This is a genomic window from Phycobacter sedimenti (genome assembly GCF_038148855.1).
In the GTDB taxonomy this organism is placed as follows: domain Bacteria; phylum Pseudomonadota; class Alphaproteobacteria; order Rhodobacterales; family Rhodobacteraceae; genus Phycobacter; species Phycobacter sedimenti.
In genome coordinates this window covers 226,289-281,405 of sequence record NZ_JBBVGR010000005.1, presented here as the reverse complement: position 1 = coordinate 281,405, position 55,117 = coordinate 226,289, and the positions used below count along the sequence as shown (strand labels likewise).

Below are 55,117 nucleotides of genomic sequence, written 5' to 3'. Positions count from 1 at the left end.
CGGGTGATGATGCGCCCTCTGGTGAAACGTGCGGACGGGGGCGGGCGGCTGGAGGTCGATACCATCCTTGCAACCTTTGGCCTCTTGTTCGTGCTTCAGGGCGTGATGCTGGTGACCTTTGGCAGTGATTTTACCTCCTATTCCTATCTCAATACCGGGGTCGAGATGCTGGGGGTGACCATCGCCGCCAACCGCCTGATCGCCTTTGTTTTGTCGGTGGTGATCGGTGTTGGCCTGTTCACCCTTTTGATCCGTACCCGCTGGGGCACCGCGATGCGCGCCGTGGCACTGTCGCCGGACTCGGCCTATCTGGTGGGTATCGACGTGGACCGCATGGGGCGGCAGGCCTTTGCCCTGGGCGGAGCCCTGGCCGCAGCCGGTGGCGCGCTGATCTCCATGTACCAGACCTTCTCGGCCACCGATGGTGTGGTCTTCACCATGAAGGCGCTGATCGTGGTGATTATGGGCGGGGTCGGCAATATTCTGGGCGCGCTCATTGCGGGGCTGTTCCTGGGGCTGGCCGAGACCTTTGTTGCGGCCTTCATCGATCCAGGGCTGACGCTTGCGGCCACCTATACGCTGTTTCTCGTTGTGCTTCTGTGGCGTCCCAACGGCCTCTTTGGCAAGGCGGGGGGCTGAGTCATGCGGATTATTGTCTCTGTTGCAGCGCTTGCCTGCCTCGCTGTTCTTCCCTCATTTCTCGACAGCTATGGCATCGGCCTTCTTGTTGGCCTTGCAGGCTATGTAACGCTGGCGACCGCCTGGGCGATGTTCTCGGGTCCGACACGCTATGTCTCGCTGGCCACGGTCGCCTTTTTCGGGGTGGGTGCCTATACGGTTGCCGTTCTCAACGAGGCGCTGCCCTATCCGCTGGTGCTGCTGGCCGCCGCCGGGATCGGGGCCACCATGGCGTTGCTGGTGGGCCTGTCTACCCTGCGCCTTGCGGGCATCTATTTTGTGATCTTCACCTTTGGCCTGGCCGAACTGGTGCGCCAGCTCATCACCTGGTTCGAGGTCAATATCACCGGCACACTGGGCCGCTATATCTTCCTCGATCTGGAGGCCAAGCATATCTACTGGCAGCTATTGGCGCTGGGCGCGTTGACGCTGGCGATGGCGGCCTGGATCCGGCAAAGCCGCCTTGGTCTGGCACTGCGCGTCATCGGTGACGATGAGACGGTTGCGGCCCATAGCGGGATCAACCTGGCGCGCACCAAGCTGGTGCTCTTTGTGGCCTCGGCCACCATCATCACCCTTGTTGGCGCAATCCAGGCGCCGCGCTGGGTCTATGTGGAACCTTCGATCGTCTTTAACCCGACCGTCAGCTTCCTGACCGTGATCATGGCCCTTCTGGGCGGGGCGGGCAGGCTGTGGGGGCCGGCCTTCGGCGCGGTGCCGCTGTTCCTGCTGTTCGAATGGCTGTCAGCACGCTTTCCCGATCACTTTTCGATCCTTCTGGGGCTGATGTTCCTCGCGGTGGTCTATGCGCTGCCGGACGGCCTGCTGGCTGCCGCTGAGAAACTGCGCAGCAAGGCAAGGGGTGATGCAAAAGGGGAGGCGGCCCGATGAGTGTTCTTCTGAAAACCGAAGGGCTGACCAAACGGTTTGGCGGCCTCACGGCGGTGAATGATGTCTCGCTTGAGGTGCGCAAGGGAGAGGTTCTGGGCCTTCTGGGGCCGAACGGGTCCGGCAAGACGACGCTGCTGAACCTGTTGTCTGGCGCATTGCGCCCCTCTGCGGGGCAGTTTGCAGTGTCCGGAAGGCCATTGTCAGGAGCGCGTCCCGATGTGATCGCAGGTGCTGGGGTCGCGCGCACGTTCCAACTGGTGCGCATCCTGCCCTCGCTGACGCTCGAGGAAAACGTGATGGTCCCGGCGGCTTTCGGGGCACAACGGCTCTGGGGCAGCGCGCTTGCCGCGCGGGTGCGCGACTGCCTCTCCATGGTCGGGCTTGAGGATCGCGCGTCGGGTGCTGCTGCTGACCTCACCTATATCGACCAGAAACGCCTCGAGCTGGCCCGCGCCCTGGCGGCCGAGCCGCGCATCCTGCTCTTGGATGAATGGCTGGCGGGGCTGAACCCGACGGAATTGCACGAGGGGATCGCCCTTATTCGCAGGCTGGAGGAAACCGGTATCACCATCATCATGGTGGAACACATCATGGATGCGGTGCGTGCCCTGTGCCCGCGCTGCGCAGTGATGAACTCAGGGAAGCTGATCGCGGACGGGCCGACGGCAGATGTGCTGGATGATCCCCATGTGGTGGCCGCTTACTTGGGAGAAGAAGATGCTTGAGATCGACAACCTCACCGTTGCCTATGGCAAGCATGTCGCTCTGGACGCGGTATCGATGCGGGTGGAGCCGGGCGAATGCGTGGTGATCCTGGGGGCCAACGGGGCCGGAAAATCCAGCCTTCTGAAGACGGCCGGTGGCGTGGTGGCGCCGCGTTCGGGCCGGATCAGCCACGAGGGCACAGATCTGGCGACGGTTGCCGCCCACGAAAGGGTCGGGCGTGGCATTGCCCTTGTGCCCGAGGGGCGTGGGATCTTCCCGCGCATGTCCGTGGCCGAGAACCTGGCGCTGGGCACTTATCCCGAACGGGCTCGTGACGGGGTCGCGGGGCGGCAGGCAGAGGTGTTCGAGCTGTTCCCCAGGCTCGCCGAGCGGCGCCGCCAGCTGGCGGGCACCATGTCGGGTGGCGAGCAGCAGATGGTCGCCATCGCCCGCGCCCTGATGTCGAATCCCGACATCCTGCTTCTGGATGAACCCAGCCTTGGCCTTGCGCCCATCGTGGTGAAAGAGGTCTTCGCCGCCCTTAAACGTATCCGCAGCACCGGCCTTACGCTGGTGATCGTGGAGCAGAACGTGCGGGCGAGCCTCGCACTGGCCGACCGGGGCTACCTCTTGGAGGCGGGCCGCGTCGTCGGGCAGGGCACCAGTGACGACTTGCAGAGCGATCCTGCGGTGCAGCGCGCCTTTCTGGGCGGCACCAGTGAATCGCTGAAAAACGAAATATCCTGACAGACGGAGAGAGTGAAATGGATAGCCTTAAACTGTTCATCAATGGCGCGCATGTGGATGCTGAGAACGGACGTCAATTCGAACGCCACAACCCGGTGACCGGCGACCTGGCCACCAGCGCAGCAGCGGCCAGCATCGATGATGCAAAACGTGCGGCAGATGCGGCGGCAGCGGCCTTCCCGGAATGGTCGGCCATGGCGCCGGGGGTGCGCCGCCGGATGCTGCTGGACGCGGCCGAGGCGCTCAAGGCGCGCGGTGATGCCATCGTCGAGGCCATGAAGGCCGAGATCGGCGCGACCGAGGCCTGGGCGCGGTTCAACATCATGCTGGCCTCGGAAATGCTGGTGGAGGCGGCAGGCCTGACCACCCAGATCAAGGGCGAGATCATCCCCTCGAACCGCCCCGGCAGCACGGCCTATGCGGTGCGCCAGCCTGCGGGCGTGGTGCTGGCGATGGCGCCCTGGAATGCGCCGGTGATCCTGGGCGTGCGCTCCATCGCAACCCCCCTGGCCTGTGGCAACACGGTTGTGATGAAGACGAGCGAACTCTGCCCGCGCACCCATGCGCTGATCCTTGAGGCTGTGGCCGAGGCAGGCCTGCCCAAGGGCGTCGTCAACGCGATCTCCAACGCGCCAGAGGATGCACCCGAACTGGTGGAGGCGCTGATCGCCCACCCGGCGGTGCGCCGCGTGAACTTCACGGGATCGACTCGTGTGGGCCGTCTGATCGGGGAAATCTCGGCCCGCCACCTGAAGCCTTCGCTGCTGGAGCTGGGCGGAAAGGCCCCCTTCATCGTGCTGGAGGATGCCGATATCGACGCTGCCGTCGCCGCCGCCGCTTTTGGCGCCTACATGAACCAGGGCCAGATCTGTATGTCCACCGAGCGTATCATCGTTGTTGACGAGATTGCGGATGCCTTTGTCGAAGCCTTCGCGCGCAAGGTCGAAACCCTCACCGCTGGGGACCCGGCGGAGGGCAAGGCGCCACTTGGCTCTGTCGTAAATGCCGCCGCTGCTGACCGCATTCGGGAGCTGATCGAGGATGCCGTCCAGAAGGGCGCGCGCCTGATTGGAGGCGGCGGTTCGGGCACCATCCTGAATGCGGCAGCCCTTGATGGCGTGACACCGCAGATGCGGCTTTATTCCGAAGAAAGCTTTGGTCCGGTGACATCCATCATTCGCGTCAGTGATGCGGATGAGGCGGTGCGCGTGGCCAATGAAAGCGACATGGGCCTGTCGGCCGCCGTCTTTGGCCGCGATCAGGCGCGTGCGATGCAGATAGCCAGCCGCATCGAAAGCGGGATCTGTCACGTGAACGGGCCAACCGTGCATGACGAGGCGCAAATGCCCTTTGGCGGGGTCAAGGACTCGGGTTACGGGCGGTTTGGCGGCCAGTGGGGCATTACAGAGTTCACCGACCTGCGCTGGATGACCACTCAGAGCGGTGGCATCCACTATCCGATCTGATATCTTCTGGGCGGCCCCTGTGCCGGGGGCTGCTCACCACTCAACCCAAGCGGTCGTGTTGCCCCTCTGCGCCTGGATCAGCCTGCTTTTTCCGGCGCCGGGGTTTTCCGCTTTGGGGTTGCTGCACGGCTTGCTAGTCTGCGCTCAATAACAAAAATCGAGGCAGACAAAGAGCAATGAAAACGGGCTTTACCGGCACGTTTGTCATTTCTTGGTCGCAAACGGAACTAGACGGTCAGAAGGCCGCGTCCTGGGCAGACATGCGCGTGGGGTCGGCTTGGTCCTGGTGGGGTGAAGCCCAGCGCGTGGATGGCCCGACAGAGGTGTTGCGCCTTGAGATGGCAAAGGATGCAGAGAACCTGCGCCAGCGGGCGGCACGATCCGTGCGCAAGCTGGTTGGCGCTGCGGCGGGTGCACCATCCCCAGAACCGTCATCGGTTGAGTTGGCCGACAAGAGTTTCACCCTCACCAATGGGATCGACCGATATACCGCGACGTTGATCGACGTCGCGCCTGGAAAGGCGCCGCTTCTGATGTTCGTGGATGAACTGCCTCCACGGGATCGGGAACTTTGGGTCCTGGGGCTGCGGTCAAAAGGTTCGGCGCAGAAAGAGGCTTCGACGCCCGAGAGCGGCGTGATCTGTTTCACGCCAGGCACCCTGATCGACACCCCGTGTGGGCCTTGCCCGGTTGAGACCCTGCGTGAGGGCGACCGGGTCCAGACCCGGGACAACGGCGTACAACAGATCCAATGGATCGGCGCTCGTCGGATGAGCGGGGCTCGACTATTTGTCTATCCGCACCTGCGGCCCGTTCGCCTGCGGACCGGCGCACTGGCGTCTGATCGCCCCGGCGCCGATCTTGTGGTGTCGCCCGAGCACCGTTTGCTGCTGCGTGGACGCCATGTGAAGGCGCTGTTCAACACGTCCGAGGTTCTGGTGGCGGCAAAGGATCTGACCAACGGCAGCACCATCGTTACGGACACGCATCTGCGCGAGGTAACCTACATTCACCTCCTGTTGGAGGATCATCAGGTGCTTTGGGCGAACGGCGTTGAAAGTGAGAGCTTTCATCCCGCCAATGCCGCGCTTTCTGCCCTGTCTGACGGCGACCGGCGGCGTTTGCTGGATCTGTTGCCGACGGTGGAGCAGGATCCGCTCAGCTATGGGGGTTTTGCCCGCCGGAACCTGACGACGTCCGAAGCGGCAATCCTGCGGCACGAGGCGGCCTAGCAAGGGGCCGAAACTCAGGCGGAAGGGCTATTGACTCGGGCGTGCAGCCCTATATAAGCGCGGCTTCATTGGTGTTGGTGGCCCCCGCAAGGGGATGCCTGTCATGGAGAGGTGCATTCGGACCAAACCAAGAGGACAACGCCCTTCATATGTTGCAGTTCATCTGGGACAGGTCGACCGCTTCGATGCGGCAATTGCAGACGCGATTGCAGCCCGCAAAGTGGGAACCGGTTTTCGGGCAAGCTGCAACGCCCTTAAAGAAGGAGATCAGCCGTGACCAAACGCACGTCTGCCAAGTACAAGATCGACCGCCGCATGGGCGAAAACATCTGGGGTCGTCCGAAGTCCCCGGTCAACCGTCGCGAATATGGCCCCGGCCAGCACGGTCAGCGCCGCAAGGGCAAACTGTCCGACTTCGGTATCCAGCTGCGCGCCAAGCAGAAGCTGAAAGGCTATTACGGCGATCTGACCGAGAAACAATTCCGCCGCATCTACGGTGAAGCCGAGCGTGTCAAAGGCGATACCGGTGAAAACCTGATCGGTCTGCTGGAGCGCCGTCTGGACGCGGTTGTTTACCGCGCCAAGTTCGTTCCCACCGTTTTTGCGGCCCGTCAGTTCGTGAACCACGGTCACGTTCTGGTCAATGGCAAGCGCGTCAACATCCCCTCCTACCGCGTGAAGGAAGGTGACGTGATCGAGGTCCGCGACAAGTCCAAGCAGATGGTTGTCCTTCTGGAAGCCACCCAGCTGGCCGAGCGCGATGTGCCTGACTACATCGAAGCCGACCACTCCAAGATGACCGCAACCTTCGTGCGCACCCCGGGTCTGGGCGATGTGCCTTACCCGGTCGTGATGGAGCCGAACCTGGTCGTCGAATTCTACGCCAAGAACTAAACGATTTCCCATTCTTGGGATATGTTATGGGGCTGCCTTTTGGGGCGGCCCCTTTTTCATGGTGGTAGCGATGCGTCGCTGGCAAGGCTGGCGAAAAGACGATGCCTGCCGTGGCAAAATCGCGCCGTTGGCCGGATTTCCATTTGGCTCCGGTGGTCTGTCGGGTTTAGGCTAATCTCACGTTGCCTTGATTGTCCGAGGTATCGATATGGAGAATTGCCATGAAAGCCATACTGGGTGCTTTTCCTGGGCTTGCCGCAATCGGACTGGCAAGCGCCCTGTCCGCGGCTCCGCTCAAGCTGCAACCTGCCAATCCTCAACCGGGGAGCCTGCGGCCTGGATTGGCCGTGCGGTATGCCTATCCTGAGGACGTGAAAGACTTGAGCCAGGCTCGGGCTGCGCTCAAGATCAGCTCAGAGGCAGGACCTCCGCTGAAGGGGCTGGATTACCGGGATACCAACGAGGGCGATCTGACGCTGACCTCTAAACGGGCGCAACATGTGGCGGCGCGGATCACCGGGTATGTGCGTTTCGACAAACCCGGTGTGTATAACATCGATTTTCTCACCAACGATGGTTTGCTGGCCAACATCGGCGGGCAGATCGTTGGGGAGTTTAACGGCCGACAGCCCTGCGACACCACAGTCATGACCGAGGTGGAGGTCCCGCAGGCGGGCTGGTACAAGCTTGATACGCTGTATTTCCAGCGTCTGGGCACTGCCTGCCTGCATATGCGCATGGGGCCAGAGGGCAAGCGCGTGAAATGGATGCCTGACTCGGCTTTTGGGCACTAACTGCCATTTGCCCTTCGGGCAGGACGTCAAAGCGGCAGGGGGCGGCCTTCGGCGATCGCCTCCATCGCGAAATAGGACGTTACGCTGTCCAGCTCGACCCCTGAAATCAGGCGCTGGTACACAGTGTCATAGCTCGCCATGTTTTCGGTGACCACCTTGAGCTGGTAGTCATAGTCCCCGCCGATCCGGTGGAAATCCACGACTTCTGGTATCGTCAGAACATGGGCGCGAAACCGGTTCAGCCAGTCGGCCGAATGATGGCGCGTACGCAGCATCACGAAAACCACCAGATCAAGGCCCAGTTTTGCGCGGTCGATTCGCGCGGTTGAGCCTTGCAGCACGCCCTTTTCATTCAGGGCTTTCAGCCTCCGCCAGCAGGCGTTCTGCGACAGACCCACCTTTTCTGCAAGATCGCGTTGCGACAGGGCGCCATCCATCTGCAAGGCGCGCAACAAGCGGGTGTCTATATGATCTAAATTTTCCTTCATTAATCGATCATATGACACGCAAAATCAGATATCTACTCAAAAATGAGTGGCAAAATAGCAGTGAACATGAGGCATCCTCTTCAAAGCTAAAGGAGAGCACGATGTCTTTTGCCTCATTCAAACACAGCCTGAACAGCACCGTTCAGCAGGGCTGCCTGGCCGATGATTTGATCGGTGAAGGCGTCCAGATCCCGGGACCTGATGGTCCGGTGCCCGTGGTCTATGCCGACTACGTTGCCTCTGGGCGGGCGCTGCGCTGCGTAGAGGCATTCATCACCGAAAATGTCCTGCCGTTTTATGCCAATTCCCACACCGAGGCGTCCTACTGCGGTGCGCATATGACGGGGATGCGCCGCGCCGCTCGGGCCGAAATCGCCCGTATTACCGGCGCAATGCGGGACGATGCGGTGGTCTTTTCCGGATCTGGTGCGACAGCTGGCCTGAACCGGCTGGTAAGCCTGTTCGGAGTGAATGCGGCCCAGGCGCCGGTGGTTTTCATTGGCCCCTATGAGCATCATTCCAACATCCTGCCGTGGCGGGAAAGCAAGGCTACGGTGGTTGAAATCCCCGAGGCGTCGGGAGGAGGCGTCGACCTTCAGGTTCTTGAGGCCGCACTCAAAGAATACGCGGCCTGTGATCTGAAAATCGGCAGTTTCTCTGCTGCCTCAAACGTGACCGGTGTTCTGACCGCTGTCGACGAGGTGACCCGGACCCTGAAGGCGCACGGCGCTCTTGCGGTCTGGGACTATGCGGGGGGAGGCCCCTATCTGCCGATCGATATGGGGGGCAATGGCGGTGTGCGCAAAGATGCCGTGGTTGTCTCGCCACATAAATTTCCGGGCGGCCCCGGTGCGTCTGGGGTGTTGATCGTCAACAGTCAGGCCGTGCGTCGGCGTGCTCCGTCCTGGCCGGGCGGCGGCACTGTCAGTTTCGTGTCTCCATGGGACCATGCCTACAGTCATGATCTGTCCGCGCGTGAAGAGGCGGGCACGCCAAATGTCATCGGAGATATCCGCGCGGCCTTGGCCTTTATGGTCAAGGAGGCGGTCGGCGAGGCAGAGATCGCCCGCAAGGAAGCCCATTTTGCCAAGATGGCTCGGGCGGGTTGGCAGGACAATCCGCGCCTTACATTACTGGGGCACCCCAGCGCGCTGCGCCTGCCGATCTTTTCCTTCACGGTTCGGGGCGCATCAGGGCAGCCCGTTCATCAGCAACTGTTCACCCGTATGCTGAGTGACTTCTACGGGATTCAGGCTCGGGGAGGATGCGCCTGTGCGGGCCCATATGCCCACCGGCTGCTTGGCATCGACGAAGCCGAGTCGCGCGCCCTGTTTGCCGATCTGGAGGCGGGGCAGGAGCTGCGCAAACCGGGCTGGGTGCGGCTCAATTTTTCCTACCTGATGACGGATAAGACTGCGGGTTTCATCATCGACAGTGTGAATGAGCTGTCCCTGCGCGCCGAGGGTCTGGCACAGCACTATCGGGCCGACCCCAGCACTGCGCGGTTTCATCCGAGGGCCGCGTAGAGAGCAAATGCGCAAGGTGTTGTGGCGACTGGCTGAGGGGGGACGCATCTTGCGGCTTTTCGATTGCTGCGCACAAGGTTAAACACGGGGCGGAACCAAGGAGTCCGTCGAATGAGCCAGATCACACCGCAGCCCGGCATTATGGACATCGCTCTCTATCAGGGCGGGGCTGCCCATGTGGAAGGGGTGAGCAATACCGTCAAGCTCTCCTCCAATGAGAACCCTCTCGGCCCTAGCCCGCGCGCCATCGAGGCCATGCGCGAGGCGGCGGGCAATATGCACCGCTATCCCAGCTCGGATCATGCAGAGCTGCGCGCGGCCATCGGAGAGGTTCACGGGCTTGATCCGGCGCAGATCATCTGCGGTGCGGGCAGCGACGAGATCATCACCTTCCTCTGTCAGGCCTACGCCGGGCCGGGGGATGAGGTGCTTTATACCGAGCACGGCTTTGCCATGTACCGCATCAGTGCGCAGGCCGCGGGCGCAACACCTGTGGAGGTGCCCGAGCGCGAGCGCGTGACGGATGTGGATGCCTTGCTTGAGGGCTGCACCGAGCGCACCAAGCTGGTGTTCATCGCAAACCCGAACAACCCGACGGGAACCATGATTGGCGCCGCCGAAGTGGCACGTCTGGCGGCTGGCATTCCCGACGGGGCGCTGCTGGTGCTGGATGGCGCCTATGCGGAATATGTCGAGGGCTTTGATGCCGGGGCAGCGCTGATTGCGGGCCGCAGCAATGTCTTCATGACCCGCACCTTCTCCAAGATCTACGGGCTTGGCGGTGCGCGTATTGGCTGGGGCTATGGCCCGCAGGAAATCATTGACGTGCTGAACCGCTTGCGCGGCCCGTTCAATGTGTCGTCAACCGCGCTGGCCGGGGCCTTGGCCTCGGTACGGGATACGGATTTTGTCGACCGGTGCCGGGCCGAGAACGCGAAATGGCGCAGCTGGCTTGCGGACGCTCTGGCGGAACTCGGCGTGCCGTCCGATACCTCTTGCACCAATTTCATTCTGGCGCGGTTTTCCAGCCAGGCCGAAGCCGAAGCCTGCGATGATTTCCTGAAAGCCCGAGGGCTGATCGTGCGGCGGGTGGCGGGCTATAACCTGCCCAATGCCCTGCGCATCACCATCGGGGATGAGGCCGCCTGCCGCGCCGTTGCGGCCGCGGTCAAGGCTTTCAAGGCAGGGGAGGGGGCGGCATGAGCGCCCCGGTCTACAACCGCGTCGCGCTGATCGGCCTGGGCCTCATTGCATCCTCGATGTTCTGGGCGATGAAACGGGCGGGGCTCGCCGGAGAGGTCACGGGCTATGCCCGCAGCACGGAAACCCGCGAGACCGCACGCCGGATCGGCCTGTGTGATCGTGTCTGCGACAGCGCTTCCGAGGCAGTCGAGGGCGCCGACCTCGTGGTGCTCTGCGTGCCGGTTGGCGCCATGGGCGCCGTGATGGAAGAGATATCTGCCGGGCTGAAGCCCGGTGCCACGGTTTCGGACGTGGGATCTGTCAAACGCCATGTGATCGAGGCGGTGTCCCCGCATATCCCCGAAGGTGTGCATTTCGTGCCGGCGCACCCTCTTGCCGGGACCGAGCATTCGGGCCCGGAAGCAGGATTCGCGGACCTGTTCAACAACCGCTGGAGCCTGTTGGTGCCGGTGGAAGGTACGGATCCGACTGCCGTCGATCGTTTGCGCCGCCTTTGGGAAGGCATGGGCGCCAATGTGGACGAAATGGACGCCGATCACCACGATCTGGTTCTGGCCGTCACCAGCCATGCACCGCACCTCATTGCCTATACCATGGTGGGGGTGGCCGATGACCTGCGCCGGGTGACCGACAGCGAGGTCATCAAGTACTCTGCCGCCGGTTTCCGGGATTTCACCCGCATCGCGGCTTCGGATCCGACCATGTGGCGCGATGTTTTTCTGACCAACAAGGACGCGACTCTGGAAATTCTCGGGCGGTTCACGGAAGAGTTGTTTGCCCTGCAGCGGGCCATCCGGACCGGCGACGGAGAGCACCTGCACCAGTATTTCACGCGCACCCGCGCCATCCGGCGGGGCATTATCGAGGCGGGTCAGGATACGGACGCGCCGGATTTCGGACGGACAAAGCCGTGATGATCGGGCGGGTTGCGGTTCTGATTGGCGTGATGGTGGCGGGAAGCGCCAGTGCGACGGCGCCCGAGGCTTCCCTTCGCCCCAATGCCCGTCCCGCCCCCGTGCACCACTCTGCCGCGCAGGATGAGCCCCCGGTTCGGCCTATGGCCCGCGCCCAATCGGGGGCGGTTCCCGTGTTGGCGTCGGCCCAGACCGGCGCTCTCGTGCCTGCGATTGACGTGCCCGCAATGCGCCCGGTCACGCGACCCGAAGCGATCGTCGAACAAGTCCTGTTCAATCGGCGTGCATTGCGAAAGACATCGGTCTGCGGCGATATCGACATCCAGGGAGAACCGGTCGGGACTGTCACGGGCAATTTGCCGGGGTGTGGGGCGAAATCCGCGGTTCGCGTAACGTCCGTGTCAGGCGTGCGTCTCAGTACGCCTTCGGTAATGCACTGCGATCTGGCCAAGTCGCTCAACCGTTGGGTCAGCAAAGACGTGGAAAAGGCATTTGGGCGGGGCAACAAGGTGGTGTCCTTGCGCGTGGCGGCGCACTATGCCTGCCGTAGTCGCAACAACCGCCCAGGCGCACGGATTTCCGAACATGGCAAGGCCCGTGCGATCGATATTTCGGGGTTCACCCTGGAAGACGGTCAGACTGTTACGGTGCTGGAGGGCTGGAAAAAGCGTCAGACCCGAAAGAAACTCCGCAAGATCTGGAAAGCGGCCTGCGGACCTTTTGGCACTGTACTGGGGCCGGATGCGGATCGCTATCATCAGGACCACTTTCATCTTGATGTGGCGCGGCATCGGGGCGGGGCCTACTGCCGCTGACCTGTATGGGAGCAAGGTAGCGCTCCCGCCACTGAAAGCGCCTTGGCCCTGGTCGGGCCAGACGATTTCCAGTGTTGGGCATGGCAGCCCGCTTTGCGGGCTGCTGCGCCGCAGCCGCATCCGCCCAGAGCAGGACGTGATGGCCAAGAACGGGATTTCCTGACAGACAGCCAATGAGCCTCTTTTGCGGCCGAGGAAATTGCTGTTTACAGGCGGCAATCGGAAAGGACCAATCGCCATGACCATGTGGGTGTTCGGATATGGATCGCTTCTTTGGAACCCGGGATTCGCCGTGGCGCGGCGCGAAGTTGCCACGCTGCACGGCTATGCGCGCTCTTTTTGCATGAGTTCGATCCATCATCGGGGCACCGAAGACGAACCGGGTCTTGTTCTGGCGCTGGATGAGGTTGCGGGTGCACGTTGCACCGGTTTGGCGCTGGCAGTCGAGGCAGGCGCCGAGGCGCAAACGCTGGACTACTTGCGGGAACGCGAGTTGATCTCTTCGGCCTATCTTGAGCGCAACCTGAATGTGGAGCTTCACACGGGGGACATCGTGAGGGCCGTGACCTATGTGATCGATACAGGCCACGTACAGTATTGCGGCGGCATGACCCTTGAGGATCAGGCCCGCATCATCGCCAGAGCGGTGGGAGGGCGAGGCCCGAACACCGAGTACCTGTACAATACCGCCAGCCACCTGTCCGAGATCGGGCTGCAGGATGAAGAACTGGACTGGTTGGCCCGGCGGGTGCGTCAAATCACATCATAAAGCCTTGGCCTTGCACTCTCTTTCCCTATAGGCTGCAGGTGCGAGAACAGCACGAGAGAGCGGCAGGAGCCCCTGAATATGGCGCAGCCAGACGGTAAGATCAGGCCACAGTTTTCCCAACCCGTCCGACAAGTCATCCTGATGCTGATCGCGTTGGGGCTTGCGGGGTTTGGTGCCTTTGTGGCGCTGCCGCGGGTGCTGCCGGTGTTTCAGGCCAATCCCTGGCTCAACGGTTTTATCCTTATCGTCTTTGTCATCGGTGTTCTGGCCTGTTTCTGGCAGGTTGTTCAGCTCATCGGCTCGGTGCGTTGGATCGAAAGCTTTGCTGCAGGCGGCGCACGTGGCGATGGGCGCCCGCCGTCGATGCTGGCGCCGCTGGCATCGCTTTTGCGATCAAGAGGCGCGCGGATGCAGCTCGGCTCGTCCTCGACCCGGTCCATACTCGACTCCGTTGCTACGCGGATCGATGAAGATCGTGAGATCACCCGCTACATTGTCAATCTTCTGATATTCCTCGGCCTTTTGGGTACGTTCTACGGGCTTGCCACCACCGTTCCGGCCGTGGTCGATACCATCCGCAGTCTGGCCCCGCGCGAAGGGGAAGAAAGCCTCGATATCTTCAATCGCCTCATGACCGGGCTGGAAGCACAGCTTGGCGGCATGGGAGTGGCCTTTGCCTCGTCTCTTTTGGGGTTGGCTGGCTCGCTGATCGTGGGGCTTCTGGAACTCTTTGCAGGGCATGGTCAGAACCGCTTCTACCGTGAACTGGAAGAGTGGATGTCGACCTTTACGCGGGTCAGCTTTTCCTCAGGTGAGGACGGAGCGGGTGACAGCGGCGTGGTCTCGCAGGTGCTCGACACCATGGCCGAGCAGATGGACGCGCTGCAGGGCATGTTTGCGGAAACTGCCCAGGGGCGTGCAGCGGTCGAAGCAAAGCTGTCGCAACTGGTGGATAGCATAAACGACATGAACCGACGTCAGGAACAGACCGAGGCGCTCAGCGCCGCGCTGGAACGGGTAGCCATGGGGCAGGAAACCCTGACCGAAATCATGCGCGCCCATGGCGATGTGGGCATGGATGCGGAAAGCCGGATGCGGCTGCGCTCCATTGATGTACAGATGCTGCGGATCCTCGAAGAGATTTCCGCGGGCCGCCAGGAAAGCCTGGCGGAATTGCGCAAGGATATTGATCTTATGGTCAAGGCCTTTGCGCCGCCACGCGGGGCACAACGCGCCGCGCGCTCTGTGTCGCCGTCTCAGGACGAGGGCTGATCCATGGCCCTGTCCCGGCGCACAGGACAAAGGTTTCAGGCGTCGATCTGGCCGGGGTTCGTCGATGCGATGACCGGGCTTTTGCTGGTCCTGATGTTTGTCCTGACGATCTTCATGATTGTTCAGTTCGTTTTGAGGGAAACCATTACCGGGCAAGAAAGCGAGCTCGACGAACTTTCGGCCGAAGTGCAGGCGCTGGCGGCTGCGCTTGGCCTGGAAGAGCGTTCAAACAGTCTTTTGACGGCAAGGCTCGGCGCTTTGAACGCGACGCTGAACACGACACAATCCGATCTGGAGCAGGCAGAGGCACAGCTTGCGCAGCAGCGCAGTCTGATTTCATCCCTGACCTCTGAACGGGATGCACAGGCCGCTGATCTTGAGGCTGCGCGCAGCCGCATCACGGCCTTTGAGGCGCAGGTGGCTGCCATGATCGCAGATCGTGACGCGGCAGTCGCGCAGATTTCAGATCTCACTGCCGAGCGCAGTGACCTAGAGGCGGAACGGGCCAGTCTGATGAGCGAGCAGGAGGCTTTGAACCTGGCATTGGTCCGGGCGCGTGAAGAGATTGACGCAGGTGCAGAAGCAGCCCGGCTTGCGGCAGCGCGGCGCGAAGCGCTTGAGGCCATGATCGCGGATCTGCAACGGGAAGGGGCAGCGCAGTCGGATGCGTTGGCCGCTTTGGAGCAGCAGTTGAGTGAAGAAGAGGCCGCACGACTTGCCGAAGCCGCCGCCGCCGAGGCCCTGCGCAAGAAGCTCGAAGATTCGGATGCGGAACTGACGGCCATGACTCTGGCGCTTGAGGCCCAGCGAAAAAAGGCAGAGGACACCCTGACGCTCCTGGCCGCTGCGGACGCCGCCAAGGCACAGCTCGACAGCAAGCTGGAAGAGGCTTTGTCGGTGCTGGAAGCCGCGCAGGCCCAGTCGCGGGAGCGCGATGAGCTGGCTGAACGCCTGACACGGGTTCTGGCACAGATGGAGGTCAGCCAGTCCGAAGCGGAGGGGCGCGTAAGCGCGCTTGAGGCTGAACTTGACCGGGTGCGAGCGGATGCAGCCGGTGTGAAAGCGGGTCTCGGGGCCCAGCTTGAGCAGGCCCAGGCGGATCTGGCCGCTGCGCGCAGTGCTGCCACCTCGACGGAAGAAGACCGGGCGGCCATTGAGCAGCGTCTGCTTGTCGCCCTGGAAGCCCTGGAAAACGCGCAGGCGGCGGCCAGCGACACGGATGTGTTGCAGCAGCGCCTTCTCGCGGCGTTGAATGCAAGAAACGCTGCAGAAAGCCGGGCAGAGGAGCAGCTGACGCTCGCCGAGCAGCGCGCCACCTTGTTGGCGGAGGCGCGGGCCGCCCTCGCCGATCAAAAGGAGCGTTCAACCAGGGCGCAGAGAGAGGCCGCCTTGCTGAATCAGCAGATTGCCGCGTTGCGCGCACAGCTTGGCAGCCTTCAGGCCATTCTGGATGACTACCAGGAACGGGATGCAGCGCAGCAGGTTCAGCTGCAGAACCTCGGTCAGGACCTGAACGCGGCCCTGGCGCGGGCGGCCTCCGAAGAACGGCGTCGGCGGATCCTCGAAGAACAGGAGCGCAAGCGGCTTGAGGCCGAAGCGGCTGCACTTGCAGACCGGGCCCAGAGTGCGGAGACCAAGGCGGAAGACCTGGAACGCTACCGCTCGGAGTTCTTTGGCCGCCTGCGGGATGTTCTGGGTAGCCAGGAGGGCGTGCGGATCGAGGGCGACCGGTTCGTCTTTGCCTCCGAGGTGCTGTTTGCGCCGGCCAGCGCAGAGCTGTCCGAAGAGGGCAAAGCCGAGATCGCAAAGGTCGCCCGCATCCTGCAAAGCGTTGCGGCCGACATTCCGCCCGAACTTGACTGGATCATACGGGTCGATGGGCATACCGACAGCACCACCTTGCTAGGCCACCCCAGGTTCAAGGACAATTGGGAGCTGAGTCAGGGGCGCGCTCTATCGGTGGTACGCTACATGATCGAGGCACTGGGTATTCCGCCCAATCGGCTTGCGGCGAATGGATTTGGTGAATACCAGCCGGTGAACCCCGCCGACACACCCGAGGCCTATTCGCAGAACCGGCGGATCGAGCTCAAATTCACTGAACGCTAGGGTCAGGACCCATTGATTTCCGTGTAGGGACGTGATTCACGGTTCGAAAAACGAGCGGTGAACATGTCTGATCTTTTCTGGTTGAGCGATGCGCAGATGGCGCGTCTTGAGCCCTTTTTTTGCCGAAGTCGCACGGCAAACCACGGGTCGATGATCGGCGTGTGCTGAGTGGAATTATCTTCATCAATCGCAATGGCTTACGGTGGCGCGATGCGCCAGCGGCCTATGGCCCGCACAAGACGCTGTACAATCGCTGGAAGCGGTGGAGCGATAAGGGCGTCTTCGCCCGGATGATGGCGGGACTTGCCGCGGAGCACGGCGAACAGAAGATCGTCATGATCGACGCGACCTATCTCAAGGCCCACCGACCAGCGACCAGCATGGGCGTGAAAAAGGGGGGCGTGGACGCCTGATCGGTCGCACCAAGGGTGGCATGAACACGAAACTGCACGCCATCTGCGACAGCCAGGGACGTCCGCTAAACCTGTTCGTGACCGCAGGACAGGTCAGCGATTACATCGGTGCCCGTGCATTGGTGAGCAGTTTGCCCAAGGTGGACTGGTTGCTTGGAGATCGTGGCTATGACGCCGATTGGTTTCGAGAAGCGTTGAAAGACAAAAGGATACGCGCCTGCATCCCCGGCCGGAAACAGCGGAAGAAGCCGGTGAAGTACGACAAGCGTCGCTACAAACGGCGCAACCGGATTGAGATCATGTTCGGCAGACTGAAAGACTGGCGGCGTGTGGCTACACGATACGATAGATGCCCGAAGGTCTTCCTGTCAGCCATCGCCCTCGCCGCACTCGTCATTTTCTGGCTATGAGTCCTGACCCTAGGCGCGTGCCGCGTTAGAAGCGAAGAACCCGGATTGTTCGGTCTATCTCTTTGCCGTCGCGAAGCAGCCGCGAGGTTCCTGTGTACAGTCCGGTCGGCCAAGAAGATGCGCGCAGCCGCTTGCCCGCGGCCCGGAAAAACTGCGCCTGATCCTTCTTCAAAGTCACCTTCTGCTCGATGATTATACCGTCCGGCCCTTCAATGGTGAGGGCGATGCTATCCCCCTTGCGCCCGCCAAAGGCATAGACCCAGAGCACCAGCGCCGGGGACTTGGAGGTCAGGGTGTTCTCCCGGTCTGCCGCTTCGCCGGTTTTTATGGCGTCATAAGCCGGAACATCGGCGCTAAACCCGGCGCCGATGAAACCACCGGCGACATAGGGGACCGGGTTTGCCCAAAGTGACTTTCCGCTATGAGGGCCACAGTCCGCATCTGGGGCCGTTTCAAATGGGTCGACGACCGCTCCCTCCTTGCGCACGGACAGGTGCAGATGGGGAAACTGCGTGCGACCGGAGAGGCCGACTTCGCCAAGGGCAGTTCCAGCCACAACACGGTCGCCGGTTTTGACGCGGATCGAGCCCTTTTTCATATGGCAGTATTGGGTTTCCCAGCCGTCTGCGTGTTGCAGGACAACACCGTTGCCGCAGTCGCGCCCCTGCAGATCTGCGGCATTGCCATTGATGGCATATCGGTCTTCCATGCCATCCCGCATTCCCGCAACAACTCCGTCGGCCGCAGCGCGCACCCGCACACCGACTTGCATGTCGCTGAGATAGGGCAGGGCGATGTCGCTTCCCTTGTGACCATCGTAAGTCAGGGCGCCGCATGCAAAGTCCCGCGCGCCCGGCCCCGGATCGCGGTCGACATACTGCTGGATGTGGCAGGTTTCACCCAAGGTGCAGTCAATCGGCCAGGACAAAGCAAAATCGCCCGCCGCAACAGGTGCGGCGAGCGAGTAAAACATAGCAACAAGCGTGCGGTACATCAGTCTGCGGTCAGCAGCGGTGGCTTGTCGCCCGAGATGCGGGGCTTGCCTGGCCCTTCGAGACGCAGATCGATCTTGCCGTCCTTGATGCCGACCTTGACCACGCCGCCCTTGGTCAGCTTGCCAAAGAGCAGCTCTTCGGCGAGCGGCTTTTTGATGTGTTCCTGGATCACGCGTCCCAGGGGGCGCGCGCCCATCTTGTCGTCATACCCCTTGTCGGCCAGCCATTCGGCCGCCTTGCGGGTCAGTTCGATTGAGACATTGCGGTCCATCAGCTGGGCCTCAAGCTGCAGAACGAACTTTTCGACCACCTGCAGGATGACCTCTTTCGGCAGCGGAGCGAAGGAGATGACCGCATCCAGACGGTTGCGGAATTCCGGCGTAAAGGTGCGCTCGATTGCGGCTGTATCTTCGCCCTCGCGGCGGTCGCGGCCAAAGCCGATGGCGGCTTTTGCCTGCTCGGTGGCGCCCGCGTTGGAGGTCATGATCAGCACGACATTGCGGAAGTTCACCGTGCGGCCGTTGTGATCGGTGAGCTGCCCGTTATCCATCACCTGAAGCAGGATGTTGAAGACATCAGGATGCGCCTTTTCGATCTCGTCCAGAAGCAGCACGCAATGGGGGTGCTGATCAACGCCGTCGGTCAGCAGGCCGCCCTGGTCAAAGCCCACATAGCCCGGAGGCGCGCCGATCAGTCGCGACACAGCGTGTTTCTCCATGTACTCGGACATGTCGAACCGCAGAAGCTCAACGCCAAGGGTATCGGCCAGCTGCTTGGCGACTTCGGTCTTGCCAACCCCGGTCGGGCCCGCAAAGAGATAGTTGCCGATGGGCTTTTCCGGCTCGCGCAGGCCGGCCCGTGCCAGTTTGATTGCGCTCGATAGCGCATCGATGGCGTCATCCTGGCCAAAAACCACGCGCTTGAGAGATTTTTCCAGATCCTTGAGCACTTCGGCGTCGTCCTTGGAGACGCTCTTTGGCGGGATGCGGGCGATCTTGGCAACGACGGCCTCGACCTCCTTGACGCCAATGGTCTTGCGACGCTTGCTTTCGGGAACCAGATGCTGAGCGGCGCCAGCTTCGTCGATCACGTCGATGGCCTTGTCGGGCAGCTTGCGATCGTTGATGTAGCGGGCCGACAATTCCACCGCCGATTTGATGGCATCGGTGGTGAATTTGACGCCATGATGATCCTCGAAATAGGGTTTCAGGCCCTTCAGAATGGCAATCGAGTCCTCGACCGTGGGTTCATTGACGTCGATCTTCTGGAACCGGCGGGACAAGGCGCGGTCCTTTTCGAAGTGCTGACGGAATTCCTTGTAAGTTGTGGATCCCATGGTGCGCAGCTTGCCGCCCTGCAGCGCAGGTTTCAGCAGGTTCGAGGCATCCATGGCCCCGCCGGAAGTCGCACCGGCGCCAATCACGGTATGGATTTCATCGATGAACAGAACCGCATCGGGGTGCTGTTCAAGTTCCGTGACAACCGCCTTGAGGCGTTCCTCGAAATCGCCGCGATATCGGGTTCCGGCCAAAAGCGCGCCCATGTCGAGCGAGTAGATCGTGGTTTCCGAGAGCACCTCCGGAACCTCACCCTGCACGATCTTGCGGGCAAGGCCCTCGGCAATGGCGGTTTTGCCCACGCCGGGATCGCCGACCAAGAGCGGGTTGTTCTTGCGGCGACGGCACAGGACCTGAATGCAGCGTTCAACTTCGTGACCGCGGCCGATCAGCGGGTCAATGTCGCCCTCGCGGGATTTCGCGTTCAGATCGACGCAGTATTTCGCCAGTGCGCTTTCCTTCTTGTCGCCCTCGGCGCTGGCCTGCGGCTGGGGCTCTTCCTCAGCCTCATGGGCGCCGGTCACCGGGCGCTGTTCGCCGTATGCCGGATCCTTGGCCACGCCGTGTGCAATGAAGTTTACCGCGTCATAGCGGGTCATGTCCTGATCCTGCAGGAAGTAGGCGGCATCGCTTTCGCGTTCGGCAAAGATGGCGACCAGAACATTCGCACCCGTGACCTCGGTTCGGCCCGAGCTTTGAACGTGGATCGCGGCCCGCTGGATCACGCGCTGGAAGGCGGCCGTGGGCACGGCCTCGCTGCCATCGATATCTGTGACCAGGTTCGACAGATCTTCATCAACGAAGGTAACCAAAGACGACCGGAGCTCATCCAGATCGACGCTGCAGGCGCGCATGACGCGGGCGGCGTCCGGCTCGTCCAGCAGCGCCAATAGCAGGTGTTCCAGCGTTGCGAATTCATGTCGCCGCTCATTCGCCAGCGCAAGCGCTGCGTGAATGGCATGTTCCAGTGTGCTCGAGAATGAAGGCACGGGCGTGCTCCTCTGTCTTGGGTTGAGAGGGCGGGCGGGCCTGTTAACCATCCTGCCCCATTCTCAACCATGGCCTCATAGTGTTAGAGTTTGGTTGATAGATCCCCGTCTTCAAGCGGATTCTTTCATTTTTCAGTCACATTTCTTTTCGATTGGTCAGAAATGGCGCAGGCAAGGGGTCAAAACACGTCCTTTCGTTTGCGAATTTCCGTAAAGACCTCAACGGGTTCGGCCCCTGTCATTCCGAGGTTCTCCTTTACTTTGGGCAGATGGGCGCGCAGGAAGGGATTTGTGTCGAGCTCCAGTTGCATTTGAGACGGAATGGTCGCCTCTCCCGTGCTTCGCGCTGCATCTATTTGGGCGACCCGAGTCTGCAGAGCCGGGTTGTCTGGCTCAATCGTCAGTGCAAAAGCCGCGTTCGATTGCGTGTACTCATGGCCGGAGTAGACCAGGATGCCGGATGGCAGCCGCATCAGTTTGGACAGACTTTCCCACATCTGTTCCGGCGTGCCTTCGAAAAGGCGACCGCATCCAAGGGCCATCAGGCTGTCGGCGGTAAAGACTGCGCTGCTGCCCGGGATATAGAATGCGATGTGGCCGATGGTGTGGCCTGAGACGTCGAGCACCTGCACCTCGTGGCCAAAGAGTGTGAAGCTCTCGCCGTCGTTTACCGCGCGATCCAGTTTGGGGAGCCGGTGGGCGTCGGCAGCCGCGCCCGTGACCTTGGCACCATAGGCGTCGCGCAAAGCGTCGGTTCCGTCGATATGGTCCCAGTGGTGGTGTGTGAGAAGGATTTCATCAAGGCCCCAGCCCCGCGCGGTCAAGGCGGCGGTGATGGCATCGGCCTCCGGCGCATCTACCAGTGCGGTACGGCCCGATTGCGCATCATGGAGCAGAAATGCGTAATTGTCTGAAAGGCAGGGGACGGTGACGATCTCAAGGGGCATGGCCATTCGCTCTTTCATTGTTAAACTGTCGCCAGAGTGACCCAAGCAGCAGGCGCCCGCAATGCATCTTGATGTTCAGGATCTGAGGAACTTCTACTATCGCAGTACTCTGGGCCGTGCAGCTCAGTCTGCCGTGCGCACGCGCCTGTTGCAGATGTGGCCCGAGGCGACGGGGCAGACCATGGTGGGTTTTGGCTTTGCCGCTCCGCTGATGCGGCCCTACCTGGCAGATGCCCGCCGGGTCATTGCCTTGATGCCGGCGCCGCAAGGGGTGATGCAATGGCCGGCGGGGCTGCCCAACGTGTCGGTGCTGTGCGAGGAAACCCGCTGGCCGATGGACACGGGCCGTGTGGATCGTCTGGTGGTCTTGCACGGGCTGGAAACCTCTGAGCGACCATCGGAACTGCTCGAGGAGGCCTGGCGCGTTCTCGGCCCCGGCGGGCGCGCGATCTTCATTGTGCCGAACCGGGCCGGGTTTTGGGCCCGTTCCGACAAGACGCCGTTTGGCTACGGTCGACCTTACACGCTGACCCAGCTGGAAAACCAGCTGCGCCTGCATCAGTTCACCATAGAGCAGCACACCGCCGCGCTATACCGTTTGCCCAGCTCCCGGCGGTACTGGCTGAAATCCGGCGCGCTATTTGAGCGGATGGGACGCCGCCTGCCTGCGATGCTTGCCGGGGGCGTCTTCATGGTCGAAGTCAGCAAGCAAACCCATCAACAGCGCGGCTTGATGACGCGTGTCAAGCGCTCCAACCCGATCCGGGTGCTGGAGGGGTTGTCAAACCCGGTGCCGGAGCCGGTATGACCGAGCGCCGAAAAAAGCGGCCTGATAGAGCGCAGAGTGGTGGAAACTCCGTCCTGAACTGGTGATTCCCGCGACAATGCGATGTATCAGCCTGCGCGGTGGGCCAGGCCTTGAGCCGCACGAAGGGGGAACAAAAGCCGTTTTGCGTGGTACAGGAATCGCAATTTTATGAACAAGACGTTCATTTTTTGACGCCCTTTGCGGGGGCAAAGGGCCGCACTTTGGCTAAGGTATTGAAAATACTTAATTCAGTCATTTTGCTGTTCCCGCTATAGGCAGTTGATAGGTTGGGAACGCTCTGCTACATCCACGCTGATTTCGATGACCTGCCGCAACGGCGGGCTGACTCACACCCCCGGGTGCTGCTCTTCCAGAGTACGCAGACCGGGGCCAAAATAATATCGGAAGGGTGGACGTGTCCGAACCAGCTTCGATTTCTGCAGGCATCGCCGCGCGCTATGCCAAGGCGGTCTTTGAGATCGCTGAAGAGAACAAGGCGCTCGACAGCCTTGAGACCAGCATCAATGACCTGGCAGCTGCCCTGGCTGGCAGTGAAGATCTTCAAAATCTGATCAGCTCGCCTTTGGTGACGCGTGAAGAGCAGGCCGCAGCGATCTCCGCTGTTGCAGCAAAGATGGGATTGGACCCGGTTCTGGCCAACACCCTGTCGCTGATGGCTTCCAAGCGCCGCCTGTTCGTGGTGCCCGCGCTGATCGAGGCACTGCGCGCCAGCCTGGCCGAGGCCCGCGGTGAAGTCACCGCAGAGGTGACCTCTGCCAAGGCGCTGACCAAGACCCAAAGCGAAAAGCTGGCCAAGACCCTGGCCGAGCGCGTGGGCAAGAAAGTTACCATCAATGCAACCGTCGATGAGAGCATCATTGGCGGTCTCGTCGTTAAAGTGGGCTCGAAGATGATCGACAGCTCGATCCGCTCCAAGCTCAACTCCCTACAGAACGCAATGAAAGAGGTCGGATAAATGGGTATCCAAGCAGCAGAGATTTCTGCGATCCTGAAAGACCAGATCAAGAATTTTGGTCAAGAAGCAGAGGTGGCCGAGATTGGCCGCGTGCTGTCCGTTGGTGACGGTATCGCTCGCGTTTACGGCCTCGACAACGTGCAGGCCGGTGAGATGGTCGAGTTCCCTGGCGGCATCATGGGCATGGCGCTGAACCTCGAAGCCGACAACGTCGGTATCGTGATCTTCGGCTCGGACCGCGACATCAAAGAAGGTGACGTCGTCAAACGCACCAACTCGATCGTGGACGTTCCGGTTGGTCCCGAACTGCTGGGCCGCGTTGTGGACGGTCTGGGCAACCCGCTGGACGGCAAGGGTCCCATCAACGCCAAAGAGCGCGGCATTGCCGACTCCAAGGCGCCGGGCATCATCCCGCGTAAGTCGGTGCACGAGCCGATGGCAACCGGCCTCAAGTCTGTTGACGCGATGATCCCGATCGGCCGTGGCCAGCGTGAGCTTATCATCGGCGACCGTCAGACCGGTAAGACTGCTGTTGCTCTGGACGCGATCCTGAACCAGAAGGTCTACAACGACGCCGCAGGCGACGATGAGTCCAAGAAACTGTACTGCGTCTACGTCGCCGTCGGCCAGAAGCGTTCCACCGTTGCCCAGCTGGTGAAGAAGCTGGAAGAAAGCGGCGCGATGGAATACTCGATCGTGGTCGCCGCAACCGCGTCCGACCCGGCTCCGCTGCAGTTCCTGGCGCCCTATGCCGCAACCGCGATGGCGGAATACTTCCGCGACAACGGCAAGCACGGCCTGATCATCTATGATGACCTGTCCAAGCAGGCGGTTGCCTATCGTCAGATGTCCCTGCTGCTGCGCCGCCCGCCGGGCCGTGAAGCCTATCCGGGTGACGTTTTCTACCTGCACTCCCGCCTGCTGGAACGTTCGGCCAAGCTGAACGAAGACTTCGGCTCCGGTTCGCTGACCGCTCTGCCCGTCATCGAAACCCAGGGCGGCGACGTGTCGGCCTTTATTCCGACCAACGTGATCTCGATCACCGACGGTCAGATCTTCCTTGAAACCGAACTGTTCTACCAGGGTATCCGCCCCGCCGTGAACACCGGTCTGTCGGTTTCGCGTGTGGGCTCCTCGGCCCAGACCGACGCGATGTCCTCGGTTGCCGGTCCGGTGAAACTGTCCCTCGCTCAGTACCGCGAAATGGCGGCCTTTGCGCAGTTCGGCTCTGACCTCGACGCCGCAACCCAGCAGCTGCTGGCCCGTGGTGCACGTCTGACCGAGCTGATGAAACAGCCGCAGTACTCGCCGCTGACCAACTCGGAAATCGTCTGCATCATCTTTGCAGGCACCAACGGCTACCTCGACAAGGTCGACGTCAAGGACGTTGGCCGCTATGAAGCCGAACTGCTGAGCTTCCTGCGCGGCAAGAAGGCTGACTTCCTGCAGTGGATCACCGACGAAGACCCCAAGTTCAAAAAGGGCGAGCCGGTCGAAAAAATGAAGGCGGTACTCGACGAATTCGCTGCCGACTTCGCGTAAGGAGATAAGGCAGTGCCAAATCTCAAGGACCTGAAAAACAGGATCGCGAGTGTCAAAAGCACCCGTAAGATCACAAAAGCCATGCAAATGGTGGCCGCGGCGAAACTTCGCCGCGCCCAGGAAGCTGCCGAAGACAGCCGTCCCTACGCCAAGCGGTTCAACGCCGTGATGGCGGCCCTGGCGGCTTCGGTGGGTGACAGCGAAGCAGCGCCCAAACTGCTGCGCGGCACCGGAAGCGATCAGGTACAGCTGCTTGTCGTAATGACAGCCGAGCGTGGTCTGTGTGGTGGCTTCAATGCCAACATCGCCAAGCTGGCCCGTCAGAAGGCAGCTGAGCTGAAAGCCGCTGGCAAGACGGTCAAGATCCTGACCGTTGGCAAAAAGGGGCGTGATGCCCTGCGCCGTGATTTTGCGGATCATTTTGTCGGCCACGTGGACCTGAGCGAAGTCAAACGCCTTGGCTATGCCAATGCGCAGGACATCGCAAAGGACATCCTGACCCGCTTTGATGCCGGTGAATTCGACGTTGCAACGATCTTCTACTCGGAGTTCGTCAACGTCGTGACACAGGTGCCGACGGCGCAGCAGATCATTCCGGCCTCTTACGAGGGCGGTCAGGCCGAAGAGACCTCGGCGGTATACGACTACGAGCCCAGCGAAGAGGCGATCCTCGCCGACCTGCTGCCCCGTGGCGTATCCACCCAGATCTTTGCGGCGCTGCTGGAAAATGGCGCATCCGAACAGGGTGCCCGGATGAGCGCGATGGACAATGCGACCCGCAACGCGGGCGACATGATCGACCAGCTGACCATCGAGTTCAACCGTTCCCGTCAGGCCGTGATCACCAACGAGCTGATTGAAATTATTTCGGGCGCCGAGGCGCTCTAAGAGACAACCGGAGACCAATCACATGGCAAATGCAAAAGGCAAGGTGGTTCAGATCATCGGCGCCGTTGTCGACGTCCAGTTCGGCGACGACCTGCCCGCGATCCTGAACGCCCTCAACACCGACAACAACGGTAAGAATCTGGTTCTGGAAGTTGCGCAGCACCTGGGCGAAAACACCGTCCGTACCATCGCAATGGACGCAACCGAAGGTCTGGTTCGCGGTCAGGAAGTTGTCGACACCGGCGCTCCGATCTCGATCCCGGTCGGGAACGCGACCCTGGGCCGCATCCTGAACGTCGTGGGTGAGCCCGTCGATGAAAAGGGTCCCGTGAACGCCGCGGAAACCCGTCCGATCCACGCGGCCGCGCCCGAGTTCAACGACCAGTCGACCGAGTCGGAAATCCTGGTGACCGGCATCAAGGTGATCGACCTGCTCGCGCCCTACTCCAAGGGTGGTAAGATCGGCCTGTTCGGCGGTGCCGGCGTTGGCAAGACCGTTCTCATCATGGAACTGATCAACAACATCGCAAAGGTGCACTCGGGCTTCTCCGTGTTCGCCGGTGTTGGCGAACGGACCCGTGAAGGCAACGACCTTTACCACGAGATGATCGAATCCAACGTGATCAAGCCCGACAACCTGGAAGAGTCGCAGGTGGCTCTGGTTTACGGTCAGATGAACGAACCTCCGGGAGCCCGTGCGCGTGTTGCTCTGACCGGTCTGACACTGGCCGAACAGTTCCGCGACCAGTCCGGTACCGACGTTCTGTTCTTCGTGGACAACATCTTCCGCTTTACCCAGGCGGGCTCCGAGGTGTCGGCTCTGCTCGGTCGTATTCCTTCGGCGGTGGGCTACCAGCCGACCCTGGCAACCGACATGGGCGCCATGCAGGAACGCATCACCTCGACCAAGAACGGTTCGATCACCTCGATCCAGGCTGTGTATGTTCCCGCGGATGACCTTACCGACCCCGCACCTGCAACCACCTTCGCGCACCTTGACGCAACCACGGTTCTCAACCGTGCGATCTCGGAACTGGGCATCTACCCGGCTGTGGACCCGCTCGACTCCTCGTCGCGCCTGATGGACCCGCAGATCGTTGGCGAAGAGCACTACAAAGTGGCGTCCGACGTTCAGCAGATCCTCCAGCGTTACAAGTCGCTGCAGGACATCATCGCCATCCTCGGCATGGACGAGTTGTCGGAAGAGGACAAGCTGACCGTCGCGCGTGCGCGTAAGATCCAGCGTTTCCTGTCCCAGCCGTTCGACGTTGCGAAGGTCTTTACCGGTTCTGACGGTGTTCAGGTTCCGCTGGAAGACACCATTGCCTCGTTCAAGGCTGTTGTGGCCGGCGAATACGACCACCTGCCCGAAGGCGCCTTCTACATGGTTGGCGGCATCGAAGAGGTGAAGGCAAAAGCCGAGAAAATGGCTGCTGAGGCGGCCTAAGGAGGGCCCTGATGGCTGATACCATGCAATTCGACCTCGTGAGCCCGGAGCGGAGCCTTGCTTCGCTTCAGGTGAGCGCGGTTCAGATCCCCGGCGCGGAAGGCGACATGACGGCTATGCCGATGCATGCGCCGACCATCACCACCCTGCGTCCGGGTGTCCTGCGGGTCGAAAGCCCCCAAGGCACTTCGGAGTATGTGGTCACCGGCGGCTTTGCCGAAATCGGCTCCGAGGCGCTCTCGGTTCTCGCCGAAAAGGCAATCCCGATGGATGAAATGACCCGTGCGCATCTTGATGAGCTGATCGAGGACGCGCGCAATACCTACAAGACTGCAAAGGAAGCGGAGCAGCCCCACGACATCGTCGAGGAAGCCGCGAAACTTCTGGCAGACATGGAGGCCCTTGGCACCCACATGAGCCTGTAACCGGCTCTGCGCCAAGCGGACAACTCTTTGGAAACCGGCTCCATCTGGGGCCGGTTTTCTTTTGGTGGGCCGGGTGTTTATATGCTGAGTTGAGCATTGGACTCGGGATCTACCTCAAGACGAAAGGAGCCGCCCTCAGATGAAAAGACTGCAAAACCCCCGCACCGGTATCGATCAAGGGGATGTCGTCGTGTTTTCCGAATTTGACAGCGACGGCCCCATGTGGACGGGGAAGGGTGCCCGCGAGCGGCGCAGGGCGGTGGAGTTTTCTGAATCCTTTGCGCGTCCGCCTGCGGTGCATGTCTCACTTTCGATGTGGGATATGAGTACTGAAGCGGCGGTCAGGGCGGATCTGTCGACCGAGAACATCAGCGAGACCGGTTTCGAGATCGTCTTTCGCACCTGGTCCGATAGCCGCATCGCCCGCGTCCGCGCCGCCTGGATGGCCATTGGCGATCTGCCGTTCGAGGACGATTGGGACGTGGACTGAGTCTTTGCTGTCGCCCGTGGATGCCATCCGGGGAAGTCAGCCTTTTCGCAGGTTGAGTAGTGGACTTCTCTTGGAAGGAGGGAAGAACCGCGTGACGCTGGTCAGGGTTGGCACATTTCTTTTGTGACAAAAATACTTGTGGCACTAGGAGAGATGTGTGTCTCGCCTATGACATGTGGGATAACCACTTGAGATCTGACCGCGCCCCTCGCTCGCAGTCGTCAAGACATACAAAGTAGCCGGAAATCGTCGCGCAGGTCCAATAGCCTCCGTCGGGATAAAACAGCAGATCATCCTCTTCGACATTGGTCCAGATATTTTCATCGTAGCGAAAGAACTTACCATCCTTGCTGACGAGGATGTCGACAGTACGCGTGCCTTCTTCATTTCTCACCGTCTTCTTTACAATCCACTCATGCATTTCGCCCGGCTTTCAATCTAACATGTTCATGCGCAGCACACGCTCTTGCAAAAAGAGCACTTCTGCTAATCCAAGCATCAAAAAAGGGCCCCGCGCAAGTCTATGCACGGGGCCCTTTGAACGATGGAGCGACTGACTTCACACGTGGCTGTAAAGCGACTCGTAGATCGGGATCAGGGTCTTGTCTTCGAACAAGGAAGACACCGAGGTGCCATGCCAGATGTTCAGGATCGCCTGGGTGAACAGGGGTGCGGTGGGCAGGATGCGGATGTTGGGGGCGCCCAGGACCGCTTCGGTCGGCTGGATGGTATCGGTCAGCACGAGGGACTTCATCACCGAGTTGGTGACGCGCTCCACCGCGGGGCCGCTCATCACGCCGTGAGTGATATAGGCGTGGACTTCCTTGGCGCCATTATCCAGCAGCACCTGCGCCGCCTTGCAGAGCGTTCCGGCCGTGTCGCACATATCGTCGACGATCAGGCAGATCTTGCCGGTGACATCACCGATCACGGTCATCTCGGCCACTTCGCCCGGCTTTTCCCGGCGTTTGTCCACAATGGACAGGGGCGCGTTGATCCGTTTCGCCAGCTCACGTGCGCGCGCGACGCCGCCCACGTCAGGTGACACGACCATCAGATCTTCCATCTCATCCTTGAACTGATGCTTCACATCCAGCGCAAAGATTGGCGAAGCATAGAGGTTATCCACGGGGATATCAAAGAACCCCTGGATCTGAGCCGCATGCAGATCCATGGTCAGCACCCGTTCAATTCCGGCACCAGTCAGCATGTTGGCGACCAGTTTGGCCGAAATCGGCGTGCGTGCCTTGGTGCGGCGGTCCTGACGGGCATAGCCGAAGTAGGGGATCACTGCAGTGATCCGCTGGGCAGACGAACGACGCAGCGCATCCGAGATGATCAGCAGCTCCATCAGATTATCATTGGCCGGATTCGACGTCGGCTGGATGATGAACATATCCTCGCCGCGGACGTTCTCGTAGACTTCCACGAAGATCTCGCCATCGTTGAACCGTTCGACACGGGCATCAACCAGACCCTGATCTACACCGCGGTGCATACTCATTCTGCGGGCAATGGAATTGGCGAGCGGGAGGTTGGCGTTCCCAGCGATAAGCTTGGGTTCGTTCATGGTCGGCATTGGCTGATATCCCCGGGCAGCAAGGCAATGTGACAGATTCGTGATATTGAACCCCGCTTAGCATGCGCCTAGGGTCCAGCCTAGTTCTTAGCGGGAGAAAAGCGACATGGCGGCCATCGATTTCTATTTCTCGACCCTTTCCCCCTATGCCTATCTGGCCGGAAACAGGCTTGAACAAGTGGCGGCGCGGCATGACGCCCAGATCACCTACAAACCTCTCGACATCATGGCGCTGTTTCCGCGAACCGGGGGGACGCCGCCAAGGGACCGCCATCCTGCCCGCCAGGAATACCGGCTGATCGAGATGGAGCGGCAGTCAAGGAAGCTGGGAATGCCGATGACCCTCAAGCCTGCGCACTGGCCCACCAATGCGGCCCCGTCTTCTTACGCGATCATTGCGGCGCAAAAGGCCGGGGGAGGAGATGTTGGAGCTTTGGTCCATGGCATCCTGCGCGCCTGCTGGGCCGAGGAAAAGGATATCGCCGAGGACAGCGTGATCCGGGAGTGCCTGACCCACGCGGGATTTGACCCCGCGCTTGCGGACAGCGGGCTTCTGGTTGGCGCCGAGACGTATGGTCAGAACCTGGAGGACGCGGTTTCTGCTGGCGTTTTCGGCGTACCGTTCTATGTCACCGATGATGGTGCCAAGTTCTGGGGCCAGGACCGGCTGGATGATCTGGACCGGCACCTCACGGAGCGATAGCCTGCATGAAAGATATGGCGCAGACCCTGCCGCAGCCCGTTTTTTTCCGCAGTTTCGGGAGCGGTCCGCGCAAAATGCTGGCCGTACATTGCTCGCTTGCGCACTCTGGGACATGGCGAGGGGTGGCAGAGGCTCTGGATGGCCAGGTGACCATAACTGCCTTTGACATGCTGTCGCACGGGCGCAGCCCGGACTGGGACCGCAAGGGGGATTACCAGGACCGTAACACCGAGGCCGGGCTGTCGCTCATGCCGGATGAACCTGTTGACTTGATCGGCCATTCCTTCGGCGCGACCGTCGCCCTGCGCATGGCCTTGAGCCGCCCGGAGCAGGTTCGCAGCCTGATCCTGATCGAACCGGTGCTGTTCCGCGTGGCGGTCGAGGATGCGCCTGAGGTCGCCCATCGCACCCAGGAAGAGAGCATGCCGTTCATTGAGGCCTTTGAGGCCGGGGATGAGGCGCTGGCGGCGCGGCTCTTCAACCGCAGCTGGAGTTCGGGCACCCCCCGCTGGCCCGACCTGCCCGAGGCGACGCGCGCAGCCATGACGCGGGCCATCCATATCGTTCCGGCCTGCGATGCATCGGTCTATCAAGACCGGGCGGGGGTCTTGCGTCCGGGCGTACTGCAGGGGCTGGAGATGCCGGTTCTGCTGCTGCGAGGCAGTGATACTCAACCCGTCATTGCGGTGGTGAACGAAGGTCTGGCGCAGCGTTTGCCCAACGTGCGTTCAGACGTCATCGCGGGGGCCGGCCACATGGTGTCGATCACTCATCCCGCAGAAACTGCCGCCCGGATCCGTTCTTTTTGGGCAGACTGAGGGCTGCCGTTTATCCCGGAAGGCAGGGGCGCGCCCTCCGGGCTGCTTGTCAGATTGTGTCGATGGTAGTGACTGTTTCTCTGAAGTAGTCGATCTTGCCAGCTTGTTCATGGGTGACGATGTAGGTGACACTGTTCACCATTCCGTTCTGTCTTGGATAGAAGAACTCCTGCTGCATCCGTGTCATGGCCCACCCATCGCATAGCGTTTTCGTGGTGAGATCCTGAATGCGCGTGCCCTTAGGGAAGATCTCTTCGCCCAGCCGTTGGAGGACCGCAGCGAACTGGCCTATGCCCTGAGCCTGCTGCCAGGTGGTATCCGCATCGTCATTGTAGTGATCGATGCGAAAGTCGATATCCTCGGCCAAGAGGTTAAAGATCGAGGGGTCCCCTGCTTCGAACAGACGCAAGACCTGTTCGATCAGAGGGGCGTGGGTGACAGACGCAGCGGTTTCCATGAATGGCTCCTTGAACAATTGCGGTGAATCCAGTGATCCTTGTTTCGCACGCTGCATTGGTATAGGTAATTCCTGTATTTCCTATATAGTGTATAGGTAAAGGCTATGCTTGATCTTGCTCCGCTCAGATACTTTCAGTCCGCCTATGAAACCGGAACCTTCAGTGCAGCTGCGCGTCTCAACGAGGTGCGCCAACCTTCGGTTTCTGCGGCGATTGCCCGGCTTGAGGCCCATTATGGTGGGCCGCTGTTTCAGCGTGGTCCCGCAGGGCTGGTTCCTACCGATCTGGGGCACGAGCTTTACGAGCAATGTGGCGTGGTTCTGTCGCAGCTTCAGCAGATGGAGGACCGTCTGAAAAAGCGCATGCGCCCTCAGCTGCGGGTGCACTGTTGTCCCGATGTATTGATGGAGCCTTTTCAGAACGGGTTTCAGCGCCTTTCGCGAGAAAAAGACGGCATGGTCTTCCAGTTCACCGACACCCCCCAACTGGCGGATGTGGTGCTCTGCTCCGAAGCCTGTACGCCTGAGGGAATGGGATTTGTCGGACTGTGGGACGAAGGCTATGGGGTGGCTTTGCCCCTGGGGCATCCCCTAAGCCTGCGTGCAGAGCTGACGCTGCAGGATCTTGCCCAGCTGGAGATGATTTCACGCCCCTATTGTCCATCCGCAGACCTGTTCCGCGCTGCCGGGGAGGGCAGGCTGATGGTTTCGGCTCAGGCGCTTCATGACGCACAGCTATTGGAACTGGTTGCAGCCGGTCTCGGCGTGGCTCTGGTCCCGCTCACCTATGCGCAAGTCTCCGATCGGATCGCCATATGCGCCCTGCGCGAGGCTGCCAATGTCACCCGCCGAGTGGGGATCGCCCATCGCAAGACCAGTGTTGCGGCGTCCGCCGCCAAAACCCTTGCCGAGGTGTTGTCCTGAGCGGGCGCGAGGCCAGCGGCCCCTGCATCTGTGGTTTCGGTATCAGAGCAGGTTCAGAAAGGCCGTGATTTCATCCCGGCTGATCGACCAGTCACACACGAACCGCGCGGTGACGGGGTCGTCTTCCGGTCCCTCCAGCGGGCCATCCCACAGATGATAGACCGCCCCGGCCTCCATCAGACGCTTGTGGGTGCTGCGGGGCAGGGCGGCAAAGGCCATGTTGGCCTCCGGCTCTGACTGGAATGTGGCACCTGCCTTGCGCAGACCGTCGGCCAGGAAAGCGCAGGAGGCATTGGCGGATTGTGCGCTTTTGAGCCACAGATCTTCGCGAAGATAGGCGAGCATCTGCGCCGACAGGTAGCGATGTTTCGAAAAGAGATGCGCGCCCCGCTTGCGGCGCAGCTCGAACTCCCAGGCGTGTTTGGGGTCAAAGAAGATCACTGCCTCGACCCCCATCAGCCCGTTTTTTGTGCCTCCAAAGGACACCGCATCCACGCCCGCTTTCCAGGTCATTTCAGCCGGGGAGCATTTCAAAGACACCAGCGCATTGGTGAAGCGCGCGCCATCCAGATGAACCGGCAGGCCGTATTCCTTGGCGACGGCGCAAAGGGCGCTCAACTCGTCGCAGCTGTAGACAGAGCCGCGTTCCGTCACTTGTGTGATCGAGACCGGTCCGCGCTGGGGGCCATGAACGCCTCGGGTTTCTTCGCCTGCGATGCTCTTGCGCAGGGCCTCGGGGGTCATCTTGTCACCACCGGGCACCAGCGTCAGCTTTGCGCCGCCGGTGTAGAATTCGGGCGCGTTGCACTCGTCCTCGTGGATATGGGCCACGGGGCTGCAGAATATGGTCTGGAAGGGGTCTGACAGGGTCGCCAGAGCCAGGGAATTGGCGGCGGTGCCGGTCGCCACCAGATAGATCGCTGCCTCGGGTGCCTCGAATATGTCGCGCAGACGCTGGCGCACGGCCTCCATCTGGGCGTCGGCACCATAGCCCATGGCATAACCCATGTTCGCTTCGCTGAGGGCCTCCAGAACTTCGGGGTGAACGGGGCCGGAGTTGTCAGAGGCAAAGAACATCAGATGGGCTCCTCAATGATATGGTCTTCCCAGTCTTCTTCGGGGGTGTCGAATTCTGAAACCGTCATGCCCTGAACCGACACGCCAGCGCTGTGGACTGAATTCGGATCGCCCGTGATCAGCGGATGCCAGGCGGGCAGGGGCTTGCCCTGCCACAAGAGGCGGTAAGCGCAGGTCTGCGGCATCCAATAGGCGTGGGTATCCAGATTATCCGGGCGCAGAACGATGCACTCGGGAATGAACTGGTGACGGTTTTCATAATGGGCGCAGCGGCAGGTCTGATCGTCCAGCAGGCGGCAGGCCACGCGGGTGAGGGCGACCTCGCCGCTGTCCTCATCCTCCAGCTTGTTGAGGCAGCATTTGCCGCAGCCATCACACAGCGCCTCCCACTCGGCTTCGGACAGCTTGTCGAGCGGCTTTTTCTCCCAGAACCGGGGGGCGAGCTTTGTCATGTCGCCGCCAGAATGTCGCGCGCCTGTGCGCAATCGGCGTCCATCTGCGCGATCAGAGCTTCCAGTCCGTCGAATTTCATCTCGGGGCGCAGGTAGTCGACCAGCCCGACGGAGAGGGTCGCGCCGTAAAGGTCGCCCGTAAAGTCGAAGAGGAAGGTCTCGATATTCGGGTGATCGCCATCGAACATGGGCCGCACACCGATGGAGGCCGCACCATGATAGCTGCCCTTGTGCGGGCCATCCAGCACATCGACCAGGGCGGCGTAGACGCCGAATGCAGGGGGGTGCAGCCCATCGATGGACATGTTCGCGGTCGGAAAACCAAGGTCGCGCCCGCGCTGTTCGCCGCCGATCACGGTCCCTTCGATCCGGTGCCAGTGGCCAAGCATGGCCGCCGCATCGCGCGGGCGACCATCGCTCAGCGCCTGGCGGATCGCTGTCGAAGACACGGTATGTTCGGTGTATTCCATCAGGGGTGCGATGGTGACGCCAAAGCCCATGTCCTGCCCGAACCGGGTCAGATCCTCGGCGGTGCCTGCGCGCCCCTTTCCAAAGCAGAAATCGGCCCCGACGACAACGTGCCTCAGGCCAAGCCCTTTTGACAGAACCTTGGAGGCAAAATCTTCTGGCGTGAGACCGGAAAGGGCGGCGTTGAAATTCAGCTGGTAGAGCTTCTCAACCCCCAGCTTTTCCAGCCGGGACGCCCGTGCCGCCGCCGACATCAGGCGAAAGGGCGGCGCGGCGGGGGCAAAGAACTCGCGCGGGTGCGGCTCGAAAGTGACCACGCCCAGAGGGGCATCCGGTGCCGCCTGGCGGGCCATGTCGATGACCGAACGGTGGCCGCGATGGACGCCATCGAAATTGCCGATCGCGACGCTGGCGCCGCGGTCCTGGTCTTCGACGAATTGATAGTCTCGAATGATGCGCATTGCGCCTGCGTAGCGCCCCGTGCCGGGGCATGCAAGCGTGCCGTTACGCATCTGTCTGGCCGTATCTTGGGGCCGACGGCGGGACTCAGTCGAACTTGCGCGAGGGGGCCATGACCATGGCTTCGCCCACAAGCACCTTCTTGCCATCGACCATGCAGCGGCAATCAAGGCGCACGCGGCGTTTGTCGATCTGGATGTCGGTCACCTCGACCTCGGCCAGAACCATGTCGCCGGGGCGCACCGGGGCGAGGAACTTCAAGGACTGGCTCATGTAGATGGTGCCATGGCCGGGCAGCTGTTCGCCGATGACGGCGGAAATCAGACCGGCTGTCAGCATCCCATGGGCGATGCGCCCTTCAAAGATCGTGTCGCGGGCATAGTCGTCGTCCATGTGAACCGGGTTGTGATCAGTCGAGACATCGGCGAATTTCTGGATATCCTCGTCCGTCACCACTTTGCGCAGGTAGCGGACCATGCCCATTTCAATGTCTTCGATGCAGATGGTTCCGCGTGGCAGATTGTCCAACATGCGCCCCTCCGGGTTTGCGGGCAGCAATGGGTGCCCTTGAAATTTTTGAGCGCATGGGCGCTCCGTTCTGCAACTTTATTACTTTGCAGGTGCAGAAAATCAAGGGTTTTCTGACGGGTTTTCGGTTTAGCGCAGGCGTCCGATCGAAAAGGTCGGAGCGCTCTCTTCCTTTTCCAGATAAGCGGTTAGCGCTTCCGGGTCCGGTTGGTGCGACGTTTTGGTTTCCGCTGCGGCCAACCCGCCTGTGATGAACAGAGAATCGATTCCCTCGCCCATGGCACCGGCGACATCAGTGTGCGGACCATCTCCGATCGCCAGGATATCCCCATCTGAGATGTCCTGTCCCAGCTCGGCCAGGCGACGGCGCGCCAGGTCATAGATGGGGGGGTGCGGCTTGCCAAAATACAGGCTCTCTCCGCCCATTTCTGTGTAAAGCCGCGCCAGAGCGCCTGCGCACCATTCGCGGGTCTCGCCGCGGTCCACCACGATATCCGGGTTGGCGCACAAGAGCTTCATGCCCTTTTGCTTGGCATAGAGGAAGTCCGCCCGGTTCACATCCGGGTCCGCCATGGGGTCAAAGGGGCCGCAGCAGACAATGCCGGTTGCCTCTTGCAGGGGAACACGAGTGATTTCGACGGGCGAGTCGATGACGTGCAGCGGCTCAAAGAACCCAGCATCGCGCTGCCATTCGCCCATGAAGTAGACCTTGTCGCCCACTGCGCCGGTGAACATGGCCGCGCGCGCAGAATCGCCCGAAGTGGCGATGGTGTCATAGGCGTCTTGGGGTACGCCGAATTGGGACAGCTGCTCTGCCACACCTGCGCGCGGTTTTGGGGAGTTGGTCACCAGAACCACAATCCCGCCGCCTTTTCGGTAGTCTTGCAGGGCAGCAACTGCCTCGGGGTAGGCGGTGATGCCGTTGTGCACACATCCCCAAAGGTCCACAAAGAGGGCGCGATAGGGGGCCGAGACCTCCGAGAGCGTTTCAATGATATGGGTCATGGTTTGGCCTTTCCTGTCTGGACATGCAGCGCGGGACATCGCGCGCCAGATATGACCGAGTTCCCGCCGCAGTGCCACCGCTTTATCTGCCGCCGGATTTGGGCGGAACTCTGCGTGAAACTTTGCTTTGCGGCAGTTTCCCGCGCAGCCGCGCCATCATGTCCACCAGTAGGACTTCCTTAAGTATTCCAAAAATATGATGTGTGCTCGGGCGAACAGCAGCGGTAACGTGAAAAGGCAGAGCAATGAAACTCAAGACTTACACACGATCTTTTGCCCCGGCTTTGGTCCTGGCGGTTTGGGCCGCCGGGGCGCCGCAGGCGTTTTCAGCGCATGCAAACCCTTGGGCGGAGGAGGATGACGAAGTGCAAGAACAGTTCCACGACGTCAATCAGGCCAGATCGGAAGGAACCCCCGGTCAGGATGAAATGAACGGCGCTATGACGCGCAGCGCGCATGGCAAACTGGGCACGGCCTCCAACGCAAGTGGTCTTGCTGGCGGCAGCAACAGCGGTGATGGCGCCGGAAACGGTGGCGGCCACGGCGGCGGTGGTGCTGGGAACGGTGGTGGCGGTGGCCATGGCGGCGGGGCTGGCAATGGCGGTGGAGGCCATGGAGGCGGCGGTGCCGGAAATGGTGGTGGCGGTGGTCACGGCGGCGGCCGCGGGTGATCCTCTGCCGAGTATGAAAAAGGCGCCCTCAAGGGCGCCTTTTGTTTTGTCCGTTGGTCGTGCGATCAGACCTTGAGGTTCGGAATGATCTGCTTTTTGCGGCTCATCACGCCGGGCAGAACAACGGTGTCGCCTGCGGCATCGGCATCAAAGCTTTTCTTGGCGACGGTTTTGACCAGATCGTTGGGCACCAGCAGGGTGGCTTCCTCGTTCAGGATATCCACCACGAAGAGCAGCACCTGATCAACGCCGTCTTCGCTGGCGACGGTGGTCATGCTGTCCATCAGCGAGGCCTTGCGGTCCAGTACGACGCCGGGCGCGGTGGTTTCCAGAACCGAGACGCGGAACTTGGTGCCGTCGACTTCATATTCTTTCGAATCCATGCGGATCAGTTCCGCATCCGAGAAGGAGGAGACATCGGATTTCGCGGCGAACATCTCGGCGGCGTATTCGGCGATGTTGATGCCGAGGTCGGCTGCCAGCTTCTCGGCCACGGCGCGGTCGTGGTCGGTGGTGGTGGGCGAGCGGAACTCCAGGGTGTCCGACAGGATACAGGTCAGCGCGGCGCCTTTGACGGCTTCGGGCATCTTCGCCATGTCGTCCCCGATCAGGTCGTGCATGATGGTGGCGGTGCAGGCCAGCGGTCGGATGGTGATGTCGATCGGACCTTTGGTTTCGAGGCCGCCCACCAGTTTGTGGTGGTCGATGATCGCCTGAACGTCGGCGCCGTTGATGTTGGCAGGCAGTTCGGCCGGGTTGTTGGTGTCCACGATCACGACGGGCTGGTCATCTGCCACATCGGCGATGATCTCCGGCTTCTCAAGGCCCCAGCGTTGCAGCATGAAGGCCGCTTCGGTGTTCGGCTCGCCCAGCAGTTTGGGCGCGGCGTCGATGCCTTTGATCTCATTCAGGTACCAGGCCCAGACAATGGGAGAGCCGGTGGAATCGGTGTCGGGGGATTTGTGGCCGAAAACGAGCGTGGTCATGATGCAATCCTGTAGAAACGGGAGAATTTGCGCGCCTTATAGCAGGGCGGGGGCGTTTGTCACCCCATCACCGCTGCGCTGCGGCGCTTGGCCCTCCGTGTCGATTGGCCTCCGCTTGGTCGGCAGGGGCATTTGCCCCCTCTTGTTTTGTTGACGACCCCGAAAAGCCGGGCCATGGTCGCCGCCATGAACCGCGAAGATCAGCTATATCCTCCGATCAAGGCCCTCTTGGAACGCCAAGGCTACGAGGTGAAGGGAGAGGTCGGTGCCGCCGATGTGGTGGCGCGGCGCGGCGATGAGGATCCTGTCATCGTGGAGCTGAAGCTGCGGTTTTCCCTGTCGTTGTTTCATCAGGCTGTCACCCGTCAGGCGATCACGGATCTGGTTTATATTGCCGTTCCCAAGCCCAAGGGGAAACAGGCGCGGCGGATGCTGAAGGATAACCTTTCGCTTTGCCGCCGTCTGGGCCTTGGTCTGATCACCGTTCTGCCGGACGGGCGCGCTGAAGTTCAATGCGATCCCGGCCCATATACGCCGCGCAAGTCCAAGGTCCGCAAACAGCGCCTGCTGCGGGAGTTCGACCGCTTGCGGGGCGATCCGAATACCGGCGGGACCACGCGCCAGGGGATTGTCACCGCTTACCGGCAGGATGCGCTGGCCTGCGCCGTGCATTTGGCTGCTCATGGCCCCTGCAAGGGGGCAGACGTTGCGCGGGTCACAGGGGTTGCGCGGGCCACCACCCTGATGCGCGACAATCACTATGGCTGGTTCGAGAAGGTCTCTTTGGGGGTCTATGCCCTGAGCGACAAGGGGCGCGATGAGTCGGTGATCTGGGCAATCAGCAATGATGGTGCGGACAGGTCGACCAATCCTGTGTCGGTCAGAAGCCCAGCAAACGTGTGACTCCGAGCCGTTGCGCCCAAAGTGCCAGCGCCAGAGGACCTGCAAGGCCTATCGCAGTGCCCAGAATGAGATGCAGGGAAGGATCGCTGATACCGATCTTAATCAGCGCGATGCGGGTCGCGGCGCTGAAAATCGTATGGGCCAGGAAAACGGCCATGGAATGCTGACCAATGAGGCGGATGGTGCCGTTCAGTCGCCCTTTGCTTCCGAGGCGGGCAATGGGTTGGGCCAGAGCCAGGAACAGGAGGGTCACCAGAGCGGATTGCACGTTCAGCCCAAAGGACTTGGGCTCGGCGTATTGCGCGAGACTGCCGAGGGCGATGAATGCCACTGGCGCCCAGAGATAGGGTCTGGGCGGCAACCAGATCTTTCCTTCCATCCAGTTTCCGGAAAATCCAAGGGCCACGCCCAGAGCGAGAAACGGAAGATGCCGGAAGGTCTCGGCGATCCAGTCAACGAGGGTGGGCGGGATTTCCAGCATGTCCCAGACCAGGCTTGCCGCAAGGGCCAGGATGAGCCAGACCACAGGACGCTGGCCAAGCGCAGGCAGAGCCCGCACCAGGCCGCCCCAAAACACCATGCCAAGGAACATTGCCCAGAGAAACCAAAGGTGGTCGACAGGTGGCAGAGGGAGGACCAGCAGGGCTGCGGGGTCTGCCGGAGCGTTTGCGGAGGCGCCCGCGAGCACGCGAAGCGCGATGAACAGATAGGTCCAAAGCGCCAGGGGATAGAGCAACCGCAGGCTTAGATGGCCAAGGTAGCGCCCTGCGGTACCGCGCTGAGCTTGCTGAAGCAGGAACGACCCGGCGAGAATGAAAAAGGCGTTCATGTGGAACAGGTAGATGAACCTGTCCAGATACCCGAGCCAGCCTTGCTCCAGCCCTAGGAGGTTGGCATTCGCGAGCCCGCGCCAGCAGTGGGCCAGAACGACCAGAATGATTGCCAGCCCACGAGCCATGTCCACCCAATGAAGGCGGCAGGTTCCCGTATCGGCCTTTCGCCGGAAGTCAGTGGGCACGCGTCGGGTGTGTGGCATTGGGGAATCGGTTGGCCTTTGAATGTGTTCTGATGTTCCGTTGCAGCTTGCGGTTAAGATTTCCAGACAGGCAGCCACGTCGAACCTGAGTTGATGAATGGATGATGTCCGGAAGCGGGTTTATCTTTGGTTGACGGGGGCAGGTTCACTTCGAATGATCCGGCAAATTTCCGTGCGGCCAGACCGGACCAAATGGTGTTTGTGCGATACGCACAGGAAACCCCGTCATCATGGTTGACTGAGCTCCGGGATTGGCGCGAGCGGGCATGCATTTCACCGAAACAAAAAAGGCGCCGACAGGCGCCTTTTCCTTGGGGCTTCAGACCGTGGCTTGTTGCTTCGCTCAACAGGCGGCCTCAGGCTGCAGCGGCTTTGGTCTTTGATTTGCGGCGCGCGCGCATGGCCCCCATTCCAGCGATGCCAAATCCAAGCAGGCCCAAGGAGGCCGGCAGCGGAACAGGTGCGATCGAGTTGAACGAGACCGAGCCATAAAGGGTCCGCGATCCAAATTCATGCACGCTGCCACTGAAATCGAACAACAGGTTCAGGAACCCATCAGCAATTAGCGGCGCGAAATCAGCATTGGCGATAGTCGCGCTGCCAGTATGCAGGGAAGAGTATTGTGTTCCCTGGTCGCTTGCAAAGTCGAAGGCATCGTTGGCGCTGTTGTTGTCGAACACGCGTCCAAGGCTGAAACCCTCAATCGACACGTCAATGTACTCACCAGATGAGTTCAGGTCGTCGCGGACCGAGAAAGTCAGGATCGCATCGCCGAGAATCGTTGTGGGTGTGGCGAGACTGAACGCTTGATTGTGACCAGTGCCGACGCCGGCCACCGGACCAAAGTTCAGGGTCGCAGCACTAGCTGAACCGGCAGCCATTGCAAGCACAGTAGAAAGGAGGAAACTTTTCATAATGACTACTCACTCTAAAATCACGTTGGAACGCCAATAATTTGTGACGAATTCGGCGCAAAAGCAAGGAATGTTTAATCCAGAGTTAACCGTAGGGTCCGGTTTGCCGGATCACATACGGGCCCCGGTCGCACTGAACATCTGGGTTTCAGGCCCGAAGCCGCAGATGCTTTGAAAAAAAACATCGGGGGCTGAGCAATCCGACATATTGATTGATCGACTTGAGAAGAAAAAGGGCGCCATTTCAGCGGTTTGGTTCCCGGCATCGCGAGCCATCAGCCCGACGCTGCACGGCTTTGGTCTTAGATTTGCGGCGCGCGCGCAGGGCCCCCACTCCTGCAATGCCAAATCCAAGCAGGCCCAGAGAGGCAGGCAGCGGAACGGGCGCGACTGTGGCGAAAGAGATCGACCCGTAAAGCGTGCGTGGGCCGGTCTTGTTTACAAAACCGCTGAAATCGAACAGCAGGTTCAGGAACCCATCGGCAATCAGCGGCGTGAAATCAGCATTGGAAATGGTCGCGCTGCCCGTGTGCAGGATGGCAGTGGACAGTCCCGATTGCGTTCCCTGGTCGTTGGCAAAGTCGAAGGCATCGTTCGAGGGGTCGTTGTCGAACACACGTCCTAGGCTCAAGCCCTCAATCGACACATCAACGAACTCGTTAGTTGCGTTCAGGTCGTCAAGAACCGAAAAGGTGAGCGTCGCATCGCCGGCGATTGTCGTCGGGGTGGCGATGTTGAACAGCTGGTTGTGACCATTGCCAACTCCGTACACCGGTCCAAAATTCAGAGTTACAGCACTTGCGGAACCCGCGGCGACCGCGAAAACGGCGGAAAGAAGAAGACTTTTCATTGGGCGATGCTCGAATGTATTTGGAAAAGGGGCACCGTCAATTGAGAAGAATTTTATTCAAATTGCAAGTATCTCCACTGGGCAAAGCGGTCGTGTTGCACATCCGGAACGTTCGTGTGTCCACCCGTTGGGCCTGCCGGGGGCGCGTTATGCTGTAGAGGGCTGTTCGGTCACACGCTAACGCTAAGCAATTGATGACTCGCGCTATGCTGGACACAATGCCTCTCCCCGGCCTATGCCCGATGAACGCTCAGAGCTGGAAACATCACACATCATCAGGTGTCAGGTCCTGTGTGCGGCACGGTTTTCGGAGGCAGGCAGGTCGCGCCCGGGGGCAGCTCCATCTACTGGTGCCCAGCCTTCCGGGCGTTCTTCCTTTTTTGATTTTCTGTCGAGATGCGTGTTGACAAGGTGCGGTGCCGTTCCTAGCTTCCGAGCCGTTAGCACTCACCCGATGTGAGTGATAACGCCCCCGCGGGGAGCGGGGGCTGACTAGAAAACAACCTTTGAGCCTATTAAGGAGCTGCAAAGATGGCATTGAAACCGCTTCATGACCGCGTGCTGGTACGCCGCACCGAGAGCGAGGAAAAAACCGCTGGCGGGCTGATCATCCCCGATAGCGCCAAGGAAAAGCCCTCGGAAGGCGTTGTTGTCGCCACCGGCGAGGGCGCCCGCAAGGACAGCGGTGAGCTGATCGCAATGGCCGTTAAGGCCGGTGACAAGATCCTGTTCGGCAAATGGTCCGGCACCGAAGTCACCGTCGACGGCGAAGAGCTGCTGATGATGAAGGAAAGCGACATCATGGGCATCATCGAGTAAGCCCTCCGGCTTCTCTGATCCCATTTCATCGCTGACAAACACAGATTTTCTCAAGGAGAAACGAAAATGGCTGCTAAGGACGTCAAATTCGACACCGATGCCCGCAACAAGATGCTGCGCGGCGTGAACATCCTCGCCGATGCCGTCAAAGTCACCCTCGGCCCAAAAGGCCGCAACGTGGTGCTCGACAAATCCTTTGGCGCACCGCGCATCACCAAGGACGGTGTTTCGGTTGCCAAGGAAATCGAACTGGAAGACAAGTTCGAGAACATGGGTGCCCAGATGGTGAAGGAAGTCGCTTCCCGCACCAACGACGAAGCCGGTGACGGCACCACCACCGCGACCGTTCTGGCCCAAGCCATCGTCAAGGAAGGCCTCAAGCAGGTTGCTGCCGGTCTGAACCCGATGGACCTGAAGCGCGGCATCGACATGGCAACCACCAAGGTCGTCGAAGCGATCAAGGAAATGGCGCGCCCGGTGAACGATTCTGCTGAAGTCGCTCAGGTCGGCACCATCTCTGCCAACGGCGAAGCCGAAATCGGCCAGCAGATCGCAGACGCGATGCAGAAAGTCGGCAACGAAGGTGTGATCACCGTCGAAGAAAACAAAGGCATGGAAACCGAGACCGACGTGGTCGAAGGCATGCAGTTCGACCGTGGCTACCTGTCGCCCTACTTCGTCACCAACCCGGACAAGATGATTGCAGACCTCGACGACTGCATGATCCTGCTGCACGAGAAGAAACTCTCCTCCCTGCAGCCGATGGTTCCGCTGCTCGAGCAGGTGATCCAGTCGCAGAAGCCGCTGCTGATCATCGCCGAAGATGTGGAAGGCGAAGCGCTGGCGACCCTGGTTGTCAACAAACTGCGCGGCGGTCTGAAAATCGCAGCCGTCAAGGCGCCGGGCTTCGGCGATCGCCGCAAGGCCATGCTGCAGGACATCGCGATCCTGACCGGCGGTCAGGTCATCTCCGAAGATCTGGGCATGAAGCTCGAGTCCGTGACCATGGACATGCTGGGCACCGCCAAGAAAATCGAGATCACCAAAGACGAGACCACCATCGTTGACGGTGCAGGCGAGAAGGCCGAGATCGAAGCACGCGTTGCCCAGATCCGTACCCAGATCGAAGAGACCACCTCGGATTACGACCGTGAGAAGCTGCAGGAACGCGTTGCCAAACTGGCAGGCGGTGTTGCCGTGATCCGCGTTGGCGGCATGACCGAAGTCGAAGTGAAAGAGCGCAAAGACCGTGTGGACGATGCTCTGAACGCAACCCGCGCAGCTGTGCAGGAAGGCGTAATCGTCGGCGGTGGTGTTGCACTGGTTCAGGCCGGTAAGGCTCTGGAAGGTGTCACCGGTGCCAACGCAGACCAGAACGCAGGTATCGCCATCGTGCGCCGCGCCATCGAAGCGCCGCTGCGCCAGATCGCCGAGAACGCCGGTGTTGACGGTGCCGTGGTTGCCGGCAAGGTCCGCGAATCCACAGACAAGAACTTTGGCTACAACGCTCAGACCGACGAATATGGTGACATGTTCAAATTCGGTGTGATCGACCCGGCGAAAGTGACCCGCACCGCTCTGGAAGATGCGGCCTCGGTTGCTGGCCTGCTGATCACCACCGAAGCCATGGTTGCCGACAAGCCCGCCAAGGAAGGCGCGGCCGGCGGCGGCATGCCCGACATGGGCGGCATGGGCGGCATGGGCGGCATGATGTAAGCCACGCCATCCAGCCGGATGATTTTGGGGTCGCCTTCGGGCGGCCCCTTTTTGTTGGACGGCTGCAGGATCCGACGAAACAGGGCAACGAAGCCGTAGGACCCTCCCGCGGTCCCAGTACCGCAATGCGTTGGCGGGAGGATGTTTTCAAACTCTATTAGGCACGACACTGATTCGTTCTTGGTTTTTTTATGGGCACCCCCCTAGTCTGGCTGCATCTATCAACCGCAGCGGGGAGAAGGGATGAAACGTTTTGTAAGTCTGGTTGTGGCGGCGACGTTATTCGCGGCCGTTGGGCCTGCTGGCGCTGACAATCTACGATGGACCATCCGCAGCGAATATCCGCATATCGTGAGCCTGGAATTCTACAGTCAGGATTACAGCCGGGCGTGGCCCGGGGACGGTGAGGTCTATATCCTTGATGACTATGACGTTCACGAATACAACCTGAGCTGTGAAACCGGCGAAACCATATGTTATGGCGCCTGGGTGCGCGGCAACAGCAACAGGTACTGGGGCGTTGGTCTCGACAATTCACAAGGCTGCAATGACTGTTGCTACACCTGTGGATACGGTGATACGGCCTTGCGCATCCTGAACTGATGGGCTGGAACGACCGGCTTGAATAGGAGAAGCCGGATTTGCAATTCGTCGGACTGGTTCTGATCGTTCTGATCGCCTTCGCAGCCAATTCCGTCCTGGGTCGCCTGGCGATCGGCGGTGGTCACATGGATGCGATGGGCTTTGGTCTTTTGCGCCTCGCCTCCGGGGCGGCCATGTTGCTGACCCTGTGCTGGTGGCAAACCAGGCCCGTGTCGGCAAGCAATTCACCCGTGCCGCCGGTAAGATGGGCCGACGCTCTTGGCGGCGGGGCTGCTCTCACTCTTTACATGATCGGGTTTTGCCTGGCCTATCAGGGGCTTGATGCGGGGCTTGGGGCGCTGGTTCTCTTTGGCGTCGTGCAAATCTCCATGTTTGGCTGGGGGGCGCTCAGGGGCAACCGGGTCGGGGCGGGGCAAATCCTTGGAGCAAGCCTCGCCTTTTTGGGGCTGGCATATGTGGTCTGGCCCAGTGGTCCGGTACAGGTTCCCCTCGGAGCTTCGTTGCTGATGGCACTGAGCGGGCTTGGCTGGGCGGCCTACACTCTGTTGGGCCGAGGCACCCGCGATCCCGTGCGCGCCAGCGCGATGAACTTTCTTGCGGCGACGGTCATGATGCTCCCCTTTGTTCTGCTGACGCTTTCGGATTTGCACGTCAGTGGGACAGGTGTCATCCTTGCCGTCTTGTCCGGTGCCGTCACCTCCGGCCTTGGATATGCGCTCTGGTACCGCGTTCTGCCTCAGCTTCAGCCTGCGACGGCGGCCACGATCCAGCTGAGCGTGCCGGTCATCGCCATCATCGGCGGTGCCCTGATTCTGGCAGAGCCGGTTGGAGTGCGCCTGATGCTGGGGACAGTTGCGGTTCTTGGCGGCATCGCTCTGGTGATCTGGTCGGCGCCAAAGCAGTGAAAAGGGTTTTCGAAGGAAAGTCCGGACTCTATCTGGGTACCATGAAACGATTGCTCTCATTTCTGCCAGTCGCCGTCCTCGGTCTTTTTCCCACGGCGGTATTTGCCGACTGCGTCATCCTGCTTCATGGGCTGGCGCGCAGTGAATCCTCGTTTTCCATAATGGAAGACGTTCTGACGGGCCGCGGCCTTGATGTGGTGCGTCCGGGCTACCCTTCGACGGATGAGCCCATTGGCTCTCTTGCGGATGCGGTGCTGCCCAAGGCATTTGAGGACTGCGGCGCGCAACGCGTTCATCTGGTCACCCATTCCATGGGCGGCATCCTTGTGCGGTATTGGCTGAGGGAGCATCGTCCGGACACCCTTGGCCGAGTGGTCATGCTTGGCCCGCCCAATCATGGCAGCGAACTGGTCGATGAGCTTGGCGACTGGGAGGTGTTCGGCCTGCTCAACGGTCCTGCCGGTCTGCAGCTGGGCACGGGACCTGGCAGTATCCCGAACCAGTTGCCGCCGGTTGATTTTCCCTTGGGGGTCATCGCCGGAGAGGTCTCGCTCAACCCGGTGTTTTCCAATCTGATCCCTGGCCCCGATGACGGCAAGGTGTCGGTCGCCAGCACCCGCATCGAAGGGATGGCGGATCATATCGTGCTGCCGGTCACCCATACGTTCATGATGAACAACCCGCTGGTGATTGCCCAGGCGCTGCATTTTCTGCGCCACGAACGGTTCGATCCGGACATGACCTTTCTGGATGCGGTGCTTGGCTTGCCCGAGGGGCTATGCGATGACGGCGCCTGTAGTGGCGCACCAGCAAAGGACCCAGAGCGTGACGACCCTTGATTTGACCCTGCAGGGCGGCGATGTGCTGTTGCCGGATGGCGTGGTTGAGAATGGCGAGCTGTGCATTGCGGAGGGGGCCATCGCCCCGGCACGGACAGGGCGCCCGGTGGATCTGTCCGGGTATCTGGTTCTTCCCGGTATCATTGACCCCCATGGGGATGGCTTTGAGCGCCATCTTGCGCCACGTCGCGGTGCCATGAAGCAGATGGATGAAGGGGTCATCGCCGCCGAGGCGGAACTGGCGGCCAATGGCATCACGACGGCGGTTCTGGCGCAGTTTCATAGCTGGGAAGGCGGCTTGCGCAGTCCGGACTATGCCGATCAGGTGTTTGCCGCGATCACATCCGTCGGGGGAAGGCTGGTGACGGATATCCTGCCACAGCTGCGGTTTGAAACCCATATGCTGGAGGACTATGCCGCACTGCCCGCGCGGCTGGCGGCGTCAGGGGTGACCTATATTGTCTTCAATGACCATCTGCCGCATGAGCGGCTGGCCGCAGGAAAAAAGCCTGCGCGCCTTGTGGGGCAGGCTCTGAAGGCAGGACGCAACCCCGAAGTGCACTGGCAGATGCTCAAAGACATGCATGCCCACAGCGTCAAGGTGCCCGACGCCCTTGACGCCATCTGTGCCGAACTGGGCGCCATGGGCGTGCGCATGGGCAGCCACGACGATCATAGCGCTGATGTGCGCGCCACCTGGCGGGGGCGGGGCGTCAAGATCAGCGAGTTTCCCGAGACCCTTGAGGCCGCCGAGGCTGCGCGGGCGGGGGGCGATCACATCATCCTTGGTTCACCCAACGTGGTGCGGGGCGGCTCTCACAAGGGTAATGTTTCAGCGATCGAGCTGATTGCCATGGGCCTGTGCGATGCACTGGCGTCCGACTACCACTATCCAAGCCCGCGCCGTGCAGCCCTGATGCTGGCGCGCACAGGGCTTCTGGATATGGCGCAGGCCTGGGCGCTGGTGTCCAGGGGTCCTGCGAGTGTTCTGGGACTTGCCGACCGTGGAGAGCTGGCTGTCGGGAAACGCGCCGACGTCGTGATCCTCGAAAAGGAGAGCGGACGTGTCGCGGCAACCCTGTCCGGCGGGCGCATGAGCTACATGAGCGGGGAGGTGGCCGCGCGGTTCGTGGGATAGGCGGTCCGCGGCAGGGGGGGGCGCAGCGCATCCTGCCCGGCAAGCGGGCCCTCTTTGCTGCGCGCGAAACCCGCTTGGGGCGGATTTCGCCGGTCAGTTGCAGACGGCAGCGGTTACTTGGTTCGGATGATCCGGTTGATATGTCCCATCTTGCGCCCCGGCTTGCCCTCGGCCTTGCCGTATAGATGGATCGCGCAGTCCCGCTCGCGCGCAAGCTCTGGAATACGCTCGACGTCGGCGCCAATCAGGTTCTCCATCACCACGTCGCTGTGGCGCTGCCCATCTCCAAGAGGCCAGCCAACGACGGCGCGGATGTGCTGCTCGAACTGGTCCACGGCGCAGCCGTTCTGTGTCCAGTGGCCCGAGTTGTGCACGCGCGGCGCGATCTCGTTGACCACAAGGCCGCTTGTTGTGACGAACAGCTCCACGCCCATGACGCCCACATAATCGAGCGCATTCAGGATCTTTGCCGCGATCAGAACGGCATCCATGCGCTGGCTTTGGCTGAGGCGTGCGGGCACGGTGGTCGTGTGCAGGATGCCATCGCGGTGCACGTTTTCGCCGGGGTCAAAGCAGGCCACTTCGCCACTGGGGCTGCGGGCGGCAATGACCGAGACCTCGTGGCTGAAGTCTACAAATCCCTCCAGGATGGCTGCAGCACCTGCCAGCGAGGCCAGCGCAGGCGCGGCGTCCTCGAGCGTCTTGATCCGGGCCTGTCCCTTGCCATCATAGCCAAAGCGGCGGGTTTTCAGGATGGCCGGAGCCCCGATCCCGTTGAGGGCAGTCTCAAGGTCGCCCTCGGAGGTTATGTCGGCAAAGGGCGCCGTCTGCAGGCCAAGATCCTTCAGGAATGACTTTTCGGTAAGGCGGTCCTGCGAGACACGCAGAGCTTCACGTCCGGGCCGGATCGGGCGATGTCGTTCGAGAATGTCCAGTGCCGCCGTGGGGATGTTTTCAAACTCATAGGTGATCACATCGACGGATGCGGCAAAGGCTGCGAGCGCGGCCTCATCCTCGTAGGCTGCGGTTGTCACCTGATGCGCTACATCGCCAGCGGGTGGGTTGGCGCCAGGTTCAAATATGTGCGTCCTGAATCCAAGGCGGGAGGCCGCGACCGAGAGCATGCGGCCAAGCTGGCCACCGCCCAGAATTCCGATGGTTGCCCCGGGCTGCAATGGATCACTCATCGACTGGCTCCTCGGGGATCGAGGCCGAAAGCGCCGCGCGCCACTCATCCAGCCGCTGGGCAAGGGCCGGGTCCTGAAGGGCCAGGATCCCTGCGGCCATCAGCCCGGCATTGGCCGCGCCGGCCGCGCCGATGGCCATGGTGGCAACGGGAAAGCCTTTTGGCATCTGCACGATGGAGTAGAGCGAATCCACTCCGGAAAGAGCGCGTGTCTGAACCGGCACGCCGACCACGGGAACCCGCGTCTTGGAGGCGACCATGCCGGGCAGATGTGCCGCGCCGCCGGCACCGGCGATGATCACCTGCAATCCACGCTCGGCTGCCGTTTTGCCGTAGGCCCAAAGCCGGTCTGGTGTCCGGTGCGCCGAGACGATCTTTGCCTCGTAGGGCACGCCCAACTCATCCAGAATATTGGCGGCTTCTTTCAGCGTGGGCCAGTCCGACTGGCTGCCCATGATGATGCCCACTTTGATGTCAAGGGTGGTGTCTGGCATGTGATCCGGTCCTGTCATGCCGCAGGCCCTGCGCGTGCCTGCTCGGGTGGTAGGAGCGCGCACTATAGTCGAAGACGCCTGCGGTGCAATGCAGCAATGCGGTCGGAAACCGACGGGAAGCCATTCAAACGGCTGCAAACTGGCTGATGTGCGCCGGATTGCGAAACCACAGCGCGCCCCGGCGCGCTGCCGAGCCCAAGGCTTTTGCCTGCGGCAGTGCAGCTGCCGACCTGCAAAAGGCGCGGGAGCTGCTCTTTCCATGGCTTCGGTGCGGGCGGCGTCGGTCTGTAAGCCGGGACAGATCAGGCGATGATGTCAGGGGTCAGCCGGTCTTCGATCAGGGCGATCTTGTCTTTCAGGACCAGCTTCTGTTTTTTCAAACGCTGGATCGTCAATTGATCCGAGGTGCCGCGCTCTTGCAGGGCGGTGATGGCCTCGTCCAGATCCCGGTGCTGCCTGCGAAACACCTCAAGTTCGACCCGCAACACGTCGTCGGTCTTCATCGAGATATCGGTGGGGGCGTTCATTGGCGACTCAACAGCTGATGAAAGATGCGAACTGCAGGATACTTCGTTAACGTCTTTTGGGCTAGTCCTAGCCATGCACACTCTTGAGAATTCAAGAGAAGTTACCATATTCTGTAAGGGCGGTGCCCGGACCGGGGCCGCAAGACTATCCGTCGCTTTCGAACAAAGGACGAAACACGTGTCGAAACTTACCTTGGGCTCATACCCGCATATGTTGGGGTTCGAGCAGCTTGAACGCCTTCTGGAACGCTCGGCGAAGTCCGGCAACGAAGGCTATCCCCCCTATAATATCGAACAGACCTCGGATCACTCCTATCGCATTACCCTGGCGGTGGCCGGTTTTGCCGAAGAGGATCTTTCGATCACCGTTGAAGACCGCCAATTGGTGATCCGCGGCCGTCAGCGTGACGATGCGGATGGTCGTGTGTTCTTGCACCGTGGTATCGCCGCGCGCCAGTTTCAGCGCATGTTTGTCCTCGCCGATGGGGTCGAAGTGGGCGAGGCGCTGATGGAGAATGGCCTGCTGCACGTGGACCTGACCCGTGCCCGCCCGCAAACCGTTGTTCAGACCATCAACATTCGTAAGGGGTAACAGACATGCACACACCGTTTGATTTCAACGACGCAGGCAAGCGCATCGTTTACGTCAAGGCCGTGGATGTGGCCGATCTTCCTGCCGAGCTTCAGGCCGGCGCGCACGGGCGTAAACAGCTCTATGCGGTCCATGACGCCGAAGGAGAACAGCTGGCCCTGGTCGCAGACCGGCGTCTCGCCTTTGTCCTGGCGCGGCAGAACGATTTTTCACCCGTGGCGGTTCACTAACTCCAGCGCTCCCGGCCTCGGTGCCGGGGGCAGGAATTTGCGAAAGACAGCGGAGAATCTGTCGGCTGGCCGGTTCCCGCTGGAAGCGTCTCGTGATTGCCGGTACCCTCGCCAGCGGGCACATGAGCGAACGGGAACACACTATGACATCCTTCGAATTTGACTGGGTGGACGCCTTTTCGGATCGCCCGTTTGGCGGCAACGGGTGCGCAGTTGTTCACGGCGGCGCCGTTTTGCCCGATGAGATCTGCACGGCCTTCGTGCGCGAGACCTCCCTGGTCGAATGCACCTTCACGGGCGCGTCAGAAGTGGCGGACGTCCGGGTGCGTTATTTTCTGGCCAGCCGGGAGATCCCCTTTGCCGGTCATCCCACCATTGCAACTGTTGCCGCGCTCAAGGACAGGGGATTGATCGAGGGGTCGTCCGTGACCCTTGAAACCGGCGCGGGCATCGTGCCGGTGACGATTGATGGCGACATGATCGAGATGACCCAGGTTGCGCCGGAGTTTGGTCCCATGCCGGATCCAGAACTGGTCGCCGCAGCGGTGTCCTTGCCTGCTGACGCCATTGTCGGGCGACCGCAGAAGGTTTCGACGGGTCTGCCTTTCTGTATCACGGTTCTGAAGGATCACGCGGCTCTCAAGGCGGCCAGGCTGGATGTTGGGGCACTTGCGCGTCTGACATCGGCATTGGGTTCTGACGGTATCGACATGATGGAGCCTTTTCTTGTCACGCTGGAGGGGGCCAGCGCTGCGGGCGATACCTATTCCCGCCTGTTGATGGCACCCCCCAGCCCGCCGGAGGATCCCTTTACCGGCTCCGCAACCGGCGCGATGGCGGCTTATCTGTGGAAACATGGCCTGATGCGCAAGGAAAGCTTCGTCGCCGAGCAGGGCCATGGCATGGGCCGTCCCGGTCAGGCGCAGGTCACCCGTATTGGGCCTGCCGAAGCGCCGACAGGCGTGCGGGTGGCCGGTCAGGGTTATATCCTCATGCGTGGAAAGGTGGATCTGCCGGGCGAGGCTTGACCGGCCTGGTGATTTCGACGCATTACACGATGTTTTCAAAAGGCCTGTCGTCATGAGCGAACCTGCGATCGCAATTCTGCCCCATGGCAGCAAGCTGGACCGTGCGCTGACGGAGCGCCCTCTGGGCCAGCTACACTGGCCTCTTGGCTGCCCTGACCGGCTGAAGGGCGGTGTCGTGGGGGACCTCGGGCCAGAGGATCACCTGATCGCCTTCGCCAAGACCGCCATGCATTTTCAGCCAAGGTTTCCGTTTCGGGCGCGGCTGTCGCTGATGGTGATGGAGCCGAGGATCATGTCGCTCAACCACCACCGCCTGCTGCGGCTGACCCACCGGCGCTTCTTTCGGGTTTTCACCTATGATCCCGACCTTTTGGATCGTTTGCCAAATGGGGTTTTCCTTCCTTTCGGAACAACCTGGGTGCCAGAATGGAAGGACCTGATCATCAACAAGACGGCGGATCTGTCCTTGATCGCTTCGGCCAAGCGGGACCATCCCGGGCACAAGTTACGGCACCAGGTTGTAGATTACCTGCAGCAGCACCGGCCATCGGCGCAAATTATGGGCAAAGGGTATCAGCCGTTCGAGGCCAAATCTGAAGGGCTGGCGCCTTTTAGGTATTCCGTTGTCATCGAAAACGTGCGGGAAACCAACTGTTTTACCGAGAAACTGATTGATGCGATCCTCTGCGAGACGGTGCCCATCTACTGGGGGTGCCCGAACATTGAGGATTTCTTTGACACAGACGGCATGATGATCTGCTCTGACCGCGCTGATTTGGAGGCCGCGATCAGCGCAGCCAGCGCCGAGGACTATGAGCGACGCCTGCCGTCCTTGCGCGCTCAAAAGCCGGTTGCCGCACATTTTGGCGATCTTTTCGGGCGCGCGGCAGAGGCGCTGCGCGACAGCCTTTGAAGTGCTGCCGCATGGGACGATGGTGTCTGGCTGCGGCTAAGGCCGCTCTTCCGTTTTCGCCAGTTTGCGCGCGCGGCGCTTGGATTTTTTGACTTCATACCATTCCCGCAGGCCCTGCGTCTTGAGTTCGGCCTCGGGCGCCAGCAAGAGTATTGCGCGCCTCAGCGCCCACTCCTGCACGCTTCCGCGGCAGCCTTTTTCCGGCCACAGCGAGCGCTCTGACCAGATATACCGGGGGCGTCTTGAAGTGTGCTGAGCTGACCGTTTTGCCACCTCATTGGCAAGATCTGCCATCAGGACCATGATGTTCTCTTTTTCAAGAACGGTTTCGCGGGCCTCGGCGATCGCCGATTGTGCCGCCTCCCAGCGCCCGTTCTGAATCTCCTGCACCATGCGGTGCGCCTCGGCCACAGGATCATCAAGGTTCAGCAATTCGAAGCTGCCTTCGGGGAAGTAGTCCTCAACATTGCTGCACCCGGCGTAGAAAGGAAACGACCAGCATAGCCAGGGGTCGGTCAGCTTTTCGGTCCAGACGTGGGGGCCTTCTCCGTTCTCGATGGCCAGGTTGTACTTGTGGGGCAAGAGTGCATCCGCCTTGTCGCCGATGGGTTTGAAGCCGCGACCGTAGACGTCGATGTATTCGGGGATCTCCTGGATCAGCGTTTCAACGAACCGCATGCGTTTGCGGTGATACTCGGTGTGTACCTTGTTCGAGGTGACGATGGCGATCTTGTTCTGTTTCTCAGCCGGAGGCTGCAGTGCTTTGAACCAGTCATAGCCGCGGTGTTCGCCCTTTCCGGAAAAGTCGAACCCCGCCCACCAGTACCAGCATACGGCCCGATGACGTTTCTCCGTTTTCAGTGTCTTCGAGGTGGTTGTCAGAACCAGCCCGAACTGATTCAGGAAACGGCAGCTATAGGGGTGTATGACATCCGGTTCCGCAGCAATGAAGATGCAGCGTTCTCTTGGAACATGTGTCTTTATCGAATAGGAGGCCCGGTTGAAAGCAATCAGGACGTCGGAATCCTCCGGGACCGAGGTGCCAAATGTAAACGCCACATTCTTGTTACGTGGCAAACCGCCCGGCGACTGTTTCAAAAATGACTGCGCTGTTGTGTCGGTGAAAACATGGGCCTTGATAAGGGCAGTCATTATGCGCCTCCGAGAGTTCAAACTTTTGACCGTATCTAAGGCGAAAACCGTGATCACAAAAGGTTGAATTGTTTTCCCCAAAGCGCCTGGCACCACGCAATCGGCCCGCCAGTTGGCGGGCCGACGACAGTTTCAAAAGGGGGGGGGCATGTGGATCAGGCGCTGATCAGCCCCATGCTTTCAAGCTTGAGCAGAACCTGGTGGGCGCAGTTGTCCACCTCAACGTTTTCGGTTTCGACGCGCAGTTCAGGATCTGCCGGTACATCGTAGGGGTCCGAAATGCCTGTGAACTCCTTGATCTTGCCCTCGCGCGCCAGTTTGTAGAGCCCCTTGCGGTCACGGCGTTCACATTCCTCGAGGGAGGTTGCAACGTGCACTTCGACAAAGGCGCCGAACTGTTCGACATCCTCGCGCACGGCACGGCGGGTAGTGGCATAGGGGGCAATGGGCGCACAGATGGCGATCCCGCCGTTCTTGGTGATCTCGGACGCCACATAGCCGATACGGCGGATGTTGAGGTCACGGTGCTCTTTCGAGAAGCCCAGCTCGCTCGACAGGTTTTTCCGCACGATATCGCCATCCAGCAGGGTCACAGGGCGACCGCCCATTTCCATCAGCTTGACCATCAGGGCGTTTGCGATGGTGGATTTCCCGGAGCCGGAAAAGCCGGTGAAGAAGACAGTAAAGCCCTGCTTGCTGCGCGGCGGTTTGGTCTTGCGCAGCTCGGCCACTACCTCAGGGAAGGAGAACCACTCGGGGATCTCCAGCCCTTCCTGGAGACGGCGGCGCAGCTCTGTGCCCGAGATGTTGAGGATGGTCACGTCGTCCTTGTCCGCGATCTCGTCAGCGGGTTCGTACTGGGCGCGTTCCTGCACGTAGACCATGTGCTTGAAGTCGACCATTTCGCAGCCGATCTCGGACTGGTGCGCCCGAAAAAGATCCTGCGCGTCATAGGGGCCGTAGAAATCTTCACCG

At 61.0% G+C, this 55,117-nt stretch carries 58 protein-coding genes and 1 pseudogene (2 of these 59 cut by a window edge); 37 read left to right on the top strand and 22 right to left on the bottom strand.

The window, feature by feature from the left end; translation table 11 throughout:
- From AADA15_RS11130 to AADA15_RS11095, 8 genes are all read left to right on the top strand, one after another.
- A protein-coding gene (locus tag AADA15_RS11130; RefSeq protein WP_341641629.1) for a branched-chain amino acid ABC transporter permease crosses the window boundary here: on the top strand, positions 1 to 639 show its 3' portion. The gene continues 234 nt to the left of window position 1, outside the view; the window shows 639 of its 873 coding nt (coding positions 235-873); its start codon lies beyond the left edge, outside the window; the stop codon is at positions 637 to 639.
- Positions 640 to 642: 3 nt separating this feature from the next.
- Positions 643 to 1,569: a branched-chain amino acid ABC transporter permease gene (locus tag AADA15_RS11125; RefSeq protein WP_341641628.1), complete on the top strand. Its 927-nt coding sequence runs from the start codon at positions 643 to 645 to the stop codon at positions 1,567 to 1,569.
- The gene (locus tag AADA15_RS11120) at positions 1,566 to 2,294 is read left to right on the top strand and encodes an ABC transporter ATP-binding protein (protein WP_341641627.1); all 729 of its coding nucleotides are present in this window, start codon (positions 1,566 to 1,568) and stop codon (positions 2,292 to 2,294) included. The genes AADA15_RS11125 and AADA15_RS11120 overlap by 4 nt, the downstream gene beginning before the upstream one ends.
- Complete coding sequence (locus AADA15_RS11115) at positions 2,287 to 3,021, top strand: ABC transporter ATP-binding protein (protein ID WP_341641626.1); 735 nt, start codon at positions 2,287 to 2,289, stop codon at positions 3,019 to 3,021. The genes AADA15_RS11120 and AADA15_RS11115 overlap by 8 nt, the downstream gene beginning before the upstream one ends.
- 17 nt (positions 3,022 to 3,038) lie before the next feature.
- On the top strand, positions 3,039 to 4,487 hold the full coding sequence (locus AADA15_RS11110; RefSeq protein ID WP_341641625.1) for an aldehyde dehydrogenase: 1,449 nt from the start codon (positions 3,039 to 3,041) through the stop codon (positions 4,485 to 4,487).
- A gap of 176 nt (positions 4,488 to 4,663) precedes the next feature.
- On the top strand, positions 4,664 to 5,719 hold the full coding sequence (locus tag AADA15_RS11105) for a Hint domain-containing protein (protein ID WP_341641624.1): 1,056 nt from the start codon (positions 4,664 to 4,666) through the stop codon (positions 5,717 to 5,719).
- Between the two features lie 273 nt (positions 5,720 to 5,992).
- Positions 5,993 to 6,613, top strand: a complete 621-nt coding sequence (gene rpsD / locus AADA15_RS11100; protein ID WP_341641623.1) for a 30S ribosomal protein S4 — start codon at positions 5,993 to 5,995, stop codon at positions 6,611 to 6,613.
- 221 nt (positions 6,614 to 6,834) lie between these two features.
- Positions 6,835 to 7,407, top strand: a complete 573-nt coding sequence (locus AADA15_RS11095) for a PA14 domain-containing protein (protein WP_341641622.1) — start codon at positions 6,835 to 6,837, stop codon at positions 7,405 to 7,407.
- A 26-nt stretch (positions 7,408 to 7,433) separates the two neighbouring features.
- Here the strand turns inward: AADA15_RS11095 and AADA15_RS11090 are convergent, their stop codons facing one another.
- Entirely contained in the window at positions 7,434 to 7,895 is a 462-nt protein-coding gene (locus AADA15_RS11090; RefSeq protein ID WP_341641621.1) for an Lrp/AsnC family transcriptional regulator, read from the bottom strand.
- A 101-nt stretch (positions 7,896 to 7,996) separates the two neighbouring features.
- Here AADA15_RS11090 and AADA15_RS11085 point away from each other — a divergent pair, with 101 nt between their 5' ends.
- The 8 genes and pseudogenes from AADA15_RS11085 to AADA15_RS11050 all read left to right on the top strand — a co-directional run bounded on the left by AADA15_RS11085 (position 7,997) and on the right by AADA15_RS11050 (position 17,326).
- Positions 7,997 to 9,421 (top strand): aminotransferase class V-fold PLP-dependent enzyme, encoded by a 1,425-nt coding sequence (locus tag AADA15_RS11085; RefSeq protein WP_341641620.1) that lies wholly within the window; start codon positions 7,997 to 7,999, stop codon positions 9,419 to 9,421.
- Positions 9,422 to 9,532: 111 nt separating this feature from the next.
- Positions 9,533 to 10,624: a histidinol-phosphate transaminase gene (gene hisC, locus AADA15_RS11080; protein WP_341641619.1), complete on the top strand. Its 1,092-nt coding sequence runs from the start codon at positions 9,533 to 9,535 to the stop codon at positions 10,622 to 10,624.
- Positions 10,621 to 11,538, top strand: coding sequence for a prephenate/arogenate dehydrogenase family protein (locus AADA15_RS11075; protein WP_341641618.1), 918 nt, complete (start codon positions 10,621 to 10,623; stop codon positions 11,536 to 11,538). The genes hisC and AADA15_RS11075 overlap by 4 nt, the downstream gene beginning before the upstream one ends.
- Entirely contained in the window at positions 11,538 to 12,353 is an 816-nt protein-coding gene (locus tag AADA15_RS11070) for an extensin-like domain-containing protein (protein WP_341641617.1), read from the top strand. Before AADA15_RS11075 ends, AADA15_RS11070 begins: the two co-directional genes overlap by 1 nt.
- 238 nt (positions 12,354 to 12,591) lie before the next feature.
- Entirely contained in the window at positions 12,592 to 13,122 is a 531-nt protein-coding gene (locus AADA15_RS11065; RefSeq protein ID WP_341641616.1) for a gamma-glutamylcyclotransferase, read from the top strand.
- 78 nt (positions 13,123 to 13,200) lie between these two features.
- A complete protein-coding gene (locus AADA15_RS11060; RefSeq protein WP_341641615.1) occupies positions 13,201 to 14,394 on the top strand; it encodes a biopolymer transporter ExbB in 1,194 nt (397 codons plus the stop codon).
- Positions 14,395 to 14,397: 3 nt separating this feature from the next.
- Positions 14,398 to 16,503: a peptidoglycan -binding protein gene (locus AADA15_RS11055; RefSeq protein ID WP_341641614.1), complete on the top strand. Its 2,106-nt coding sequence runs from the start codon at positions 14,398 to 14,400 to the stop codon at positions 16,501 to 16,503.
- 63 nt (positions 16,504 to 16,566) lie between these two features.
- Positions 16,567 to 17,326: pseudogene (locus AADA15_RS11050) on the top strand (IS5 family transposase).
- Positions 17,327 to 17,351: 25 nt separating this feature from the next.
- Here AADA15_RS11050 and AADA15_RS11045 read toward each other — a convergent pair.
- The 3 genes from AADA15_RS11045 to gloB form a co-directional block, all read right to left on the bottom strand.
- Positions 17,352 to 18,320, bottom strand: a complete 969-nt coding sequence (locus tag AADA15_RS11045; RefSeq protein WP_341641613.1) for a M23 family metallopeptidase — start codon at positions 18,318 to 18,320, stop codon at positions 17,352 to 17,354.
- Positions 18,320 to 20,647, bottom strand: coding sequence for an ATP-dependent Clp protease ATP-binding subunit ClpA (gene clpA / locus AADA15_RS11040; protein WP_341641612.1), 2,328 nt, complete (start codon positions 20,645 to 20,647; stop codon positions 18,320 to 18,322). The genes AADA15_RS11045 and clpA overlap by 1 nt, the downstream gene beginning before the upstream one ends.
- Positions 20,648 to 20,826: 179 nt before the next feature.
- Positions 20,827 to 21,600, bottom strand: coding sequence for a hydroxyacylglutathione hydrolase (gene gloB / locus AADA15_RS11035; RefSeq protein WP_341641611.1), 774 nt, complete (start codon positions 21,598 to 21,600; stop codon positions 20,827 to 20,829).
- A 55-nt stretch (positions 21,601 to 21,655) separates the two neighbouring features.
- Between gloB and AADA15_RS11030 the strand changes: the two genes are divergently transcribed.
- The 7 genes from AADA15_RS11030 to AADA15_RS11000 all read left to right on the top strand — a co-directional run bounded on the left by AADA15_RS11030 (position 21,656) and on the right by AADA15_RS11000 (position 28,170).
- Complete coding sequence (locus tag AADA15_RS11030) at positions 21,656 to 22,402, top strand: class I SAM-dependent methyltransferase (protein WP_341641610.1); 747 nt, start codon at positions 21,656 to 21,658, stop codon at positions 22,400 to 22,402.
- A gap of 415 nt (positions 22,403 to 22,817) precedes the next feature.
- The gene (locus AADA15_RS11025; RefSeq protein WP_341641609.1) at positions 22,818 to 23,378 is read left to right on the top strand and encodes a F0F1 ATP synthase subunit delta; all 561 of its coding nucleotides are present in this window, start codon (positions 22,818 to 22,820) and stop codon (positions 23,376 to 23,378) included.
- Positions 23,379 to 24,920 carry a F0F1 ATP synthase subunit alpha gene (atpA, locus tag AADA15_RS11020; protein WP_341641608.1) on the top strand — a complete coding sequence of 514 codons (1,542 nt, stop codon included), beginning with the start codon at positions 23,379 to 23,381 and terminating at the stop codon, positions 24,918 to 24,920.
- A gap of 12 nt (positions 24,921 to 24,932) precedes the next feature.
- A complete protein-coding gene (locus AADA15_RS11015) occupies positions 24,933 to 25,808 on the top strand; it encodes a F0F1 ATP synthase subunit gamma (RefSeq protein WP_341641607.1) in 876 nt (291 codons plus the stop codon).
- 22 nt (positions 25,809 to 25,830) lie between these two features.
- Positions 25,831 to 27,255 carry a F0F1 ATP synthase subunit beta gene (gene atpD, locus AADA15_RS11010; RefSeq protein WP_341641606.1) on the top strand — a complete coding sequence of 475 codons (1,425 nt, stop codon included), beginning with the start codon at positions 25,831 to 25,833 and terminating at the stop codon, positions 27,253 to 27,255.
- Positions 27,256 to 27,266: 11 nt separating this feature from the next.
- The gene (locus AADA15_RS11005; protein WP_341641605.1) at positions 27,267 to 27,680 is read left to right on the top strand and encodes a F0F1 ATP synthase subunit epsilon; all 414 of its coding nucleotides are present in this window, start codon (positions 27,267 to 27,269) and stop codon (positions 27,678 to 27,680) included.
- Positions 27,681 to 27,819: 139 nt separating this feature from the next.
- Positions 27,820 to 28,170, top strand: coding sequence for an H-type lectin domain-containing protein (locus AADA15_RS11000; RefSeq protein ID WP_341641604.1), 351 nt, complete (start codon positions 27,820 to 27,822; stop codon positions 28,168 to 28,170).
- Between the two features lie 166 nt (positions 28,171 to 28,336).
- On the opposite strand, the gene AADA15_RS10995 is transcribed toward AADA15_RS11000, so the two are convergent.
- Positions 28,337 to 28,591 carry a hypothetical protein gene (locus tag AADA15_RS10995; protein WP_341641603.1) on the bottom strand — a complete coding sequence of 85 codons (255 nt, stop codon included), beginning with the start codon at positions 28,589 to 28,591 and terminating at the stop codon, positions 28,337 to 28,339.
- A 138-nt stretch (positions 28,592 to 28,729) separates the two neighbouring features.
- Positions 28,730 to 29,749, bottom strand: a complete 1,020-nt coding sequence (locus AADA15_RS10990; RefSeq protein ID WP_341641602.1) for a ribose-phosphate pyrophosphokinase — start codon at positions 29,747 to 29,749, stop codon at positions 28,730 to 28,732.
- A 106-nt stretch (positions 29,750 to 29,855) separates the two neighbouring features.
- On the opposite strand from AADA15_RS10990, the gene AADA15_RS10985 reads away from it, so the two are divergent.
- On the top strand, positions 29,856 to 30,452 hold the full coding sequence (locus AADA15_RS10985; RefSeq protein ID WP_341641601.1) for a 2-hydroxychromene-2-carboxylate isomerase: 597 nt from the start codon (positions 29,856 to 29,858) through the stop codon (positions 30,450 to 30,452).
- A gap of 5 nt (positions 30,453 to 30,457) precedes the next feature.
- Positions 30,458 to 31,270 (top strand): alpha/beta fold hydrolase, encoded by an 813-nt coding sequence (locus AADA15_RS10980; RefSeq protein WP_341641600.1) that lies wholly within the window; start codon positions 30,458 to 30,460, stop codon positions 31,268 to 31,270.
- A gap of 49 nt (positions 31,271 to 31,319) precedes the next feature.
- On the opposite strand, the gene AADA15_RS10975 is transcribed toward AADA15_RS10980, so the two are convergent.
- Positions 31,320 to 31,727: a hypothetical protein gene (locus tag AADA15_RS10975; protein WP_341641599.1), complete on the bottom strand. Its 408-nt coding sequence runs from the start codon at positions 31,725 to 31,727 to the stop codon at positions 31,320 to 31,322.
- 105 nt (positions 31,728 to 31,832) lie between these two features.
- Here AADA15_RS10975 and AADA15_RS10970 point away from each other — a divergent pair, with 105 nt between their 5' ends.
- Complete coding sequence (locus AADA15_RS10970) at positions 31,833 to 32,651, top strand: LysR family transcriptional regulator (RefSeq protein WP_341641598.1); 819 nt, start codon at positions 31,833 to 31,835, stop codon at positions 32,649 to 32,651.
- 42 nt (positions 32,652 to 32,693) lie between these two features.
- Here the strand turns inward: AADA15_RS10970 and AADA15_RS10965 are convergent, their stop codons facing one another.
- The 7 genes from AADA15_RS10965 to AADA15_RS10935 all read right to left on the bottom strand — a co-directional run bounded on the left by AADA15_RS10965 (position 32,694) and on the right by AADA15_RS10935 (position 38,297).
- Positions 32,694 to 33,728: a threonine aldolase family protein gene (locus tag AADA15_RS10965; protein WP_341641597.1), complete on the bottom strand. Its 1,035-nt coding sequence runs from the start codon at positions 33,726 to 33,728 to the stop codon at positions 32,694 to 32,696.
- A complete protein-coding gene (locus AADA15_RS10960; RefSeq protein ID WP_341641596.1) occupies positions 33,728 to 34,180 on the bottom strand; it encodes a YcgN family cysteine cluster protein in 453 nt (150 codons plus the stop codon). The genes AADA15_RS10965 and AADA15_RS10960 overlap by 1 nt, the downstream gene beginning before the upstream one ends.
- Positions 34,177 to 35,109 carry a bifunctional riboflavin kinase/FAD synthetase gene (locus AADA15_RS10955; protein ID WP_341641679.1) on the bottom strand — a complete coding sequence of 311 codons (933 nt, stop codon included), beginning with the start codon at positions 35,107 to 35,109 and terminating at the stop codon, positions 34,177 to 34,179. Before AADA15_RS10955 ends, AADA15_RS10960 begins: the two co-directional genes overlap by 4 nt.
- Positions 35,110 to 35,194: 85 nt before the next feature.
- Positions 35,195 to 35,638, bottom strand: a complete 444-nt coding sequence (locus AADA15_RS10950) for a MaoC family dehydratase (protein WP_192964012.1) — start codon at positions 35,636 to 35,638, stop codon at positions 35,195 to 35,197.
- A 126-nt stretch (positions 35,639 to 35,764) separates the two neighbouring features.
- On the bottom strand, positions 35,765 to 36,640 hold the full coding sequence (locus tag AADA15_RS10945; RefSeq protein WP_341641595.1) for a TIGR01459 family HAD-type hydrolase: 876 nt from the start codon (positions 36,638 to 36,640) through the stop codon (positions 35,765 to 35,767).
- A 326-nt stretch (positions 36,641 to 36,966) separates the two neighbouring features.
- Entirely contained in the window at positions 36,967 to 37,293 is a 327-nt protein-coding gene (locus tag AADA15_RS10940) for a hypothetical protein (protein ID WP_341641594.1), read from the bottom strand.
- Positions 37,294 to 37,376: 83 nt separating this feature from the next.
- Complete coding sequence (locus AADA15_RS10935) at positions 37,377 to 38,297, bottom strand: manganese-dependent inorganic pyrophosphatase (protein WP_341641593.1); 921 nt, start codon at positions 38,295 to 38,297, stop codon at positions 37,377 to 37,379.
- 186 nt (positions 38,298 to 38,483) lie between these two features.
- On the opposite strand from AADA15_RS10935, the gene AADA15_RS10930 reads away from it, so the two are divergent.
- Complete coding sequence (locus tag AADA15_RS10930; RefSeq protein WP_341641592.1) at positions 38,484 to 39,200, top strand: DUF2161 domain-containing phosphodiesterase; 717 nt, start codon at positions 38,484 to 38,486, stop codon at positions 39,198 to 39,200.
- Here the strand turns inward: AADA15_RS10930 and AADA15_RS10925 are convergent.
- From AADA15_RS10925 to AADA15_RS10915, 3 genes are all read right to left on the bottom strand, one after another.
- The gene (locus AADA15_RS10925; RefSeq protein WP_341641591.1) at positions 39,178 to 40,158 is read right to left on the bottom strand and encodes an acyltransferase family protein; all 981 of its coding nucleotides are present in this window, start codon (positions 40,156 to 40,158) and stop codon (positions 39,178 to 39,180) included. The genes AADA15_RS10930 and AADA15_RS10925 overlap by 23 nt on opposite strands.
- A 434-nt stretch (positions 40,159 to 40,592) precedes the next feature.
- On the bottom strand, positions 40,593 to 41,150 hold the full coding sequence (locus AADA15_RS10920) for a VPLPA-CTERM sorting domain-containing protein (RefSeq protein WP_341641590.1): 558 nt from the start codon (positions 41,148 to 41,150) through the stop codon (positions 40,593 to 40,595).
- Positions 41,151 to 41,394: 244 nt separating this feature from the next.
- Entirely contained in the window at positions 41,395 to 42,000 is a 606-nt protein-coding gene (locus tag AADA15_RS10915) for a PEP-CTERM sorting domain-containing protein (protein WP_341641589.1), read from the bottom strand.
- A 531-nt stretch (positions 42,001 to 42,531) separates the two neighbouring features.
- Between AADA15_RS10915 and AADA15_RS10910 the strand changes: the two genes are divergently transcribed.
- The 6 genes from AADA15_RS10910 (at position 42,532) to AADA15_RS10885 (ending at position 48,020) form a co-directional block, all read left to right on the top strand.
- Positions 42,532 to 42,819, top strand: a complete 288-nt coding sequence (locus AADA15_RS10910; RefSeq protein ID WP_192963993.1) for a co-chaperone GroES — start codon at positions 42,532 to 42,534, stop codon at positions 42,817 to 42,819.
- 66 nt (positions 42,820 to 42,885) lie between these two features.
- A complete protein-coding gene (groL, locus tag AADA15_RS10905; protein WP_341641588.1) occupies positions 42,886 to 44,535 on the top strand; it encodes a chaperonin GroEL in 1,650 nt (549 codons plus the stop codon).
- Between the two features lie 243 nt (positions 44,536 to 44,778).
- Entirely contained in the window at positions 44,779 to 45,138 is a 360-nt protein-coding gene (locus AADA15_RS10900) for a hypothetical protein (protein WP_341641587.1), read from the top strand.
- A gap of 38 nt (positions 45,139 to 45,176) precedes the next feature.
- Positions 45,177 to 46,043 (top strand): DMT family transporter, encoded by an 867-nt coding sequence (locus tag AADA15_RS10895; RefSeq protein WP_341641586.1) that lies wholly within the window; start codon positions 45,177 to 45,179, stop codon positions 46,041 to 46,043.
- Between the two features lie 41 nt (positions 46,044 to 46,084).
- Positions 46,085 to 46,882, top strand: a complete 798-nt coding sequence (locus AADA15_RS10890; RefSeq protein ID WP_341641585.1) for an alpha/beta fold hydrolase — start codon at positions 46,085 to 46,087, stop codon at positions 46,880 to 46,882.
- Positions 46,869 to 48,020 carry an alpha-D-ribose 1-methylphosphonate 5-triphosphate diphosphatase gene (locus AADA15_RS10885; RefSeq protein WP_341641584.1) on the top strand — a complete coding sequence of 384 codons (1,152 nt, stop codon included), beginning with the start codon at positions 46,869 to 46,871 and terminating at the stop codon, positions 48,018 to 48,020. The genes AADA15_RS10890 and AADA15_RS10885 overlap by 14 nt, the downstream gene beginning before the upstream one ends.
- Before the next feature lie 113 nt (positions 48,021 to 48,133).
- Here AADA15_RS10885 and AADA15_RS10880 read toward each other — a convergent pair whose 3' ends face one another.
- The 3 genes from AADA15_RS10880 to AADA15_RS10870 form a co-directional block, all read right to left on the bottom strand.
- Positions 48,134 to 49,207, bottom strand: coding sequence for a 5-(carboxyamino)imidazole ribonucleotide synthase (locus tag AADA15_RS10880; RefSeq protein ID WP_341641583.1), 1,074 nt, complete (start codon positions 49,205 to 49,207; stop codon positions 48,134 to 48,136).
- Positions 49,200 to 49,700 (bottom strand): 5-(carboxyamino)imidazole ribonucleotide mutase, encoded by a 501-nt coding sequence (gene purE / locus AADA15_RS10875; RefSeq protein ID WP_341641582.1) that lies wholly within the window; start codon positions 49,698 to 49,700, stop codon positions 49,200 to 49,202. The genes AADA15_RS10880 and purE overlap by 8 nt, the downstream gene beginning before the upstream one ends.
- A 302-nt stretch (positions 49,701 to 50,002) precedes the next feature.
- The gene (locus tag AADA15_RS10870) at positions 50,003 to 50,227 is read right to left on the bottom strand and encodes a YdcH family protein (RefSeq protein WP_341641581.1); all 225 of its coding nucleotides are present in this window, start codon (positions 50,225 to 50,227) and stop codon (positions 50,003 to 50,005) included.
- A gap of 178 nt (positions 50,228 to 50,405) precedes the next feature.
- Here AADA15_RS10870 and AADA15_RS10865 point away from each other — a divergent pair, with 178 nt between their 5' ends.
- The 4 genes from AADA15_RS10865 (at position 50,406) to AADA15_RS10850 (ending at position 52,990) form a co-directional block, all read left to right on the top strand.
- Positions 50,406 to 50,819 carry an Hsp20 family protein gene (locus tag AADA15_RS10865; RefSeq protein WP_341641580.1) on the top strand — a complete coding sequence of 138 codons (414 nt, stop codon included), beginning with the start codon at positions 50,406 to 50,408 and terminating at the stop codon, positions 50,817 to 50,819.
- Positions 50,820 to 50,824: 5 nt separating this feature from the next.
- Positions 50,825 to 51,049, top strand: coding sequence for a DUF1150 family protein (locus AADA15_RS10860; protein WP_341641579.1), 225 nt, complete (start codon positions 50,825 to 50,827; stop codon positions 51,047 to 51,049).
- A 143-nt stretch (positions 51,050 to 51,192) separates the two neighbouring features.
- The gene (locus AADA15_RS10855) at positions 51,193 to 52,077 is read left to right on the top strand and encodes a PhzF family phenazine biosynthesis protein (RefSeq protein WP_341641578.1); all 885 of its coding nucleotides are present in this window, start codon (positions 51,193 to 51,195) and stop codon (positions 52,075 to 52,077) included.
- A gap of 52 nt (positions 52,078 to 52,129) precedes the next feature.
- Positions 52,130 to 52,990: a hypothetical protein gene (locus AADA15_RS10850; RefSeq protein WP_341641577.1), complete on the top strand. Its 861-nt coding sequence runs from the start codon at positions 52,130 to 52,132 to the stop codon at positions 52,988 to 52,990.
- 36 nt (positions 52,991 to 53,026) lie between these two features.
- Here AADA15_RS10850 and AADA15_RS10845 read toward each other — a convergent pair whose 3' ends face one another.
- Together AADA15_RS10845 and AADA15_RS10840 are read right to left on the bottom strand one after the other, a co-directional pair.
- Positions 53,027 to 54,142: a glycosyltransferase family 10 domain-containing protein gene (locus AADA15_RS10845; RefSeq protein ID WP_341641576.1), complete on the bottom strand. Its 1,116-nt coding sequence runs from the start codon at positions 54,140 to 54,142 to the stop codon at positions 53,027 to 53,029.
- A gap of 155 nt (positions 54,143 to 54,297) precedes the next feature.
- On the bottom strand, positions 54,298 to 55,117 hold the 3' portion of the coding sequence (locus tag AADA15_RS10840) for a bifunctional sulfate adenylyltransferase/adenylylsulfate kinase (protein WP_341641575.1). It continues 1,259 nt past the right edge of the window; 820 of the gene's 2,079 nt are visible here — the last part of the coding sequence; the start codon falls outside the window, past its right edge — the gene reads right to left on this strand; the stop codon is at positions 54,298 to 54,300.

Coding starts and splice junctions, on each gene's coding strand:
- AADA15_RS11125 (WP_341641628.1), top strand. CDS start 643: ATGCGGATTATTGTCTCTGTTGCAGCGCTTGCCTGCCTCGCTGTTCTT.
- AADA15_RS11120 (WP_341641627.1), top strand. CDS start 1,566: ATGAGTGTTCTTCTGAAAACCGAAGGGCTGACCAAACGGTTTGGCGGC.
- AADA15_RS11115 (WP_341641626.1), top strand. CDS start 2,287: ATGCTTGAGATCGACAACCTCACCGTTGCCTATGGCAAGCATGTCGCT.
- AADA15_RS11110 (WP_341641625.1), top strand. CDS start 3,039: ATGGATAGCCTTAAACTGTTCATCAATGGCGCGCATGTGGATGCTGAG.
- AADA15_RS11105 (WP_341641624.1), top strand. CDS start 4,664: ATGAAAACGGGCTTTACCGGCACGTTTGTCATTTCTTGGTCGCAAACG.
- AADA15_RS11095 (WP_341641622.1), top strand. CDS start 6,835: ATGAAAGCCATACTGGGTGCTTTTCCTGGGCTTGCCGCAATCGGACTG.
- AADA15_RS11090 (WP_341641621.1), bottom strand. CDS start 7,895: ATGAAGGAAAATTTAGATCATATAGACACCCGCTTGTTGCGCGCCTTG.
- AADA15_RS11085 (WP_341641620.1), top strand. CDS start 7,997: ATGTCTTTTGCCTCATTCAAACACAGCCTGAACAGCACCGTTCAGCAG.
- hisC (WP_341641619.1), top strand. CDS start 9,533: ATGAGCCAGATCACACCGCAGCCCGGCATTATGGACATCGCTCTCTAT.
- AADA15_RS11075 (WP_341641618.1), top strand. CDS start 10,621: ATGAGCGCCCCGGTCTACAACCGCGTCGCGCTGATCGGCCTGGGCCTC.
- AADA15_RS11070 (WP_341641617.1), top strand. CDS start 11,538: ATGATCGGGCGGGTTGCGGTTCTGATTGGCGTGATGGTGGCGGGAAGC.
- AADA15_RS11065 (WP_341641616.1), top strand. CDS start 12,592: ATGACCATGTGGGTGTTCGGATATGGATCGCTTCTTTGGAACCCGGGA.
- AADA15_RS11060 (WP_341641615.1), top strand. CDS start 13,201: ATGGCGCAGCCAGACGGTAAGATCAGGCCACAGTTTTCCCAACCCGTC.
- AADA15_RS11055 (WP_341641614.1), top strand. CDS start 14,398: ATGGCCCTGTCCCGGCGCACAGGACAAAGGTTTCAGGCGTCGATCTGG.
- AADA15_RS11045 (WP_341641613.1), bottom strand. CDS start 18,320: ATGTACCGCACGCTTGTTGCTATGTTTTACTCGCTCGCCGCACCTGTT.
- gloB (WP_341641611.1), bottom strand. CDS start 21,600: ATGGCCATGCCCCTTGAGATCGTCACCGTCCCCTGCCTTTCAGACAAT.
- AADA15_RS11030 (WP_341641610.1), top strand. CDS start 21,656: ATGCATCTTGATGTTCAGGATCTGAGGAACTTCTACTATCGCAGTACT.
- atpA (WP_341641608.1), top strand. CDS start 23,379: ATGGGTATCCAAGCAGCAGAGATTTCTGCGATCCTGAAAGACCAGATC.
- atpD (WP_341641606.1), top strand. CDS start 25,831: ATGGCAAATGCAAAAGGCAAGGTGGTTCAGATCATCGGCGCCGTTGTC.
- AADA15_RS11005 (WP_341641605.1), top strand. CDS start 27,267: ATGGCTGATACCATGCAATTCGACCTCGTGAGCCCGGAGCGGAGCCTT.
- AADA15_RS11000 (WP_341641604.1), top strand. CDS start 27,820: ATGAAAAGACTGCAAAACCCCCGCACCGGTATCGATCAAGGGGATGTC.
- AADA15_RS10995 (WP_341641603.1), bottom strand. CDS start 28,591: ATGCATGAGTGGATTGTAAAGAAGACGGTGAGAAATGAAGAAGGCACG.
- AADA15_RS10990 (WP_341641602.1), bottom strand. CDS start 29,749: ATGCCGACCATGAACGAACCCAAGCTTATCGCTGGGAACGCCAACCTC.
- AADA15_RS10985 (WP_341641601.1), top strand. CDS start 29,856: ATGGCGGCCATCGATTTCTATTTCTCGACCCTTTCCCCCTATGCCTAT.
- AADA15_RS10980 (WP_341641600.1), top strand. CDS start 30,458: ATGAAAGATATGGCGCAGACCCTGCCGCAGCCCGTTTTTTTCCGCAGT.
- AADA15_RS10975 (WP_341641599.1), bottom strand. CDS start 31,727: ATGGAAACCGCTGCGTCTGTCACCCACGCCCCTCTGATCGAACAGGTC.
- AADA15_RS10970 (WP_341641598.1), top strand. CDS start 31,833: ATGCTTGATCTTGCTCCGCTCAGATACTTTCAGTCCGCCTATGAAACC.
- AADA15_RS10965 (WP_341641597.1), bottom strand. CDS start 33,728: ATGTTCTTTGCCTCTGACAACTCCGGCCCCGTTCACCCCGAAGTTCTG.
- AADA15_RS10960 (WP_341641596.1), bottom strand. CDS start 34,180: ATGACAAAGCTCGCCCCCCGGTTCTGGGAGAAAAAGCCGCTCGACAAG.
- AADA15_RS10955 (WP_341641679.1), bottom strand. CDS start 35,109: ATGCGCATCATTCGAGACTATCAATTCGTCGAAGACCAGGACCGCGGC.
- AADA15_RS10950 (WP_192964012.1), bottom strand. CDS start 35,638: ATGTTGGACAATCTGCCACGCGGAACCATCTGCATCGAAGACATTGAA.
- AADA15_RS10945 (WP_341641595.1), bottom strand. CDS start 36,640: ATGACCCATATCATTGAAACGCTCTCGGAGGTCTCGGCCCCCTATCGC.
- AADA15_RS10935 (WP_341641593.1), bottom strand. CDS start 38,297: ATGACCACGCTCGTTTTCGGCCACAAATCCCCCGACACCGATTCCACC.
- AADA15_RS10930 (WP_341641592.1), top strand. CDS start 38,484: ATGAACCGCGAAGATCAGCTATATCCTCCGATCAAGGCCCTCTTGGAA.
- AADA15_RS10925 (WP_341641591.1), bottom strand. CDS start 40,158: ATGGCTCGTGGGCTGGCAATCATTCTGGTCGTTCTGGCCCACTGCTGG.
- AADA15_RS10920 (WP_341641590.1), bottom strand. CDS start 41,150: ATGAAAAGTTTCCTCCTTTCTACTGTGCTTGCAATGGCTGCCGGTTCA.
- AADA15_RS10915 (WP_341641589.1), bottom strand. CDS start 42,000: ATGAAAAGTCTTCTTCTTTCCGCCGTTTTCGCGGTCGCCGCGGGTTCC.
- AADA15_RS10910 (WP_192963993.1), top strand. CDS start 42,532: ATGGCATTGAAACCGCTTCATGACCGCGTGCTGGTACGCCGCACCGAG.
- groL (WP_341641588.1), top strand. CDS start 42,886: ATGGCTGCTAAGGACGTCAAATTCGACACCGATGCCCGCAACAAGATG.
- AADA15_RS10900 (WP_341641587.1), top strand. CDS start 44,779: ATGAAACGTTTTGTAAGTCTGGTTGTGGCGGCGACGTTATTCGCGGCC.
- AADA15_RS10890 (WP_341641585.1), top strand. CDS start 46,085: ATGAAACGATTGCTCTCATTTCTGCCAGTCGCCGTCCTCGGTCTTTTT.
- AADA15_RS10880 (WP_341641583.1), bottom strand. CDS start 49,207: ATGAGTGATCCATTGCAGCCCGGGGCAACCATCGGAATTCTGGGCGGT.
- purE (WP_341641582.1), bottom strand. CDS start 49,700: ATGCCAGACACCACCCTTGACATCAAAGTGGGCATCATCATGGGCAGC.
- AADA15_RS10870 (WP_341641581.1), bottom strand. CDS start 50,227: ATGAACGCCCCCACCGATATCTCGATGAAGACCGACGACGTGTTGCGG.
- AADA15_RS10860 (WP_341641579.1), top strand. CDS start 50,825: ATGCACACACCGTTTGATTTCAACGACGCAGGCAAGCGCATCGTTTAC.
- AADA15_RS10855 (WP_341641578.1), top strand. CDS start 51,193: ATGACATCCTTCGAATTTGACTGGGTGGACGCCTTTTCGGATCGCCCG.
- AADA15_RS10850 (WP_341641577.1), top strand. CDS start 52,130: ATGAGCGAACCTGCGATCGCAATTCTGCCCCATGGCAGCAAGCTGGAC.
- AADA15_RS10845 (WP_341641576.1), bottom strand. CDS start 54,142: ATGACTGCCCTTATCAAGGCCCATGTTTTCACCGACACAACAGCGCAG.